The 47683-nt window shown below is 72.4% G+C and carries 48 protein-coding genes and 1 pseudogene; 26 read left to right on the plus strand and 23 right to left on the minus strand.

From position 1 onward, the window contains the following. Window positions 1-91: 91 nt before the first annotated feature. The 3 genes from ABT360_RS24225 to ABT360_RS24235 are packed head-to-tail and all read right to left on the minus strand — an operon-like array spanning window position 92 to window position 3110. Window positions 92-781: a DUF6882 domain-containing protein gene (locus ABT360_RS24225; protein ID WP_351820207.1), complete on the minus strand. Its 690-nt coding sequence runs from the start codon at window positions 779-781 to the stop codon at window positions 92-94. A gap of 33 nt (window positions 782-814) precedes the next feature. Then, on the minus strand, window positions 815-2212 hold the full coding sequence (locus ABT360_RS24230) for an FAD-dependent oxidoreductase (protein ID WP_351820209.1): 1398 nt from the start codon (window positions 2210-2212) through the stop codon (window positions 815-817). Window positions 2213-2222: 10 nt separating this feature from the next. Continuing rightward, window positions 2223-3110 (minus strand): DUF4349 domain-containing protein, encoded by an 888-nt coding sequence (locus ABT360_RS24235; protein WP_351820212.1) that lies wholly within the window; start codon window positions 3108-3110, stop codon window positions 2223-2225. A gap of 127 nt (window positions 3111-3237) precedes the next feature. On the opposite strand from ABT360_RS24235, the gene hemG reads away from it, so the two are divergent. Further along, the gene (gene hemG / locus ABT360_RS24240) at window positions 3238-4686 is read left to right on the plus strand and encodes a protoporphyrinogen oxidase (protein ID WP_351820215.1); all 1449 of its coding nucleotides are present in this window, start codon (window positions 3238-3240) and stop codon (window positions 4684-4686) included. 4 nt (window positions 4687-4690) lie between these two features. Then, entirely contained in the window at window positions 4691-5404 is a 714-nt protein-coding gene (gene hemQ, locus ABT360_RS24245) for a hydrogen peroxide-dependent heme synthase (RefSeq protein WP_126888868.1), read from the plus strand. A gap of 176 nt (window positions 5405-5580) precedes the next feature. Here the strand turns inward: hemQ and ABT360_RS24250 are convergent, their stop codons facing one another. From ABT360_RS24250 to ABT360_RS24275, 6 genes are all read right to left on the minus strand, one after another. Next, complete coding sequence (locus ABT360_RS24250) at window positions 5581-6345, minus strand: TIGR04222 domain-containing membrane protein (RefSeq protein ID WP_351820218.1); 765 nt, start codon at window positions 6343-6345, stop codon at window positions 5581-5583. Window positions 6346-6389: 44 nt separating this feature from the next. After that, window positions 6390-6971 (minus strand): DUF4142 domain-containing protein, encoded by a 582-nt coding sequence (locus tag ABT360_RS24255; protein WP_351820221.1) that lies wholly within the window; start codon window positions 6969-6971, stop codon window positions 6390-6392. Between the two features lie 104 nt (window positions 6972-7075). Then, window positions 7076-8065: a TIGR04222 domain-containing membrane protein gene (locus ABT360_RS24260; protein WP_351820224.1), complete on the minus strand. Its 990-nt coding sequence runs from the start codon at window positions 8063-8065 to the stop codon at window positions 7076-7078. Then, entirely contained in the window at window positions 8062-9426 is a 1365-nt protein-coding gene (locus ABT360_RS24265) for a DUF692 domain-containing protein (RefSeq protein WP_351820227.1), read from the minus strand. The genes ABT360_RS24260 and ABT360_RS24265 overlap by 4 nt, the downstream gene beginning before the upstream one ends. 103 nt (window positions 9427-9529) lie before the next feature. Next, window positions 9530-10294 carry a DUF4142 domain-containing protein gene (locus ABT360_RS24270; RefSeq protein WP_351820230.1) on the minus strand — a complete coding sequence of 255 codons (765 nt, stop codon included), beginning with the start codon at window positions 10292-10294 and terminating at the stop codon, window positions 9530-9532. A 66-nt stretch (window positions 10295-10360) separates the two neighbouring features. Then, a complete protein-coding gene (locus ABT360_RS24275) occupies window positions 10361-11029 on the minus strand; it encodes a peptidyl-tRNA hydrolase (protein WP_351820233.1) in 669 nt (222 codons plus the stop codon). A 70-nt stretch (window positions 11030-11099) separates the two neighbouring features. On the opposite strand from ABT360_RS24275, the gene ABT360_RS24280 reads away from it, so the two are divergent. From ABT360_RS24280 to ABT360_RS24295, 4 genes are read left to right on the plus strand one after another with little or no spacing between them, the layout of a single operon-like run. Beyond that, window positions 11100-11777 (plus strand): AIM24 family protein, encoded by a 678-nt coding sequence (locus ABT360_RS24280; RefSeq protein WP_351820236.1) that lies wholly within the window; start codon window positions 11100-11102, stop codon window positions 11775-11777. Between the two features lie 11 nt (window positions 11778-11788). After that, a complete protein-coding gene (locus ABT360_RS24285; RefSeq protein WP_351820239.1) occupies window positions 11789-12616 on the plus strand; it encodes an ATP-binding cassette domain-containing protein in 828 nt (275 codons plus the stop codon). Continuing rightward, complete coding sequence (locus tag ABT360_RS24290; RefSeq protein ID WP_351820242.1) at window positions 12613-13281, plus strand: ABC transporter; 669 nt, start codon at window positions 12613-12615, stop codon at window positions 13279-13281. Before ABT360_RS24285 ends, ABT360_RS24290 begins: the two co-directional genes overlap by 4 nt. 14 nt (window positions 13282-13295) lie before the next feature. Then, a complete protein-coding gene (locus ABT360_RS24295; protein ID WP_351820245.1) occupies window positions 13296-13484 on the plus strand; it encodes a hypothetical protein in 189 nt (62 codons plus the stop codon). On the opposite strand, the gene ABT360_RS24300 is transcribed toward ABT360_RS24295, so the two are convergent. Next, entirely contained in the window at window positions 13481-14521 is a 1041-nt protein-coding gene (locus tag ABT360_RS24300) for an aldo/keto reductase (protein ID WP_351820248.1), read from the minus strand. The genes ABT360_RS24295 and ABT360_RS24300 overlap by 4 nt on opposite strands. A 69-nt stretch (window positions 14522-14590) precedes the next feature. Beyond that, on the minus strand, window positions 14591-15436 hold the full coding sequence (locus ABT360_RS24305) for a polysaccharide deacetylase family protein (RefSeq protein WP_444852319.1): 846 nt from the start codon (window positions 15434-15436) through the stop codon (window positions 14591-14593). A 135-nt stretch (window positions 15437-15571) separates the two neighbouring features. On the opposite strand from ABT360_RS24305, the gene ABT360_RS24310 reads away from it, so the two are divergent. Continuing rightward, the gene (locus ABT360_RS24310; RefSeq protein WP_351820254.1) at window positions 15572-16792 is read left to right on the plus strand and encodes a cytochrome P450; all 1221 of its coding nucleotides are present in this window, start codon (window positions 15572-15574) and stop codon (window positions 16790-16792) included. Between the two features lie 63 nt (window positions 16793-16855). Here ABT360_RS24310 and ABT360_RS24315 read toward each other — a convergent pair whose 3' ends face one another. From ABT360_RS24315 to zapE, 3 genes are all read right to left on the minus strand, one after another. After that, window positions 16856-18226, minus strand: a complete 1371-nt coding sequence (locus tag ABT360_RS24315) for an alkaline phosphatase PhoX (protein ID WP_351820257.1) — start codon at window positions 18224-18226, stop codon at window positions 16856-16858. A gap of 139 nt (window positions 18227-18365) precedes the next feature. Next, window positions 18366-18791, minus strand: a complete 426-nt coding sequence (locus ABT360_RS24320) for an OsmC family protein (RefSeq protein WP_351820260.1) — start codon at window positions 18789-18791, stop codon at window positions 18366-18368. Between the two features lie 53 nt (window positions 18792-18844). Further along, a complete protein-coding gene (gene zapE, locus ABT360_RS24325) occupies window positions 18845-19954 on the minus strand; it encodes a cell division protein ZapE (protein WP_351820263.1) in 1110 nt (369 codons plus the stop codon). On the opposite strand from zapE, the gene ABT360_RS24330 reads away from it, so the two are divergent. The 4 genes from ABT360_RS24330 (at window position 19953) to msrB (ending at window position 23182) form a co-directional block, all read left to right on the plus strand. After that, complete coding sequence (locus tag ABT360_RS24330) at window positions 19953-20720, plus strand: pyrimidine reductase family protein (RefSeq protein WP_351820266.1); 768 nt, start codon at window positions 19953-19955, stop codon at window positions 20718-20720. The two genes, zapE and ABT360_RS24330, sit on opposite strands and share 2 nt — an antisense overlap. A gap of 106 nt (window positions 20721-20826) precedes the next feature. After that, a complete protein-coding gene (locus tag ABT360_RS24335) occupies window positions 20827-21309 on the plus strand; it encodes an indole-3-glycerol phosphate synthase (protein ID WP_351820269.1) in 483 nt (160 codons plus the stop codon). 42 nt (window positions 21310-21351) lie between these two features. Next, window positions 21352-22758, plus strand: a complete 1407-nt coding sequence (gene murC / locus ABT360_RS24340; RefSeq protein ID WP_351820272.1) for a UDP-N-acetylmuramate--L-alanine ligase — start codon at window positions 21352-21354, stop codon at window positions 22756-22758. 10 nt (window positions 22759-22768) lie between these two features. Beyond that, entirely contained in the window at window positions 22769-23182 is a 414-nt protein-coding gene (gene msrB / locus ABT360_RS24345; RefSeq protein ID WP_351820275.1) for a peptide-methionine (R)-S-oxide reductase MsrB, read from the plus strand. Window positions 23183-23411: 229 nt separating this feature from the next. On the opposite strand, the gene ABT360_RS24350 is transcribed toward msrB, so the two are convergent. The 3 genes from ABT360_RS24350 to ABT360_RS24360 all read right to left on the minus strand — a co-directional run bounded on the left by ABT360_RS24350 (window position 23412) and on the right by ABT360_RS24360 (window position 24716). Then, window positions 23412-23561: a hypothetical protein gene (locus ABT360_RS24350; RefSeq protein WP_351820278.1), complete on the minus strand. Its 150-nt coding sequence runs from the start codon at window positions 23559-23561 to the stop codon at window positions 23412-23414. A 132-nt stretch (window positions 23562-23693) separates the two neighbouring features. Further along, a complete protein-coding gene (locus tag ABT360_RS24355; RefSeq protein ID WP_351820281.1) occupies window positions 23694-24194 on the minus strand; it encodes a GNAT family N-acetyltransferase in 501 nt (166 codons plus the stop codon). A 132-nt stretch (window positions 24195-24326) separates the two neighbouring features. Further along, complete coding sequence (locus tag ABT360_RS24360) at window positions 24327-24716, minus strand: VOC family protein (protein ID WP_351820284.1); 390 nt, start codon at window positions 24714-24716, stop codon at window positions 24327-24329. A gap of 65 nt (window positions 24717-24781) precedes the next feature. On the opposite strand from ABT360_RS24360, the gene ABT360_RS24365 reads away from it, so the two are divergent. Then, entirely contained in the window at window positions 24782-25408 is a 627-nt protein-coding gene (locus tag ABT360_RS24365) for a nucleoside/nucleotide kinase family protein (RefSeq protein ID WP_351820287.1), read from the plus strand. Between the two features lie 91 nt (window positions 25409-25499). Then, on the plus strand, window positions 25500-26636 hold the full coding sequence (locus ABT360_RS24370) for an aminopeptidase P family protein (RefSeq protein ID WP_351820290.1): 1137 nt from the start codon (window positions 25500-25502) through the stop codon (window positions 26634-26636). A gap of 18 nt (window positions 26637-26654) precedes the next feature. Here ABT360_RS24370 and treZ read toward each other — a convergent pair whose 3' ends face one another. Next, window positions 26655-28400 (minus strand): malto-oligosyltrehalose trehalohydrolase, encoded by a 1746-nt coding sequence (gene treZ / locus ABT360_RS24375; protein WP_351820293.1) that lies wholly within the window; start codon window positions 28398-28400, stop codon window positions 26655-26657. Window positions 28401-28609: 209 nt separating this feature from the next. On the opposite strand from treZ, the gene ABT360_RS24380 reads away from it, so the two are divergent. After that, a complete protein-coding gene (locus ABT360_RS24380; protein WP_351820296.1) occupies window positions 28610-29158 on the plus strand; it encodes a DUF1707 and FHA domain-containing protein in 549 nt (182 codons plus the stop codon). 1 nt (window position 29159) lies between these two features. On the opposite strand, the gene treY is transcribed toward ABT360_RS24380, so the two are convergent. Both treY and glgX read right to left on the minus strand, forming a co-directional pair. Further along, a complete protein-coding gene (gene treY / locus ABT360_RS24385) occupies window positions 29160-31496 on the minus strand; it encodes a malto-oligosyltrehalose synthase (protein WP_351820299.1) in 2337 nt (778 codons plus the stop codon). A 146-nt stretch (window positions 31497-31642) separates the two neighbouring features. Beyond that, entirely contained in the window at window positions 31643-33766 is a 2124-nt protein-coding gene (gene glgX / locus ABT360_RS24390) for a glycogen debranching protein GlgX (RefSeq protein WP_351820302.1), read from the minus strand. Between the two features lie 480 nt (window positions 33767-34246). Between glgX and ABT360_RS24395 the strand changes: the two genes are divergently transcribed. After that, window positions 34247-35488, plus strand: coding sequence for an SAV2148 family HEPN domain-containing protein (locus tag ABT360_RS24395; RefSeq protein ID WP_351820305.1), 1242 nt, complete (start codon window positions 34247-34249; stop codon window positions 35486-35488). A 104-nt stretch (window positions 35489-35592) separates the two neighbouring features. Next, entirely contained in the window at window positions 35593-36324 is a 732-nt protein-coding gene (locus ABT360_RS24400; protein WP_351820308.1) for a 3'-5' exonuclease, read from the plus strand. Window positions 36325-36566: 242 nt separating this feature from the next. Here ABT360_RS24400 and ABT360_RS24405 read toward each other — a convergent pair whose 3' ends face one another. Then, on the minus strand, window positions 36567-37478 hold the full coding sequence (locus ABT360_RS24405; protein WP_351820345.1) for a phosphotransferase enzyme family protein: 912 nt from the start codon (window positions 37476-37478) through the stop codon (window positions 36567-36569). 128 nt (window positions 37479-37606) lie between these two features. On the opposite strand from ABT360_RS24405, the gene ABT360_RS24410 reads away from it, so the two are divergent. The 9 genes and pseudogenes from ABT360_RS24410 (at window position 37607) to ABT360_RS24450 (ending at window position 45539) form a co-directional block, all read left to right on the plus strand. Then, entirely contained in the window at window positions 37607-38554 is a 948-nt protein-coding gene (locus ABT360_RS24410) for a carbohydrate ABC transporter permease (RefSeq protein ID WP_351820311.1), read from the plus strand. Further along, entirely contained in the window at window positions 38551-39393 is an 843-nt protein-coding gene (locus ABT360_RS24415; protein ID WP_351820313.1) for a carbohydrate ABC transporter permease, read from the plus strand. Before ABT360_RS24410 ends, ABT360_RS24415 begins: the two co-directional genes overlap by 4 nt. Further along, window positions 39393-40688 carry an ABC transporter substrate-binding protein gene (locus tag ABT360_RS24420; protein ID WP_351820316.1) on the plus strand — a complete coding sequence of 432 codons (1296 nt, stop codon included), beginning with the start codon at window positions 39393-39395 and terminating at the stop codon, window positions 40686-40688. Before ABT360_RS24415 ends, ABT360_RS24420 begins: the two co-directional genes overlap by 1 nt. Before the next feature lie 44 nt (window positions 40689-40732). Continuing rightward, window positions 40733-40858: a hypothetical protein gene (locus ABT360_RS24425; RefSeq protein WP_351820319.1), complete on the plus strand. Its 126-nt coding sequence runs from the start codon at window positions 40733-40735 to the stop codon at window positions 40856-40858. 136 nt (window positions 40859-40994) lie between these two features. Continuing rightward, window positions 40995-41831, plus strand: coding sequence for an ErmE/ErmH/ErmO/ErmR family 23S rRNA (adenine(2058)-N(6))-methyltransferase (gene erm / locus ABT360_RS24430; RefSeq protein ID WP_351820322.1), 837 nt, complete (start codon window positions 40995-40997; stop codon window positions 41829-41831). Continuing rightward, a pseudogene (gene mgt / locus ABT360_RS24435) lies at window positions 41832-43077 on the plus strand (macrolide-inactivating glycosyltransferase). 255 nt (window positions 43078-43332) lie between these two features. Next, a complete protein-coding gene (locus tag ABT360_RS24440; RefSeq protein ID WP_351820327.1) occupies window positions 43333-44532 on the plus strand; it encodes a S8 family peptidase in 1200 nt (399 codons plus the stop codon). A gap of 73 nt (window positions 44533-44605) precedes the next feature. Further along, complete coding sequence (locus ABT360_RS24445) at window positions 44606-45154, plus strand: DUF1697 domain-containing protein (protein WP_351820330.1); 549 nt, start codon at window positions 44606-44608, stop codon at window positions 45152-45154. Beyond that, entirely contained in the window at window positions 45147-45539 is a 393-nt protein-coding gene (locus ABT360_RS24450; RefSeq protein ID WP_351820333.1) for a nuclear transport factor 2 family protein, read from the plus strand. The genes ABT360_RS24445 and ABT360_RS24450 overlap by 8 nt, the downstream gene beginning before the upstream one ends. Here the strand turns inward: ABT360_RS24450 and ABT360_RS24455 are convergent. Further along, complete coding sequence (locus ABT360_RS24455; protein ID WP_351820336.1) at window positions 45536-46213, minus strand: HAD-IA family hydrolase; 678 nt, start codon at window positions 46211-46213, stop codon at window positions 45536-45538. The two genes, ABT360_RS24450 and ABT360_RS24455, sit on opposite strands and share 4 nt — an antisense overlap. Window positions 46214-46262: 49 nt before the next feature. Further along, window positions 46263-47012 carry a MerR family transcriptional regulator gene (locus ABT360_RS24460; RefSeq protein WP_351820339.1) on the minus strand — a complete coding sequence of 250 codons (750 nt, stop codon included), beginning with the start codon at window positions 47010-47012 and terminating at the stop codon, window positions 46263-46265. Window positions 47013-47059: 47 nt separating this feature from the next. On the opposite strand from ABT360_RS24460, the gene ABT360_RS24465 reads away from it, so the two are divergent. Beyond that, entirely contained in the window at window positions 47060-47539 is a 480-nt protein-coding gene (locus tag ABT360_RS24465) for a DUF6194 family protein (RefSeq protein WP_351820342.1), read from the plus strand. The last annotated feature ends 144 nt before the right edge of the window (window positions 47540-47683 follow it).

A 47683-nucleotide genomic window follows, 5' to 3' on the forward strand; every position in this document is an offset into this window, starting at 1 on the left:
CACGGCTTCTCGCCGCCGGGCGCGGTCTGAAGGGGCATGGACATCCGGGTTGCGCGGCGCCGATCTAACGAAGAATCTCTGACTCAGGTCACTAGAGGGCGGTGACGTCCACCGACGCGATCCGGCCCGCCTCGTCGAACGACACCGTCACCGCGGAGCCGTTCGGGAGGCCGGCGCCGATCCCGGTCGGCGACGGGCGCTGCGGCAGACCGTGGTGGGCGAAGTAGCCGCCCACCACCCGGCGCGGCACCGCGCCGTCGATCAGCCCCGCGCCGGTCAGCAGCACCCGCGGCAGGGTGACCGCGTCCGGGACGGTGCGCGGCACGGTCGGGTCGTCCGGGACCAGGTACACCCGGGTGCCGGGCGCCGCCTCGACGCCCAGGTACCCGGCGGCACCGATCACGCCCATGGCGCCGAACGCCAGGTGCTCCACCGCCATGCGCGGATCCGGGAACGAGGACAGGTCCAGGCCCTCCTCGGTGAACTCCCGCACCCCGTCCCGCAGCCCGCACTCGCGCACCGCCGCCGACGCGCCCGCCACCGGCATGTCGCCGAACCCGGGGTTGGCCCAGCCCCACAGCCACGAGCCGTCGGACTCGTCGAACGTCCCGAGTATGGAGATCCGCAGGTCACGGCCGCCTTGCTGGTACAGGCACTGTCCGAGGTCGGCCGTCCAGGGGCCGGAGGGCATGAAGGCGGTGAACGCCTCGAGCTGTTCCCACCCCCAGGCGGCATGGGGCTCGGTGGCGCGGACGAAGGCGTCGCTGAAGGAAGTGATCACGACACCCGACCCTAGGCCATGCTGGTGACGGCGTTACGAGCCCGCCTTCCGGACCGCCGCCACCGCCTTGCGGGCCGCGACCTGCACCGGGTCCCACACCGGGGAGAACGGCGGGGCGTAGCCGAGGTCCAGGGCGGTGATCTGCTCGACGGTCATCCCCGCCGTCAGCGCCACCGCCGCGATGTCCACCCGCTTCGCCGCGCCCTCGCGGCCCACGATCTGGCACCCCAGCAGCCGGCCCGTACGGCGCTCGGCGAGCATCTTGACCGTCATCGGCGCCGCCCCCGGGTAGTACCCGGCCCGGCTCGTCGACTCGACCGTCACCGTCACGAACCGCAGGCCGACCGCCTCCGCGTCCTTCTCGCGCAGGCCGGTCCGCGCGATCTCCAGCGAGCACACCTTGCTGACCGCCGTACCGACGACACCGGGGAACGTGCCGTACCCGCCGGCCACGTTGGCGCCGATGACCTGGCCGTGCTTGTTGGCGTGCGTGCCCAGCGGTATGTGCCGCTCACGGCCCGAGACCAGGTCCAGCACCTCGACGCAGTCACCGCCCGCCCACACCTCCTCGCGGCCGCGCACCCGCATCGACAGGTCGGTCAGCAGCCCGCCGTACTCGCCGAGCGGCAGCCCCGCCTCCCGCGCCAGGGTGGTCTCCGGCGCCACGCCCATGCCCAGCACGACGACGTCCGCCGGGTACTCGGCGTCCTCCGTGGCCACCGCCCGCACCCGGCCCTCGTCACCCGTGAGGATCTTGGTGACCTCCGTGCCGGCGACCGTGGTGATGCCGAGGCCGTCCATCGCCTCGTGCACCAGCCGTCCCATGTCCGGGTCGAGCGTCGACATGGGCTGCTCGCCCCGGTTGAGGACGGTCACCTCGTAGCCGCGCTTCAGCAGCGCCTCCGCCATCTCCACGCCGATGTACCCGGCGCCCACGACCACCGCGCGCCGCCGGGCCGTCCCGTTCACCGCCGTCAGCGTGGACAGCAGCGCCTGACCGTCGTCCAGCGTCTGCACCCCGTGCACGCCAGCCGCGTCGATGCCCGGCAGCGGCGGCCGCACCGGGCGGGCGCCGGTCGCGACCACCAGCTTGTCGTAGCCCTCCCACGACTCGGCGCCCGACTCCACGTCCCGGACGCGCACCCGCCCGCCGTCCAGGTCGAGTCCGGTCACCTCCGTCCGCAGCCGCAGATCGATGGCCCGCTCGCGGTGCGCCTCCGGCGTGCGCGCGACGAGCCGGTCCGGCCCTTCGACGTCGCCGCCGACCCAGTACGGAATCCCGCACGCCGAGTACGAGGTGAAGTGCCCCCGCTCGAAGGCCACGATCTCCAGCTCGTCCGGGCCCTTCAGCCGACGGGCCTGGGACGCGGCGGACATGCCGGCCGCGTCCCCACCGATGATCACCAGTCGTTCTCGTCCCAGCTGTCCCATGCGGGACACGCTACGACGAGGCGCTCCCCGAGTCCCCGCGCTTCGCCGACCGCGTCCGCAGCAGCCACCGCCACCCGGCGTACGCCACCAGGAACACCGCCGCCCACGGTGCCACCGCCAGCAGCACGATCCCGGCCCACTTGGCGGTGGTCACCAGCGCGTTCCAGCCGCCGCTCAGCGCGTCCGCGAAGCCCGGGCCGTCGTCGTCCCGGGCTTCGGCCGGCTTCTCCGGTTCGCTGAGGTGCAGGGTGATGGTCGCCAGCGTCGTACGGTCCTTCAGCGCCGCCCGCTGTGCCAGCAACGACTCCAGGTCCGCCTGACGGCTGCTCAACTGCCCCTCCAGGGCCACCACATCGCTCAGCTTCGTCGCCTCGTCCATCAGCTCCCGCACCCGTGCGACGCTCGCCCGCTGCGTGGCGATCCGGCTCTCCACGTCGACGACCTGGTCGGTGACGTCCTTGGCCTCCGCCTTGCGCGAGAGCAGTTTCCCGGCGCCCGCGAGCTCCTTCAGCGTCGCGTCGTACGCGGACTGCGGCACGCGCAGCACGATCCGCGAGGTCACGTGGTCGTCGTCGACGCGCTCGGTCGCCTCGTTCGCGACATGGCCGCCCGCGGCGTCGGCGACCGTACGTGCCTTCGTCAGCGCCTGTGCGGCGTTCCCGACCTCGACGGAGAGCTCGGCGGTACGGATCACGTGCTGCTGCTGGTCCGGCGCCGGCTTGGGTGCGGGGGAGGCCTTGGCGCCCTCGGCCGGCCTGTCCGCCGTGTGACCCGAGTCCGCCGCGGTGCTGCTGACGGCCTTCTCGTCCCCGCTCTCGCCGGACGCGCCGCACCCGGCGAGCGCGAGCGAGGCGGCCAGCAGCAGTACGGCCCCGAACCTGTGACGACGTGTGCGCATGATCCCCCCGGTTACCCCTGGCGACTGATGTGCCGGTTGGACGAGCGGGGGAGGGGGCCGGTTGCCGCAAGCGGCTCACGAACCGGTCACGGTCGGGACTCGGAACGGCGTTTGAGAGAGTGGAGACATGAACGCGGACACAGGGGACACTTCCAGGAGCGGCCACGTCGTCGTCATCGGCGGCGGCATCGCGGGCCTCGCCGCCGCCCACCGGCTGATCACCGCCGGGCGGCGCGTGACCCTGCTGGAGGCCACCACCCGGCTCGGCGGCAAGCTCCACGCCGGCGAGATCGCGGGCGCCCCCGTCGACCTCGGCGCCGAGTCGATGCTCGCCCGCCGCCCCGAGGCGGTCGACCTCGCCCGCGCCGTCGGCCTCGGCGACCGGCTCCAGCCGCCCGCCACCACCACCGCCGCCGTCTGGACGCGTGACGCCCTCCGGCCGATGCCCAAGGGGCACGTCATGGGCGTCCCCGGCGACGCGGCCGCCCTCGCCGGACTGCTGACCGCCGAAGGCCTCGCCCGTGTCGAGCACGAGCGGGACCTGCCCCCGGCCGACCCCGCCGACCTCGGCGACGACATCGCCGTCGGCCGCTACGTCGCCGACCGGCTCGGCCGCGAGGTCGTCGACCGGCTCGTCGAACCACTCCTCGGCGGGGTGTACGCGGGCGACGCCTACGCCATCTCGATGCGCGCCGCCGTGCCCAAGCTCTTCGACGCCGCCCGCGCCCACGGCACGCTCACCGAGGCCGTCCGCTCCCTCCAGCAGGCCGGACAGCAGCAGGCCGGGCCCGCCTTCATGGGGATCGAGGGCGGCATCGGTACGCTGCCCGGCGCCGTCGCCGACGCCATCACCGCCCAGGGGGGCGAGGTCCTCACCGACACGCCGGTCCACGCCCTCACGCGAGCGGCCCGCGGGGGCTGGGACGTCCGTACCGGCGAACGCGTCCGCCACGCCGACGCCGTGATCGTCGCCACCCCCGCCTGGTCCGCCTCCGAGCTGCTCGCCGCCGAGTCCCCGTCCGCCGCCGCCGAGCTGGCCGCCGTCGAGTACGCCTCCATGGCCCTGGTCACCCTCGCCTTCCGGCGCACCGACGTGGCGGGCGTGCTGCCCGCCGGCTCCGGGTTCCTCGTCCCGCCCGTCGACGGCCGGACCATCAAGGCGTCCACGTTCTCCTCCCAGAAGTGGAAGTGGACCGACGAGGGCTCCGGCGACCTCGTCGTGCTGCGCACCTCCGTCGGCCGGTACGGCGAGGAGGAGCACCTGCACCGCGAGGACGCCGACCTCGTCTCCGTGTCCCTGAAAGACCTCGCCCACGCCACCGGCCTGGCCGCCCGGCCCGTCGCCACCGAGGTCACCCGCTGGATCGGCGGCCTGCCGCAGTACCCGGTCGGCCACCTCGCCCGTGTCGCCCGCATCCGCGACGCCGTCGCCAAGCTGCCCGCCCTGCGTGTCTGCGGAGCCGTGTACGACGGCGTCGGCATCCCCGCGACCATCGCGAGCGCGCGGCGCGCGGCGGACGAGATCCTCGCCACGCCGACCCCGGCGCGAGGCACCCTGAGCAACGAGCGAGAATAGCCCTATGAGTGCGCCCGAAAAGATCCCGAACGCCGGTAAGAAGGCGAAGGACCTCAACGAGGTCATCCGCTACACCCTGTGGTCCGTCTTCAAGCTGCGCGACGTCCTGCCCGAGGACCGGACCGGCTACGCCGACGAGGTCCAGGAGCTGTTCGACCAGCTCGCCGCCAAGGACATCACCGTGCGCGGCACGTACGACGTCTCCGGTCTGCGCGCCGACGCCGACCTGATGATCTGGTGGCACGCCGAGACCTCGGACGCGCTCCAGGAGGCCTACAACCTCTTCCGCCGCACCAGGCTGGGCCGCGCGCTGCAGCCGGTGTGGTCCAACATGGCGCTGCACCGACCCGCCGAGTTCAACCGGTCGCACATCCCGGCCTTCCTCGCCGACGAGACGCCGCGCGACTACGTCTCGGTCTACCCCTTCGTGCGCTCCTACGACTGGTACCTGCTGCCCGACGAGGACCGGCGCCGGATGCTCGCCGACCACGGCAAGATGGCCCGCGGCTTCCCGGACGTACGAGCCAACACGGTCGCCTCGTTCTCCCTGGGCGACTACGAGTGGATCCTCGCCTTCGAGGCGGACGAGCTGTACCGGATCGTGGACCTGATGCGTCACCTGCGCGCCTCCGAGGCGCGGATGCACGTACGCGAAGAGGTCCCGTTCTACACCGGCCGGCGCAAGTCGGTCGCGGATCTGGTCGCGGGTCTCGCCTGACGGCCCCGACCCGACCGACCTGGTGACGGGCGGGCGCGGCCATCTCCTGGCCGGCCGCCCTCCGGTCACCCCCCGACCCGGAAGATCAGACGGCGGGCCCCTCCGCCCGCCGCTCCAGCGACACCGGGTCCGGCTCCCGGTGCGGCGCGCGTCACGCGCGCCGCACCGGCGTCTTTTCAGCGGCTCCTGTGCTGTCCCGGTGCGAGCGCGGCACGCAGCGCAGGGTCCTCCAGGGCGTGGACCCCGACGATCGCGACGGCGGCGAGCGGGTCGCGCCGGTTCACCTTCGTCAGCAGGCGCTGCCCGGCGGGGGAGGCCCAGCCCGTGTACGGGTGGACCTCGACGCGCGCGATGACGAGGCACCCGAGCGTGAGGACCAGCGGGAGCGCGAACCAGGCCATGCCGTGGACGTCCGGCGCGTGTCCGGCCGGCAGCAGCACGGCGGCCACCGCGAGCGAGACCGTCAGGATTGTCGAGCGGCGCACGCCGCGCAGCGCGGCGGCAACGGCGGACCTGGCGGCGTCGGGCACGGCGAGCCCCGCGGCGACGAGCCGGTCGGCGAGCGCCCGCACCGCGTCGGCCGCCGACGCCGCGGCGCGTACCGCCGCCGTCCGCGACTGCCCCTCGGGCCCTATCGCCCCGATCACCGAACGCTCCAGGTCGTCCGCGCCCTCCGGGTCCGGGTCCACGACGGTCGCCCAGCCGGTGTGCGCCAGCCACAGCCGCCGTCGGCGGTGCATCGACACCAGCGCCAGATCGGTCACCCTCTGCGGGCCACCGGCCAGGAACGCGACCTCGTACAGGCTCAGTTCACGGTCCTCCGCCCGGTCGCGCTCCTTCGGAGGCACCGGCTGGGCGGCCTCGGCGGCGGCGAGGCACAGCCGCGCGCAGCTGATGGCCGCCGCGGCCCACGTCACCAGCAGCAAGGGCACCCAGAACATGCCGGAGTTCTACGCGAAACGGTGGGCGTGGCGCCACGGGGTTCTCACGATATGGACGTCTCCAGAGCGTTGAGGTCCTGGAGGAGGAGCCGTACGGCGTCGTCGGCGAGCGCCCTGACGAGGGTGTTGCGGGTGGTGGCACGGATCTCGGCGGCGACGGAGAAGAGGGTGCCGTGCTCCTGGCGCAGGAGGGCGGCGAACACCGACGCGTAGGCGGGGCCGTGGGCCTCCATCAACCGGTCGAGCCAGGTCCGCTGCTCGTCGGTGGGCCGGCTCGGCAGCGCCACGCGGAGCCGGGCGGCGACGTCACGGACGCGGACGCCGAGGTAGGTGTGATCGGTCGCGAGGTGCCGCCCGGCGGTCTCCACGGCGCGGCTGGGGGCGCGGCCGGTGGCCTGCTGGGCGGCCGGGAGCGCCCAGAGCCCGGTCAGCCGGACGCGGACGACGAAGTCGCGGTCGGCGGCGGACAGCGGCCCCCACCGGGTGGGCACGGAACCGGCCTCCAGGCGGGCGGGGGTGGTGCCGGCGCGGTCGGCGCAGGACCAGACGGGGAACACGAGGGCGGCGATGGTCGCGGTCAGGGCGACGACGACCAGGCCGGTGCCGGTGCCTGAGTGGGGTCGCATGGTGCGGTGCACGCTGGCGGGCGGCGCGGTGCTCGTGCGGACGGTTGCCGAAGCTGCGGTCAACTCCCGGGTGTCACTGGTACGTTGGGAGGTTCCCCGAACCGTCAGTCCCCGCCTCCTCCGCCTCCGCCGCAGCTGGACCCACCGCCGCTGCTGCCTCCGCAGCTCGACCCGCCTCCGCCGCTTCCACAGCTCGACCCGCCGCTGCACGCGGAGCCGCCACCGCCTCCGCCGCCTCCGCAGCCGCCCCCGCAGCTCGAACCGCCCGTGTCGGCGCTCGCGCACCACACGATGACCGTCGTGGTCACGAAAGGCTCGTCCTGCTGTGTGCCCCCTCCGCGGCCCCTTCTGCCGTACATCCGCGCCGCCGCCACCAGCTGATCCCGGAGCACCGGATCGGGCAGCGCGCGCAGCCCGTGCAGTGCCACCAGGTCCCCCGGCTCGATCAGGTGGGCATGGGCCCTGCGGTACGCGGCGAGGGCCCGGCGGCCGGCCCCGGTGATCCGGCGGCTGCTGACGCCGCCGCAGATCATGGCGGTGACCAGGCCGGCCAGCAGGGCGGGCAGCACCTTGATGACGAAGGGGAACGGCATGTCGCCGAAATCGGCGGTGGCGTACTCGGCGACGGTCGCGGCGATGGAGCCGAAGATGAGCAGGAAGCATGCGGCTGCCTGCACGGTGGCCCACCGGCGCCAGGTGCGCCCCGCGCCGCGCGGCACGATCAGCCCGCGGGCGGCCAGCCGGTCGCCCACCTCCTGCACGGCGGGGTTGCGCATGGCGGCGAGCCGGACCGTGTGCAGCGCGCCGCTGGGCGCAGCGGCGAGCTCGTGCAGCACCGCGCGTTCGACCGGGTCGTGGCCGACCGGGCGTACGACGTGCACGATGCCCGGCCCGCCGACGGCGACGCGGCCGTCCGCGTGGAGCGAGGCCAGGGCGGAGTCGACGACCCGGGCGGGCCCGCCGTTCAGGAACGCGGCCTCCACCCGGTGGTGGATGGAGCCGCCCGGGCCGCGCCGGGCGGCGGCCACCCCGTTGATCAGCAGGGCCGACGAGACGGCGACGGCGACGTACAGCAGGAGGGCGAGGGCGTTCACGCGGCTCGCCTCCCCACGAGCGCGGCGCGGGCGGCGCGCACGAGCCGGCCGGCCCGGCCGGGCGGCCGCGCCCCGGCGCGTTCCCGCCACCATGTGGTGAGCCGTTCACGGGCTGCGGGGTCCTCGGGCCTGCCGGCGATCAGCAGGTGTTCCGCGAAGTCGAGCGCGTCGCGCCGGTATCCGCCGCGCATGGGGCGCGAGGCGGCGTACGCGAGGAACGCGGCCCGGTATCCGCCGCCGAGGATCTCCGGCAGCTCGGGCGCCACCTTGGCGACGACCCCGGCCCGCTTGCCGGCCAGCGCACGGCTCTGCACCCGCAGCCGCGCGTGGTCGAACCCCTCGGGTGCGGGCGTCCCGGCCACCAGCGCCGACAGCAACGCGGCCTGAGCGATCCCCACCCGCTCCCGCACCCCCGTGCCGATGGCGCGGGCAGGCTTCCGCCCCGCCACGCGCTTGGACCCGGCAACCGTCTCGGGCCCGGCGTCCGCCCCGCGTTCGGTCCCCGTCCCGGCCCCGACGCCCGCGCCGCCGCGTTCGGCGGCACCCGCCACCGTCGCGCGGATGGAGGCGAGTTCGGCCGCCAGCTCCTCCGCCGGCGGGAAGTCGTCGTCCCGTTCCAGCAGGACGCCCGGCGGGGCGACCCGCGAGGCGAGGTCCGCGAGGATGCTCAGGACCGCGGGCGGGACCGGGTGGGCGTGGGTGTCGTGCCAGACGCCGTCCCGTTCGACACCGCCCGCCACGTGGACGTACGCGATCGCCTCGACCGGCAGCTCCGCCAGGGCCTTCGCCGGCTCCTCGCCCCGGTTGACGTGGTTGGTGTGCAGGTTCGCCACGTCGATCAGGAGGCAGACGCCCGTGCGCTCCACCAGCTCGGCCAGGAACTGCCCCTCCGTCAGTTCCTCGCCCGGCCAGGAGAACAGCGCCGCTATGTTCTCCAGCGCCAGCGGCACCGGGAGCGCGTCCTGGGCGATACGGACGTTCTCGCACAGCACGTCCAGCGCGTCCCGGGTACGCGGGACCGGCAGCAGGTGGCCCGCCTCCAGGGCGGGGGAGGCGGTGAGCGGCCCCCCGGCCCGTACGAAGGCGATGTGCTCGGTGACCAGCGGCGCCCCGAGGGCCGTGGCCTTCGACGCCAGCTCCGCGAGGCGCCCCTCGTCCGGCCGGTCCGCGCCGCCCAGGCCCAGCGACACGCCGTGCGGGACGATCGTGACGCCCCGGTCGCGCAGCCGCAGCAGGGAGTCGGGGAGGTGGCCGGCGCAGATGTTCTCCGCGACCACCTCCACCCAGTCCACGCCGGCCAGCCCCTCCACCGTGTCCGCGATCTCCGGACGCCAGCCGATTCCGGTACCCAGTTCCCTCATGTCCCCCTCCTCCTGCGTCGGTCGGAGGGGTAATGGCCCCGTGAGTGGAACCGCGAAACGAGAGAACCGCAGTTCAGAGCTTGATTTGAGGTTACGGGCCGGGTTACGGGCGGGTCGTGTTGATGGCCGTCGGCGGCCCCGGCTGCGTCGAGGGCCGGGAGGTGAAGGACTGGTCCGTCCCCGTCGGCACGGCCGGGGACGGCGCCGGCGGCAGGTTGCCGTTGGGCGCCGGCGGACCGGACGGGCTCGCGGTCGCGTTCCCCGCGGCCTCGTTGGCGATCGCGTCGAAGTCGACCTTGCCCGTCGCCTCCAGCATCGTGATGTGGTCCAGGACCGTCTGATTGGCGTCGCTCGCCAGCTGACGTATCAGCGTGTTGCGGGTGGTGTGCCGCACCTGGGCGACCAGGGCGAAGACCTTGCCGTGCGCGTTGCGCAGCAGGTTGGCGAACTTCCGCTCGTACTCCTCGCCGCTCGCCGCCGACAGTTCCTGCAGCCACCCCTGCTGCTGCTCGGTCGGCTGGTTCGGCAGCTCCACGCCCAGCTTCGCCGCCACGTCACGCGCCCGCTGGTCCAGGTCGGTGTGGCCGACGACCAGGTGGTCGCCCGCGTCCTTGATGGCCTGGCTCGGCGCCCGCTCGATCGCCTGTTGGCCGGCCGGCAGCTCCCAGAGCCCCGCCAGCCGCACCTTCACCAGGAAGTCGCGGTCCGTCGCCGACAGCGGTCCCCACTGGGTCGCCACGGTCGACGCGTTGAGGTTGGCCTGGCCGGTGCCGGAGCGGTCGGCGTACGACCAGACCGGGAACGCCAGCGCGCTGACCGTGGCGACGAGGGCCGCGATGATGAGTGCCGAGCCGTTGATACGTCGCAACAACAAGGTGGTGCCTCCCGAACCTAATGGCATTACTGGGAGGTACGTATACATGGAACGGAACGTTCAGTCGCCCCGCACCGGAAACTCGGAGACCACCGTGCACGACCCGGGGGCGATCTCCGTGAAGCCCGCGTCGCGCACCAACGGCAGCCCGCTCGTGGTCAGTTCGGCCCACCGGCCGGGGTGCGCGGTACGTACCGCGAGGGGGAATCCGGCCTCCCGCCAGGCTTTGCGGTCCGCGTCCGTCATCGCCCACCACAGCAGCTGGGCGCCGTGCCCGACCTGCGCCATCTCCTTGCCGGCCGACATGTGCAGGTCCGGGTTGAGCCACAGCAGCGCCTGCCCGGGCGCGGGCGACGGCAGCTCGCCGGTGTCGTCCAGCTCCGTGCCGGACACCTGGAGCTTGGCGAGCTCCTTGGGCCAGCCGTCGAGCGGGACCGGCGGGAAGACCCGTACCTCCGCCGTGCCGCCCGTCACCGTGATGCCCGGCAGCTGCGCGGCCTTGCGCCACTCCGCGCCCCGCGCCCGGCGCACCACCTTGCGGATCCGCGCGTCCTGCCAGGCGCGCACGGCCTCGGCCCACTCGCCGTCGCCGAGCGCCCGGTCGTCCGACAGCATCACGAGCACCGCGCGGGCGGCGGCCTCCAGGGCGTCGGTCCTGGCCGGAGGTTCGGCCTTCTCGATGCGTACGACCAGGGGGAGGACGAACTGGGGGGCGTCGTTGCTGCTCATCAGGACAGTTTGCCAGCCGATCATGGACCCGTTCTTGGCGGAACGGGTCGTTCCGGGACACGATGCCCGCATGAAAAGCGATCTTTTCGCCTCCGAGAACATGGCGCAGCAGGCGACAGTGCCCGGCATGACCCTCCAGAACGCGAAGTCGGTCAAGTACACCGTCAACGGTGAGATGCACGCCCGGCAGGGATCGATGATCGCCTACCGCGGAAACCTCCAGTTCGAGCGCAAGGGCCAGGGGCTGGGCGGCATGCTCAAGCGTGCCGTCACCGGCGAGGGCCTGCCGCTGATGGCCGTGCGCGGCCAGGGCGAGGCGTGGTTCGCGCACGAGGCCCAGAACTGCTTCATCGTCGACATCGACCAGGGTGACGCGCTCACCGTCAACGGCCGCAACGTCCTGTGCTTCGACGCGACGCTCTCGTACGACATCAAGACCGTGAAGGGCGCCGGAATGACCGGCGGCGGCCTCTTCAACAGCGTCTTCACCGGCTACGGCAAGCTCGCCGTCATCTGCGACGGAAACCCCGTCGTCATCCCGGTCACCACCAACCAGCCGGTGTACGTCGACACCGACGCGGTCGTCGGCTGGAGCGCCCAGCTGAACACCTCGCTGCACCGGTCCCAGTCCCTCGGCTCGATGATCCGCGGCGGGTCCGGCGAGGCCGTGCAGCTGATGCTCCAGGGCGAGGGCTTCGTGATCGTACGGCCCAGCGAGCTCACGCCCGAGAAGGCGAAGCAGTCCTGAACCTCACGGCAATGGGCCGCCGTTACGGTCTGACCGGGGCCTGGGTGCTGCGGGACGTCCATCTCGACGTCCCCGCGGGCACCCTGGTCCGGATCGAGGGCACCAACGGCAGCGGCAAGTCCACCCTGCTGCGGCTGATCGCCGGGATCGACGCCCCGACCGAGGGCCGGATCACCGGCCGGCCGCCGCGTACCGCGTACGTGCCCGAACGCTTCCCCGCCGCGCTCCCGTTCACCGCCACCGGCTACCTCGCCCACCTCGGGCGCATCCAGGGGCTCGGGCGGCGGGTGGCGGCGGCGCGGGCGGCCGAGTGGCTGGAGCGGTTCGGGGCCCTGTCCCACGCGCGCACCCCGCTGGCCGAGCTGTCCAAGGGCACCAGCCAGAAGGTCGCCGTGGCCCAGGCACTGCTCGCCGAACCGGACCTGCTCGTCCTGGACGAGGCGTGGACCGGCCTGGACTCGGCGGCCCGCGCGGAGCTGGACCGGGCGGTGGGGGAGCGGGTCACGGCGGGCGGGTCGGTGGTGTACGTCGACCACGACCCGCGGCGGCTCGCGGGAGCGGCGGACGCGGTGTACGCGATGACCGGCGGCCGTCCGGAGCCCCGCGCCCCTGCCGCCGTGTCCGCGGAACCGGAGCAGCTGGTCCAGGTGGTGGCGTCGGGCGGCCGGCTCGGGGACCTTCCCGGCTCACCCACGTACACCACCGCCCCGGACGGGGGCGTGGCCTTCACCGTGGCGGCCGCCCACTCGGACGCGCTGCTGTGGGAGCTGCTGACGGCCCGCACGCCCTGGCACATCCACCGGGTGGCCCCGGTGAGGATCGAGAGCACCGCCCCATGACCGCGCTCCTCCGCTACCAGACCGCCCTGCTGCTGCGCTCCCAGGGCTGGCTCCCGCCGGTCCTGCTGTACGTCGCGTTCGTCGCCATCGGCGTGCGCGCCGGCGAACCGGTGCTCGGCGCCCTCGGGTACGTCTCCGCCCCGCTGCTGCCGGTCACCGCCTGGCTCGTACGGATCTGCCTGAACCAGGAGCCCCCGGCCGCCCGGAGCGTCGCCGCCGCGGCGGCCGGCCGGACCCGGGTCCACCTCGCGGCGATCCTCGCCGGGACCCTCGGCGCGGCCCTGCCCGGGACGGTGGCCCTGCTGCTGGTGATGGCGGCGGGCGCGCGGGTCAGCGCCGACGGGCGGACGGGCGTCCCGCCGGGACCCGCCGCCCTCGCGGGACTGCTCACCGCGACGGTCTGCGTCCTGCTCGGCGCGGCCGTCGGCGCCCTGCTGACCCGCCCGTTGGTGCCGGCCCCCGGCTGGTCCTTCGCCGCCATCGCGACGGCCGCCCTGCTGGTGCTGGTGACCACCGGATCGCCCGCCAACACCGCGATCACCGGCCTGGTCGACGGCAACCTCACCGGCAGGGTCCCGCTGCCGCTGCTCCCCCTGGGGGCGGCGGTGGTGCTCGCGGCGGCAGCGGTCGCCCTCGCCTGCCGGCTCACCGCGGTACGGGAGTGAGTACGCTCGTATACATGGACGACAAGGACGATTCGTACTGCGAGACCCCGGCTCCCCAGGACGCCCGGTCCGAGGGCGGACCGCCGTACGCCGCGTGTGTCCAGTGCCAGGAGCCGACCGAGTACCCGGAGTCGACCAAGGGCATCACGCTGTGCCCGGTCTGCGAGTGGCGGGAGGCGGAGCGCACCGCCTGCTCCGGTTAGGCCTGACCGCGGTCGGCCCGGGACGCGCGCCAGGTGCGCCGGTCGTCGACGTCCGCGCGGCGGCCGCCGTGGACGTTGCGCAGGACGCTCGGGCTCCGCAGGAAGTCGTGCGGGAAACCGAGTGGCACGGCGCTGACGCGGTCGAGCCGCTCGACGGCGGCGGCGTCCAGCTCCACGTCGAGGCACGCGAGATTGTCGGCGAGCTGGTCGGGACGGTTCGCCCCGACGAGGGGCACGATGTTGCCGGGGCGGCCGCGCAGCCAGGCCAGCGCCACCTGGGCCGGGCTCCAGCCACCCTGTTCGGCGATCTCCAGGACGGCGGTGATGATCGCGGCCTCCCGCTCGTCCTCCCGCGCCCCGTCGGACAGCCTGCCCGTCCCGCCCCGGCGGTACTTCCCGGTGAGCTTGCCGGCCGCCAGCGGCGCCCAGGCGAACACGGCCTGGTCGAAGCCGCGCGCCTGCGGCAGCAGCTCGCGTTCGGGCGTGCGCTCCAGCAGGTTGTACCGCAGTTGCGAACCGGCGAAGGAGGTCCAGCCGCGCAGTTCGGCGAGGGTGTTCGCCTGGGCGATCTCCCAGGCGGGCCAGTCGGACACGCCGAGGTAGAGCACCTTCCCGGAGCGTACGAGATCGTCCAGGGCGCGCATGACCTCCTCGACCGGGGTCAGCTCGTCCCGCGCGTGCACCCACAGCACGTCGAGGCGGTCGGTGCGCAGCCGGGCGAGGCTGGCCTCCACCGACTGCACCAGGTTCTTGCGGTGGTTGCCGCCGGAGTTGACATCGCCCTCGTGTGTGGCGCAGGTGTACTTGGAGGCCAGGACGAACCGGTCCCGGCGGCCGTCGAGCAGCGTGCCCAGAACGGTCTCGGAGGCGCCGCCGGCGTAGACGTCGGCCGTGTCGACGAAGTTGCCGCCCGCGTCCGCGTACGCGTCCAGGATGCGGCGGTTCACCTCGACGTCGCCGTCGTGGCCCATGGTCATGGCGCCCAGAGCGAGCTCGCTCACGCGCAGTCCGGTCCGCCCGAACAGTGTGTAACGCACGGTGTATCCCCTCGTCAGGTCGTACGGGTGACGTTAGGGGTTGGAGCGCCCTGGAGGGCAAGTGCGTTGTCACGTGCCCCGTGCGGCAGCCATCAGCTCCGAGACCTTGACGAAGCGGTAGCCGCGCTCGCGCAGCTCCGGGACGATGCGGCGGACCGCCTGCTCGGTGACGGGCGCGGCGCTGCGGGTGCAGTGCATCACCACCAGCGAGCCCGGCCGCACGCCCGCCAGGACCTGCTCGGCGACCGCGTCGGCGTCGGTGGCGAACGCGTCGCCGCTGACCACGTCCCATTGGACGGCCGTCACCTTGGCCGAGGCCAGGGCGCGGAGCGCGCCGTCGTCGTAACAGCCGCCGGGGAAGCGGAAGTAGGGCACGACGTTGCGCGCCCCGGCCGTGCGGAACGCGTCGAAGGCACGGCGTACGTCGGCCGCCATGTCCTGCCGGCCGAGTGCGGGCAGCCCGTAGCAGGGGGCCTTGAAGGCGTGGTGGCTGTAGGAGTGGTTGGCGATCTCGAAGCGCGGGTCGTTGCCGATGGCCCTCGCCTGGTCGGGGTACTGCTCGGCCCAGCGTCCGGTCATGAAGACGGTCGCGTCGACCCGCAGGCGCCGGAGCGTGTCGATCAGCGCGGGATTGTCGAACCGTTCGCCGCTCGCCGCCCGGGGACCCTGATCGGCCGTCATGTCGGCGTCGAAGGTGAGCGCCACGGTCTTGTCGGCCGTCACCGGACCCCGTTCGAACACGGGTGTGAGGCCACCGGGTCCGGGCGCCATGCTCGGCGGCATCCGGGCGGGGGAGAGGCTCGCGACGGAGGGCGGCCGTGCGGGTGCGGTGGGGCGGGTGTCGGAGGCTCCACCGCAGCCGACGAGAACAGCGCACAAGGCACCCAGAAGTGACGTATTCCGTACGTAAGTGATCACATGCGCAAAATATATGATCAGCGGACCGGTGGTGTCCGTCCTGCTTCCGTCCGGAGTAGTCCAGCGCGATGTCCCGCCCCGCCCGGGTGATCGTGAGGAGAAGACTCAGTCGTCGAAGGGACGGACGGACGCATGATCGAGGACACCGCTGCACGGCCCATCCTGGGTCCGCCACCCGTGCGGCACTGGCCCGCGCTGGACATCGCCGGGACGGAGTTCGACCCGGTGCTGGCGGAGCTGATGCGCGAAGGACCGATCAGCCGCATCCAACTGCCCCACGGCGAGGGCTGGGCCTGGCTGGTGACCCGTTACGACGACGTCAGGATGGTCACCAACGACCCGCGCTTCACCCGCGCGCCCGTCGTCGACGGCCAGGTCACCCGGCTCGCGGCCCATTTCAAGCCCAAGCGCGGATCGCTGGCCTTCGCCGACCAGCCCGAGCACAACCGGCTCCGGGGCGCCGTGGCGCCGGCCTTCACCCACCGCGGGGTGGAACGACTGCGCGCACGCGCCCAGGACACCCTGCACGAAATGATGGACGAGCTGCTCGCCGACGGGCCCCCCGCGGACCTCGTCGAGCGGATCCTGGAACCCTTCCCCATCGCCGTGGTCTGCGAGGTCATGGGCGTACCCGTCGCCGACCGCGAACGGATGAGCGCCTGGACCCGGCAGATCGTCTCCCCGCAGGACGCCGCCGCCAGCGCACGGGCCAAGGACGGCATGTACGGCTGGTTCACCGAGACCATCCGCGCCCGCTACGGCAGCACGGAGGAGGACGTCATCTCCCTGCTGGGCGCGGCGGTGGGGCGGGGCGACATCACCGAGGAGGAGGCGATCGGACTCGTCGGCCCCCTCCAGATCGGCGGGGAGGCCGTCACCGCCAACACCGGGCAGATGTTCTTCCTGCTGCTGACCCGCCCGAACCTCCTCGAACGGCTCCGCACCGAGCCGGCCGTCCGGCCGACGGCCATCGACGAACTGCTGCGCTACATCCCGCACCGCAGCTCCGTGGGCCTGGCCCGGATCGCCCAGGAAGACGTGGAGATCCGGGGCGTCCGGATCAGCGCGGGAGAGCCGGTCTACGTCTCGTACCTCGCCGCCAACCGCGACCCGGACGTCTTCCCCGACCCGGAGCGGATCGACTTCGACCGCACCCCCAACCCGCACGTCGCCTTCGGGTACGGCCCGCACTACTGCATGGGCGGGCTGCTCGCGCGCATGCAGACCGAGCTGCTGATCGACACCCTCGTCGACCGCCTGCCGGAGCTGCGCCTGGCGGTCCCGCCCGAGGAGGTCCCCTGGCGGCGCAGCACGCTGATCCGCGGCCCGGAAGCGCTGCCCGTCACCTGGTGACCCGCCACCCGATGGGCGGGCCGGCGGCGTGCGCACGCGTCACGCCGCCGGCCGTCACCTGCCTCAGTGCCACGGCCCGGTCACCGCGAACGTCGTGCCCGGCGTGTAGCAGTTGACGTACATCGTCTCGCCGTCCGGCGAGAACGTGACGCCCGCGAACTCGCCCCACTCCGGCTCCTGGGGCGTACCGATGTTCTGCGCGCCGCGCGCCATCTCGTACACCTCGCCCCGCTTGGTGAGGCCGTACACGTGCTGCGCGCCGTTGCCGTCCTCACACACCATCAGGCCACCGCTGGGCGCCAGACAGATGTTGTCGGGGGACTCGCCCGGCAACTGGATGTCGCTGCTCGGACCGAACACGACGACCAGCGTGAGACGGCGCCGGTGCGGCTCGTACTTCCACACCTGGCCGTAGTGGTCGGCGGCCGAGCCCTCCGCGGCGCGCGCGAAGCTGGAGACGAAGTAGACCGAGCGCCCGCCCCAGTAGCAGCCCTCCAGCTTCTGGGCGTGCGTGATGCCCTTGGGCCCGAAGTCCTGGAGCCGGATGGGCGTCTGCCGCGCCTGGCTGTCGGGTACGGGGACCCACTCGATGCCCTCGAACGTCGCGCCCGGCTCCTGGATCGCCGACAGGTCCGGCACACCCGGCACGCGCATCGCCTCCAGGGCGCCGCCGGCGCGCAGCGATCCGGTGCCACCGAGCGGCCTGTTGGGCAGGAAGCGGTAGAAGAGCCCGAACGGTTTCTGGAAGGCGTCCTCGGTCTCGTAGACGATGCCGTTGCGCGGGTCGACCGCTATGGCCTCGTGCTGGAAACGCCCCATCGCCGTCAGCGGTACGGCTCCGGTGCGCAGCGGGTCGGCGGGGTGGACCTCGAAGACGAAGCCGTGGTCCTTGGTGTAGCCGTTGGTGCCCGCCTTGTCCTCGGTCTCCTCACAGGTGAGCCAGGTGCCCCACGGCGTGAGCCCGCCGGAGCAGTTGACCGCGGTGCCGGCGATGGCGACGCGTTCGCCGAGGACGTTGTTGCGGCCGTCCAGTTCGATCGCCGTACAGCCGCCCTTGGCGGCCGGGTCGTAGGTCAGGCCCCGGACGGTGGGGACGCCGAGCGCGGCGGAGGCGCGGTTCTCGTGGTTGCGGACGAGGTGGACGCGTCCGCGACGGCCGGCGAAGGCGCCCATGCCGTCGTGGTTGCCCGGCACCCGGCCCTCGCCGGAGCGGAGCGGGTCGCCCTCGCGGGAGAGCACCTTGTAGCGGAAGCCTCTGGGCAGGTCCAGCAGACCGGCCGGGTCGGGCACGAGGGCGCCGTAGCCGGCGTGGCCACGGGCGGCGGCGGTGCCGGCGAAGAGCTCCGAGAAGGCGCCGGTGAAGGCGATCCCGGCGACGGACGCGCCGGTACCGGCCAGGATCTGACGTCGTGTTGCGGACAGCCGTTCGGACATGAGGCAACAACTCCCTGCTCGGGGCACCCCCGGGCGCGGGCCGAGGGGTGGACAGGTGTGACGTGACCCGCACGTGTGTATCACGTGGTGTGGTTACACGTGAACAGTGCGGGCCACGTCGCCTCATGTGTCCCGTGGGTCAGACGAGCTTGGCGGTGAGAGTGATCTCGGTGCCCGTGAGTGCCTGGCTGACCGGGCAACCCGCCTTGGCGTCCTCGGCGGCCTTGGTGAAGCCCGCCTCGTCCAGGCCCGGGACCTCGCCCTCCACGGTGATGTGGATGCCGGTGATGCCCTTGCCGGGCTGGAAGGTCACGTCGGCCTTGGTGGTCAGCCGGGCCGGCGGGTTGCCGGCCTTCGTGAGGGAGCCGGACAGGAACATCGAGAAGCAGCTGGAGTGGGCGGCCGCGATCAGCTCCTCCGGGCTGGTCTTGCCGTTCGGCTCCTCGGCGCGGGCGGGCCAGGAGACCGGATACTGCCCGATGCCGGAGGAGTCGAGGGACACGGTGCCCGACCCCTCGGTGAGGTTGCCTTCCCAGACGGTGTGCGCGTGACGCGTGGTGGCCATGCCGAATTCCCTTCGGACGATGAACAACCCCAAATGGGTTATGCCACCCAAACCTACTGCGCCACCAGCCCCTTGGCGTCGCGCGCCAGCGCGGTGAGCCGCGAGATCGCCCGGAAGTACTTCTTGCGGTACCCGCCGTTCAGCATCTCGTCACTGAACAGCTCGTCGAACGGCCGCCCCGAGGCCAGGACCGGGATCTCCCGGTCGTACAGCCGGTCGGCCAGCACCACCAGGCGCAGCGCCGTCGACTGGTCCGGCACGGGCCGTACGTCGGTGAGGCAGACCGCCCGGACGTCGTCCGTCAGCGCGCCGTACCGGCTCGGGTGGACCCGGGCCAGGTGCTCCAGCAGGTGCGGGAAGTCGTCGAGCGACGCGCCCGGCGTGGCGTACGCCGCCCTCGTCACCTGCTCGTCCGCGTACGGCGCCGGGGCCTCGGGCAGCCCGCGGTGGCGGTAGTCCTCGCCGTCGATGCGCATCGGGCGGAAGTGGGCGGAGAGGCCCTGGATCTCCCGGAGGAAGTCGGCGGCGGCGAACCGGCCCTCGCCGAGCTTGCCCGGCAGCGTGTTGGACGTGGCGGCCAGGGCCACCCCCGCGTCGACCAGCTTGCCGAGCAGCGTCGACACCAGGACGGTGTCGCCCGGGTCGTCCAGCTCGAATTCGTCGATGCACAGCAGCCGGTGCCCGCTGAGGGTGGCCACCGTCTGCTGGAAGCCGAGCGCGCCGACCAGGTTGGTCAGCTCCACGAACGTGCCGAACGCCTTGAGGGACGGCTCGGCGGGCGTGGCGTGCCAGAGGGAGGCCAGCAGGTGGGTCTTGCCGACGCCGTACCCGCCGTCCAGGTAGACCCCGCGCGGCGCCGTGGGCGCGGCGGGCTTCTTCCGGAACCAGCGGCGGCGGCCGGCGCCGGTCGCGTGCGCGCCGCCGAGCCCGGCCGCGAACGAACGCAAGCCCTCGACCGCCTGGGTCTGGCTCGGCTGGTTCGGGTCCGGGATGTACGTGTCGAAGCGCACCGCGTCGAAGCGCGGCGGCGGCACCATCTCGGCGACCAGGCGGTCGGCCGGGACGTGCGGCTCGCGGGCGCACAGGGACAGCGGGGCCGCTTCGGTTATGGCACTGGTCGACACAGTCACCCACTCTAATCGCCGTGCCAGACTGCACGGCATGCGACGCCTGCTTCCTGTGACCGACCAGACAGCCCCCGCCGTGGATGCGGAGTGGTCCCTCGACGAGCTGGCCCAGGCCTACGCGTACCCCGGCCCTCCGGGCACGCCCTGGCTGCGCGCCAACATGGTGTCGTCCCTGGACGGGGCGGCCCAGCACGAGGGGCGGTCCCAGCCCATCTCGTCCGACACCGACATGCGGATCTTCGGCACGCTGCGTGCCCTGGCCGATGTGGTGATCGTCGGCGCGGAAACGGTACGGCTGGAGGGCTACCGTCCGGCACGCGCGCGGGAGACCTTCGCGGAGCGGCGGGCGGCGGCCGGACAGGGCCCGGCGCCCGCGATCGCGGTGGTCAGCGCCTCGCTGGACCTGGACTTCTCCGCTCCGCTGTTCACCTCGCCGCTCGTGCCGACCCTGCTGCTGACCGGCGCGGCGGCGCCGCCGGACCGGGTCCGGGAGGCCGAGGCGGCCGGGGCCCGGGTGATCGTCGCGGGTGACGGGACCGGGGTGGAGCCGGAGCGGGTCGTGGCGGCCCTGACCGGACTCGGGCTGACGCGGCTGCTCACGGAGGGCGGCCCGCGGCTCCTCGGGCAGCTGGTGGAGGCCCGGGTGCTGGACGAGCTGTGCCTGACCGTGTCGCCGCTGCTGACCGCCGGGAACGCGCAGCGGATCACGGGCGGGCCCTCCCTGGCCGTTCCGGAGCGGTTCTCGCTGGCCTCCGTACTGGAGGAGGACGGGTTCCTTTTCACTCGTTACACCCGGACCTGACCAATTAGCGGAATAATCCGTTCCGGTTAGCTCCCGAGGGGCAGACTTACTCTCGCAGTCCCCGTGCGGACACGGGGAAGGATGGTTTCCGCGGAAGGGCTCCCAAGTGTTCACAAGCGTTCTGATGATCGAGAAGCCGCTGTCGTCCGTGGACGTGGAGTTCGTCACCACCCTCCACGCGGACGAGAGGATGTCCTTCATTGTCCTGATGCAGCCGCGTGGCGACCAGGTCGTACTGCTGCGGGCCATCGACGACGTCGCCCTCGGCGAGCTGAGAGAGGCCGTGAAGGAGGGTGAGGAGCCCGAGGGCAAGGCCGCCAGACTCACCGCCCAGCAAGGGCTGGAGCACTCCCTGCGCTCCCTGCGCGAAGCCGGCTGCGAGGCCGTCGGCCAGGTCGTCGAGGACCACCCGCTGGACAAGCTCAAGGCCGTCGTGGACGAGTCCGGCGCGGACGAGGTGATCGTGCTGACCAAGCCCCACTACGTCGAGGAGTTCTTCCACCGGGACTGGGCCTCCCGCGCCCGCCACAAGGTCGGCGTGCCGGTGCTCAAGCTCTTCGCGCACAACGACGAGCCCGACACCGAATAGGCTGGGGCCGGTAACGACGTCGCACCCCCGGGAGAGACACGCATGGCCCCCGCCATTCCTGCCGCCATGATTCCTGCCGCCATGGAACGGCCGCACTTCATCGGCATCGGCGGCGCCGGAATGTCGGGCATCGCCAAGATCCTCGCCCAGCGCGGGGCCGAGGTCGCCGGCAGCGACGCGCGCGAGTCCGAGACCGCCGCGTCCCTGCGGGCCCTCGGCGCGACCGTCCACATCGGCCACGCCGCGGAACACGTCGCCGAGGGGACGAGCTGTGTCGTCGTCTCCAGCGCCATCCGCGCCGACAACCCCGAGCTGGCCCGGGCCACCGAGCTGGGCATCCCGGTCGTCCACCGCTCCGACGCGCTCGCCGCCCTGATGACCGGGCTGCGCGCCATCGCCGTGGCCGGTACGCACGGCAAGACCACCACCACCTCGATGCTCGCCGTCGCCCTCACCGAGCTGGGCGTCGCCCCGTCGTACGCCATCGGCGGCGACCTCGCCGGTCCCGGCACCAACGCCCTGCACGGCGACGGCGAGATCTTCGTCGCCGAGGCGGACGAGAGCGACCGCAGCTTCCAGAAGTACGACCCCGAGGTCGCGATCGTCCTCAACGTCGAGCTGGACCACCACGCCAACTACGCCTCCATGGACGAGATCTACGAGTCCTTCGAGGCCTTCGTCGCCAAGATCCGCCCCGGCGGCACCCTGGTCGTCGGCGAGCACTCCGGCGCCCGCGAGCTGGCCCGCCGGGTCGCCGGCCGCGACGACCTGACGATCATCCGCGTCGGCGAGTCGGCCGACTCCGACGCCCGGATCCTCGCCCTCACGCCCAAGGGCATGACCAGCGAGGTCACCGTCGCCCTCGACGGCACCGAGCACACCTTCACCGTCTCCGTACCCGGCCGCCACTACGCCCACAACGCCGCGGCCGCCCTCGCCGCCGGCGCCCGCGTCGGCATCGACCCCGCCGCCCTGGCCCAGGCCCTCACCGCGTACACCGGCGTCGGCCGCCGCCTCCAGCTCAAGGGCGAGGCCGCGGGCGTCCAGGTCATCGACTCGTACGCGCACCACCCCACCGAGATGACCGCCGATCTGGAGGCCATGCGCGGCGCCGCCGGGGACTCCCGCCTCCTCGTCGTCTTCCAGCCGCACCTCTTCTCCCGTACCCAGGAGCTGGGCAAGGAGATGGGCCAGGCCCTCGCCCTCGCCGACGCGTCGGCCGTCCTGGAGATCTACCCGGCCCGCGAGGACCCGATCCCCGGCGTCACCAGCGCCCTGATCATCGACGCGGCCCGTGCCGCCGGCGCCGACGTCACCGCCGTGTCCGACAAGGACACCGTCCCGGACGTGGTCGCGGGAATGGCCAAGCCCGGTGATCTCGTTCTCACGATGGGCGCCGGGGACGTCACGGACCTCGGTCCCAGGATCCTCGCCCGCCTGTCGAACTGAGGAGCAGCAGATGCCGTACGAGGTCGAGAAGCCGGACGAGCAGTGGCGCGCGGAACTGTCCCCCGAGGAGTACCACGTCCTGCGCGAGGCCGGCACGGAGCGGGCCTTCACCGGTGAGTACACCGACACCAGGACGAAGGGCGTGTACTCCTGCCGCGCCTGCGGCGCCGAGCTGTTCACCTCCACCACCAAGTTCGAGTCCCACTGCGGCTGGCCGTCCTTCTACGACCCGAAGGACACCGACGCGGTCGAACTGATCGAGGACAGCTCCTACGGCATGGTCCGCACCGAGGTCCGCTGCGCCCGTTGCGGCTCGCATCTGGGCCATGTCTTCGAGGGCGAGGGCTACCCGACCCCGACGGACCAGCGGTACTGCATCAACTCGGTGTCGCTGAGGCTGACCGCGGACACCGACGAGGCCTGATCGCCCTCCCCGCGGCCCGGCACGGTCCGGTCTCGTCGTCGACGCCGGCCCACAGCCGGACGCGAACCTGGCCGCTCGGCGCGACATGGGTTTCACCGCCTCGGGGTCCCTGCTCCGCGTCCCGGCGACCAGGCCATGACGCGCCCCGCCGCGGCGGCCGGCTCGTCGGTCGCCGCGACGGCGGCCTCGCTGCGAGCGGCCGGCATGGGCGTGGTCGGCCCGCCGATGGTCACCCGGGGCGGCCGGTGGTCACCGGGGCGGCCGCCCATGCGCCCAGCGCCACGCGCAGCGCTTCCGCCCTCCGCTCGGCACGGGCGGTCGGCTCCTCCCGGAACTGGGGCAGCCCCGTGAGCGCTCCGTCGAGCAGTGTGCCGGCCACGGCGATGACGCTGGACCACGTCGGAAGGCCCTCCTCGGCAAGCGTGCGCGCTTGCCCGGCCGGCGGCTCCAGGTGGTCGGACGAGGTGCGGCGGACGCACCGCCCGCTCGTCGTGGCGAGTCGCCCGACGCGCTACGCCAGGCCTTCGCCTCCGTCCAGGTGCCGCACGAAGCGAAGACCCGGGCGGCCGTCCAGGTGGATGTCACCGGTGGGCGTGAAGCCCGTGCGCTCCAGCACGGCTCGCGAGCCGGCGTTGTCGAGAGTGGTGACGGCACGCAGGGTGGTCAGGCCGTACTCCGCGGCGGCCAAGGCGCAGACGTCCCGGACGGCGGCCGTGGCCAGCCCGCGCCCCGCGGCCCGTTCGGCGATCCGGTACCCCAACTCGGCCGAACCGTCCGCCACATCGATCAGGTTGACCCGCCCCAGCACCTCACCGCCGTCGTCCACCACGAGGTGGAAGAAGTGCAGCCCCGCCGCCTGCTCGCCCAACAGCTCCCGGTGGCGCGCGTCGAAGTGGGCGAAGTACTCGTCGCCACGGTCGGGGACGGACGCGGCGAAGTAGGCCCGGTTCTCCCGCTCGAAGGCGAGGAGGGCCTGCGCGTGGTCCGGACGGAGGCGCTGCAAGAGGGGCATCCCGCCATGCTACGCACCCGCGCCACGGCGCCGGAGGGCAAGGCCCGGCGGCCGAACCGCCGAGCGGGGCCGGTCAGTTGGAAGAGCACGGCCGTACGGCAGCGGTCGAGCGATCCTGTCGGCGACGGGCCGTCAGGCCGGCTGGAGCAGGTCCCAGCGGTTTCCGTACAGGTCCTCGAAGACCGCCACCGTCCCGTACGGCTCGTACCGCGGCTCCTCCAGGAACCGCACCCCCGCCGCGAGCATCCGCGCCCGGTCGGCGGCGAAATCCTCGGTGTGCAGGAAGAACCCGACGCGCCCGCCGGTCTGGGCCCCCACGCTCGCCTCCTGCGGACCGCCCGCCGCCCGGGCCAGCAGCAGCGCTGTGCCGGAGCCCGCGCCCCGGGGGCGGACCACGACCCAGCGCGAACCGTCCCCGCGGTCGGTGTCCTCGACCAGTTCGAAGCCGAGAGCACCGGTGTAGAAGGCGATGGCCTCGTCGTAGTCACGGACGACGAGGGTGATCAGGGCGATGTGCGGCATACGACAGACGTTATACGTATGACAGCATCCTGACCAGCACGCCGGCAGACTGACACACTGCTCCCATGGACTCGCACGCGCTCGCCGAGCTCACCGCCCGCGCCCGCCGCCTCGCCGTCCCCGGCACCCGCCGCATCCTCGGCCTGGCCGGAGCGCCCGGCGCGGGGAAGTCGACCCTCGCGGCCCGGCTGGTCGACCGCCTCGGCGGGCTCGCGGTCCTCGTCCCCATGGACGGCTTCCACCTCGCCCAGGCCGAACTGCGCCGGCTCGGCCGCGCCGAGCGCAAGGGCGCCCCCGACACGTTCGACGCCGCCGGGTACGCCGCGCTGCTCGCCCGCCTCCGTGCCGCCGAGCCCGGCACCGTCGTCTACGCCCCCGCCTTCGACCGGGCCCTGGAGGAGCCGGTCGCGGGCAGCATCCCGGTCGGCCCCGACGTGCCGCTCGTCGTCACCGAGGGGAACTACCTGCTCCACGACGGCGGCCCGTGGGCACCCGTGCGCCCGCTCCTCGACGAGGTCTGGTTCCTGGAACTGGACGACCGCCGCCGCGTCCACCGGCTGATCGAACGTCATGTCCGGTTCGGCAAGGACCGCCCGTACGCGGAGCGCTGGGTCCGGGAGTCCGACGAGGCCAACGCCCGGCTCGTCACCGCCGGACGGGACCGCGCCGACCTGGTCGTACGCATGAGCTGAGTGCCATGACGCCGCCGACGCCCCGCCAGGGGCCCGCCGACGGTCCGGATATCGCTCGCGTCCCGCCCGCCGCCCGGCGAGGATGGCCGGCATGGACAGCCGCAGTGACAGTGCCCCCACCCCCTTCACCGCCGCCGACTACCGCGCCCGCATGGCCCGTGCCACCGAAGCCGCGGCCGACGCCGGGCTCGCCGGCCTCCTTGTCGCGCCCGGCCCCGACCTGGTGCACCTCACCGGTTACCGGCCCGTCGACACCGAACGCCTCACGCTCCTCGTCCTCACCCCCGGCCACGACCCGGTGCTCGTCGTACCGACCCTCGAAGCACCCGACGCCGACCGGGCCCCCGGTGCCGGGGCCCTCACCCTCCGGGACTGGACCGACGGCACCGACCCGTACGCGGTCACGGCCCCGCTCCTCGACCCCAAGGGCCGCTTCGGGGTCAGCGACAACGCCTGGGCCATGCACCTGCTCGGGATCCAGAGCCGGTTGCCGGACACCTCGTACGCCGCGCTCACCGAGGCCCTGCCCATGCTCCGGGCCGTGAAGGACGCCCCGGAACTGGCCCGTCTCCAGGCGGCGGGTGCCGCCGCCGACGAGGCGTACCGCGAGATCCTCAAAGTCCGCTTCGCGGGGCGGAGGGAGACGGACGTGGCCGCCGATCTGGCCGCGCTGCTCACGCACTTCGGGCACTCGCAGGTGGACTTCACCGTGGTCGGATCGGGGCCCAACGGTGCCAACCCGCACCACGAGGCGGGCGACCGCACCATCGAGCAGGGCGACATGGTCGTCCTCGACTTCGGCGGCCTCAAGCACGGGTACGGCTCCGACACCAGCCGTACCGTCCACGTCGGCGAGCCGACGGCCGAGGAGCAGCGCGTCCACGACCTCGTACGCGAGGCCCAGCAGGCCGGTTTCGAGGCGGTGGGGCCGGGGGCCGCGTGCCAGGACGTCGACCGGGCGGCCCGCGCGCTGATCGCCGAGGCGGGGTACGGGGAGTACTTCATCCACCGCACCGGCCACGGCATCGGCGTCACCACGCACGAGCCGCCGTACATGATCGAGGGCGAGGAGCAGCCCCTCGTGCCCGGCATGTGCTTCTCCATCGAGCCGGGCGTCTACCTGCCGGGCCGCTTCGGCGTCCGCATCGAGGACATCGTCACCGTCACCGAGGAGGGTCGCGGCCGGCGCTTCAACACGACCTCGCGCGAGCTCGCGATCGTCGAGTAGCGCTCACATCTCCCGGGCTCAGACGTCCGTCAGCACCACGCACGACTCCGGCGGCAGGGTCAGCAGTCCGTCCCCGTTGGGCATCTCCACCGGCTCCCAGGCCGCCAGGACCCGTCCCCGGGTGCCGAGCGGAATCCGGGCGGGCTCCTTGGCGAAGTTGACCGCGATGCGCAGGTCCCCCCGCCGGTAGGCGAGCCAGCGGGCCTCCTCGTCGTACGCCACCCGGACCGCGGCCAGGTCCGGGTCGGTCAGGTCCGGCTGGGAGGCCCGCAGCGCGATCAGCTCCCGGTGCCAGGTGAGCAGCCGGGCGTGCGGCTGTCGTTCGCGCTCCGCCCAGTCCAGGCAGGAACGGTCCCGGGTGGCCGGGTCCTGCGGATCCGGAACGTCCTCCTCCGCCCAGCCGTGCGCGGCGAACTCGCGCCTCCGGCCGTTGCGGACCGCTTCCGCCAGCTGCGGATCCGTGTGGTCGGTGAAGAACTGCCACGGCGTACTCGCCCCCCACTCCTCGCCCATGAAGAGCATCGGCGTGAACGGCCCGGTCAGCACCAGGGCCGCCGCGCACGCCAGCAGCCCGGGGGAGCAGGCCGCGGACAGCCGGTCACCCGTCGCCCGGTTGCCGACCTGGTCATGGGTCTGGGCATAGCCCAGGAAGCGGTGCGCCGGGGTGTTCGACCGGTCGACCGGCCGGCCGTGCGTACGGCCGCGGAACGTCGAGTAGGTGCCGTCGTGGAAGAAGACATGTCCCAGGGTCTTGGCCAGGGCGGCCAGCGGGGCCCGGGCGAAGTCCCCGTAGTAGCCCTGGGACTCACCGGTCAGGGCGGTGTGCAGGGCGTGGTGGAAGTCGTCGTTCCACTGGGCGTGCAGGCCGAGCCCCCAGGAGCCGCGGGGCGTCGTGGTGCGCGGGTCGGCCAGGTCCGACTCGGCGATCAGGAACAGCTCCCGGCCCTGCTCGGCACCCAGCCCGTCCACGGCGGCCGAGAGCTCCTCCAGGAACGTCAGCGCCCGGGTGTCGGCCAGCGCGTGCACGGCGTCCAGCCGCAGCCCGTCGATCCGGTAGTCGCGCAGCCAGGCCAGCGCGCTGCCCAGCAGGAACGCCCGGACCTCGTCCGAACCGGGCGCGTCCAGGTTCACGGCGGCGCCCCACGGTGTGTGGTGGGTGTCCGTGAAGTACGGGCCGAAGGCCGGGAGGTAGTTGCCGGAGGGGCCCAAGTGGTTGTGGACCACGTCCAGCACCACGCCCAGGCCCAGTCCGTGCGCGGTGTCGACGAACCGCTTCAGCGCCTCGGGCCCGCCGTACGGCTCGTGGACCGCCCAGAGCGACACGCCCTCGTACCCCCACCCGTGCCTGCCGGGGAAGGGGCACAACGGCATCAGCTCGACATGCGTGATGCCCAGCTCCACCAGGTGGTCCAGCCGGGCGGCCGCCGCGTCCAGGGTGCCCTCGGGGGTGTACGTACCGACGTGCAGCTCGTACAGCACGGCCCCGCGCAGCCCGCGTGCCGGGGGCTCGTGGCGCCAGGAGTACGTGGCGTGGTCGACGACCGCGCTCGGGCCGTCGGGCCCGTCCGGCTGTCGCCGCGACCGCGGATCGGGCAGCACGGGGCCGCCGTCCAGCGCGTACCCGTACCGCGCGCCGTCACCGGCCTCCACCTCGGCCAGCCACCAGCCGTCCCGGTCCGGATCGCGCTCCAACGGGTGCACCGCGCCCTCAAGTCGGAGCTCGACCCGGTCCTCTGCCTGCGGTGCCCACACCTCGAACAGCACTGGTGATCCCCTCGTCGTCGTAACGCCCCAATCCTGGCAAGACCGAGATCGGGAAGCACGACACTTGGCCGAACGGACCGCATGCGTCGCGCCGCATCCGTGCATACCGTGCGAGCCCCCCGCTGATCACGTACCAAGACCGTACCAACGGGGTCCGACAACGCGGTCCGTCTGGACACTCCGGCCCGCCCGGACCGACAATCACGTTCGTGACGTCCGCTTTCGAGTCCTCCACGTACCCCGCTCGGCTCTCCGACGCCGAACGGGACCGTGCGCTGGGGCTGCTGAGGGAAGGCGCCGCTCAGGGGAAGCTGTCGCACGACACGTTCCTGCGGCGCATGGAACTGGCCCTGGTCGCCCGCCGCCCCGACGAGCTCGCGGCGCTCACCGCCGATCTGCGTACCGAAGGGCGCTGGTCGAAGCGGCTGTTCGGCGCGGTCGAACGGATGTCTGCCTTCAACGTACGGCTGCGCCGGGCATGGCAGGCCGAGCGGCTGCCGAAACTGCTGCTGCCGGAGCCCGGACCGTACCCCCTGCGCATAGGGCGGGACCCGGCCAACGGGCTGCGGCTCAGCCATGAGACCGTCTCCCGTCTGCACGCCGAACTGAGCCTCCAGGACGGGCTGTGGGTGCTGCGCGACCTCGGCTCCACCAACGGCACCGCCGTGAACGGACAGCGGGTCACCGGCGCGGTCGTCGTCCAGGCCGGCGACATGGTGGCGTTCGGCCGGATGAGCTTCCGGCTCTCCGCCCGCTGACTCACCGGGCGCGGTTCTCCTCCGGTACCGGACGGCGGCTGAGCAGGGCCACCGGCCGCGCCGCGAACAGGTCCGCCACGGGCACCGGCTCACCGCCCCGGAACGCGCGCCCCGTGTCCACGGCGTCGAACCACCGCCCCTCCGGCAGCGTCAGGGAGGTGTCGCCCCAGCCGCCGCTCTCGGCGAGCCGCAGCGACAGCCGGGTGACCGCCGTGACCGTCTCGCCCGAGCGGCAGAAGGCCACGCAGTGCCCCGCGGCCGGGCCGCTCGCCGTCAGCGGCCGGTACGTCCCCGACGCGCCGAACACGTCCGGGTACCGCCGCCGAAGCCGCAGCGCCGCGCGCGTGACGGCCGTTTTCTCGTCCGGCGGGCCCTCCTGGAACGGCCGCCGGTTGTCAGGGTCGACCAGCGCCAGGTACACCCGCTCGGTCTCCTGGTAGAGGTCCGGGACGCCCGGCATGGTGAGGTGCAGCAGCGCCGCGCCCAGCGTGTTCGCCCGTACGTACGGCTCCAGCTCGCCGGCCAGCAGCGAGGCCGTGTACAGCGCCGGCCCGGCGGGGCCCGCCTCCACGAAGTCCAGCACCGCCTGTTCGTACGCCGCATCCGGTTCCGTCCAGCTGGTGTGCAGCCCCGCCTCCCGTACCGCCTTCAGCACCGCGGGGGCCAGCCGGTCCCCGTGCGGGTGGCCCATGCCCACCGCCGTCTGCCACGCCGTCCACGCCACCTGTCCGTCCGGCGCGGGCGTCCCGGCCACGTCATCCAGCAGCTTCGCCCATCGCTGCGGGCACTCCGACAGGACCGCGATCCGAGCCCGCACGTCGGCGCTGCGCTTGGTGTCGTGCGTGGACAGCACCGTCCCCGTGGCCGGCCAGTCCCGGGCCAGCCGTTCGCAGAAGGCGTGGAACTCCGCCGGGCTCACCGCGGGCCTGCCCGGGTCCCCCCCGACCTCGTTCGCCGAGATGAGCGGCGTGTACCGGTAGAACGCCGTGTCCTCGACGGACTTGGCGCGCAACGCCGACGAGGTCTGCGCGAACCGCGTCCGGAAGGCCCTCTGGTCCGGCCCGTCCCCGAGCCGGCCCAGCGCCAGGCCCCGGACCACATCGACGGCCGCGGCCTCCTCCGCGACCGTGAAGGTGGCCTTCGCCTCCTCGGCCGCCTCCGCCGTCAGGACGTCCTCCGCGCCGGTTCCGTACGGGCGGTAGACCGGGACCCGGATCAGCAGCTCCCGGACCGCGGCACGCAGCGCCCACGGGGCGTGGTCGCGCAGGTCCGGGTCGGCGGCGCACACGGCGGCCGCCGTCCGGGTCAGGTACGCGACCTCCGAGGCCAGCGCGTGCGTCACCACCTTGTACGCGGCCCGGCGCGCCGTCGCCTCCCAGTGGCCGCCCCGGTCCCCGGCCGGGTTCGCGAACCGCCGGTAGTGCTCGGCCAGTTCCGCCGTGCCCGCCTCGTCCACGAACAGTCCGTCGACCCGCCGCAGCGCGTCGTAGCCGGTGGTGCCCGCGACCGGCCACCCGGCCGGCAGCCGCTCCTCGCCGGTGAGGATCTTCTCGACGACGATCCAGCAGTCCCCGCCCGTCGCCCGCTCCAGCTCCCTGAGGTACGCCTCGGGGTCCGCGAGCCCGTCCGGGTGGTCGATCCGCAGGCCCTCCACGACCCCGTCCCGCACCAGCTCCACGATCTTGGCGTGGGTCGCCTCGAACACCCCGGGATCCTCGACCCGCACCCCGATGAGGTCCGAGATGGTGAAGAACCTTCGGTAGTTCAGCTCCGTACGGGCGAGGCGCCACCACCCCAGCCGGTACCACTGGGCGTCCAGCAGCTCCGGCAGCGCCAGGTCCTCCGTACCGGGCCGCAGCGGGAACTCCTGCTCCCCGTGGCGCAGCGTCCCGCCCTCGACCCGCATGCCGGCCAGCTCGTCGCCGACCCGGCCCCCCAGCACCGGCAGCAGCACCTTTCCGCCGCCCGCCGCCCAGTCGATGTCGAACCAGCGGGCGTACGGGGACGAGGGCCCGTCCCGCAGCACCTCCCACAGCGCCCGGTTGTGGCGCGGAGCCGCGGCCATGTGGTTGGGCACGAGGTCCACCACCAGGCCGAGCCCGTGCGCCCGGGCGGTGCGCGCGAGGGCCCGGAGGCCCGCCTCGCCGCCCAGCTCCTCCCGCACCCGGCTGTGGTCGGTGACGTCGTACCCGTGCGTGGAGCCGGGGACCGCCTCCAGGACCGGCGACAGATGCAGGTGCGAGACCCCGAGCGAGGCGAGGTACGGCACCGCTTCCCCGGCGGCGGAGAAGGGGAAGTCCGGCTGGATCTGGAGCCGATAGGTCGAGTTGGGCGTCATGCGAACGTAGGTACCCGCTTGGGCGACTTCTGTGTCATCGGGTGATGCGATTTACGCCCGACGCCACGTTCCCGCCGGGGCCGCGGCCCGTCCCCCACGGGCCGCGGATCCCGTCCCGCTCCTGGCACCCGCCGTGAAACCGCCTCCTAGGCGGGGCGCCGGAGCACCGTCAGACTGCGCCCGATCAGGGTGAGACGGTCGCCTGCCGCGACCTTCGCGCCCTGCCCCGGCTCGACGCCCTCGGCCAGGGCCGTGTCCACCACCACCTGCCACTGGCGGCCGTGATTGACCGGCACCACGAATTCGAGGTCCTCCGCGCTCGCGTTGAACATCAGCAGGAACGAGTCGTCCGCGATCCGCTCCCCGCGCGGGCCCGGCTCGGAGATCGCGCTGCCGTTCAGGAACACCGACAGGGCCTTGGCATGGGCGGCCTGCCAGTCCCGCGCGGTCATCTCCTCACCCTCAGGGGTGAACCAGTTGATGTCCGAGAGCTCGTCGTGCGTGCCCTCGACCGGCCGCCCGTGGAAGAAGCGCCGCCGCCGGAACACCGGGTGGTCGCGCCGCAGCCAGACCATCGAACGGGTGAACTCCAGCAGCGACCGGGCCTCCTCGGAGTCCTCGTCCGGCCAGTGCACCCACGCGACCTCGTTGTCCTGGCAGTACGCGTTGTTGTTGCCGCCCTGCGTACGCCCGAACTCGTCGCCGTGGCTCAGCATCGGCACGCCCTGCGACAGCATCAGCGTGGCGATGAAGTTGCGCATCTGGCGCAGCCGCAGCTCCATGACCTGTTCGTCGTCGGTGTCGCCCTCGGCGCCGCAGTTCCAGGAGCGGTTGTGGCTCTCGCCGTCCCGGTTGCCCTCGCCGTTCTCGTCGTTGTGCTTGTCGTTGTACGAGACCAGATCGCGCAGCGTGAAGCCGTCGTGGCAGGTCACGAAGTTGACCGAGGCGAGCGGACGCCGCCCGTCGTCCTGGTACAGGTCCGACGAACCGGTCAGCCGCGACGCGAACTCGGCGAGCGTGCGCGGCTCGCCCCGCCACAGGTCCCGGACCGTGTCGCGGTACTTGCCGTTCCACTCGGTCCACAGCGGCGGGAAGTTGCCCACCTGGTACCCGCCCTCGCCGACGTCCCAGGGTTCGGCGATCAGTTTGACCTGGCTGACCACCGGGTCCTGCTGCACCAGGTCGAAGAACGACGACAGCCGGTCCACCTCGTGGAACTGGCGCGCCAGCGTCGCCGCGAGGTCGAAACGGAACCCGTCGACATGCATCTCCGTCACCCAGTACCGCAGGGAGTCCATGATCAGCTGGAGCACGTGCGGCGACCGCATCAGCAGCGAGTTGCCGGTGCCGGTGGTGTCCATGTAGTACCGGGGGTTGTTCTCGACGAGCCGGTAGTACGAGGTGTTGTCCAGGCCCCGGAAGGAGAGGGTCGGACCCAGGTGGTTGCCCTCGGCCGTGTGGTTGTAGACCACGTCCAGGATGACCTCGATGCCCGCCTGGTGCAGCGCGCGGACCGCGGACTTGAACTCCAGGACCTGCTGGCCCCGGTCGCCCCAGGAGGCGTACGCGTTGTGCGGGGCGAAGAACCCGATGGTGTTGTAGCCCCAGTAGTTCGCGAGACCCGAGTCCACCAGCCGGTGATCGTTGACGAACTGGTGCACCGGCATCAATTCGAGCGCTGTGACCCCCAGTTCGGTCAGGTGCTCGATCACGGCGGGGTGGGCCAGCCCCGCGTACGTCCCGCGCAGTTCCTCCGGCAGGGCCGGATGGAGCATCGTCAGGCCCTTCACATGGGCTTCGTAGATCACCGTCCGGTGGTAGTCGGTACGCGGCGGGCGGTCGTCGCCCCAGTCGAAGTACGGGTTGACCACGACGGAGGTCATCGTGTGCGGCGCCGAGTCGAGGTCGTTGCGGGAGTCCGGCCTGCCGAAGTGGTAGCCGTACACCGCCTCGCCCCAGTCGATGGCGCCGGCGACCGCCCGCGCGTAGGGATCGAGCAGCAGTTTCGCGGAGTTGCAGCGCTGTCCGCGCTCCGGCGCGTACGGTCCGTGGACCCGGAACCCGTACCGCTGGCCCGGCATCACGCCGGGCAGGTACGCGTGCCGTACGAACGCGTCGGTCTCGCGCAGCTCCACCGCGGTCTCCGAGCCGTCGTCATGGAGCAGACACAGCTCGATTCGGTCGGCGGCCTCCGAGAAGACCGCGAAGTTGGTTCCGGCGCCGTCGTACGTGGCACCGAGGGGATACGCCTGTCCCGGCCAGACCTGCATAGATAAGACTCTTCCACTTCTGATCCGGCTGATGGGGGTCACTTGAGCCAGAATCCTCCCCGAAAGTGGTGCGACCTCCTAGGACTTCGACCGGTCCTACCGGGTGACCGGGGGGCGTGTGGGGCACAGTGGCCGGAAATCATCCCCTGATCCTGATTAGTCCGATCAGCGCACCGGTGGATGAGGACGGGGTCCGTCCGGTTGCCCGGGTCAACTTCGCGTTCCCGGGCGTCGCCCGTGCCGGGGCGGCCCGCCGGATCGCCGAACCGGAGGCCCCCCGCCGGGCCGCCGACCCCGGCCCCGGCGGTCCAACCATTATGAATCCGCTCACTCCGAACCCCCGGCGCGTCGGGAACGGGCGGAAGAATCATGGCCGTTGGGAAAAGGAGCCCGGGCATCGGGCTGCACCGCCTCCCGCTCCCGGAGTACCCTTCCTTGATCGTTGGAGACGGGCGTCCAGGAGCAGAAGGCGGTGCGCGGGTGAGCTCGGGAGGGCTGGAGCTGCCCCCAGGTGACTCAGGTCACGAGGGGGACTCCACTGACCCCGCTGATGTCCCGCCCGGCGCGGTCTCACTCGCCCGGCCGATGGAGATCGGTGCGGAACTGGACTGGGGCGCGGAGGCCTGGAGCGAGGTGCGGACCCGTGCCCAGCGCGCGGGCCGGGCCTATATCTGGCTGAATCTGGTCGAACAGCGGCTGCGTGCCGTGGTGGCCGCGGTCCTGCGGCCCGTCTACGAGCCGGTCCACGGCGACGACTGGGTGGTGGCGGCGGCCGGGCCCGCCGGCCAGGAGTGGGTGCAGCGTGCTGTTGCCGTACGCGAGGTCTCGCGCCGCAAGGGCTACCTCCTGGACCCCGCCGACGACAATGTCCTCAGCTTCCTCACGCTGCCCCAGCTGCGTGAGCTGATGGTCCAGCACTGGCCCTGCTTCGAGCCGTACTTCGACGACCGGCGCGAGGTGGAGCTCGCCCTCGACGAGCTGGAGGTCACCCGGAACGTGGTCTCCCGCAACCGGGCGCTGTCGCGCACCGTGCTGGACCAGTCCGAGCGGGCCTCCGCACGGCTGCTGGAGATCCTGGGCGGCGGCGCGGGCGTGCCCTCGGCACACCGGCTGCCGGTCGACGCGGTGGAGGACCTCGTCGGCGACCGGTACGCGGACGTCGTCTCCGTCCACTCCGACCGGGTGCGGCTGCAGCGGCAGCTGCCCGCCGAGGACCTGTTCGGCGGGGCGCGGCGCCTCGACGCGATCGGCATAGGCCTGAACCTGCTCGTGCAGAACTTCTCCGGGCGGCGGCTGGTGCGGCTCGCCGAGTCCGGCTGCCGGATACGCCTGCTGTTCCTGAACCCGGCGAGTAGTGCCGTCAAACGGCGCGAAAGGGAACTCGGGATCAAAAAGGGCGAATTGAGCCGCTCGGTGGAGATGAACATCCTCCACATGCGGCGCGTGCGCTCCAAGCTGCGCGACCCGGGCGCCTTCCAGATCCAGGTCTTCGACGAGACGCCGCGCTTCACCGCGTACCTCGTCGACGGCGACGGGCCCGACGGGGTGGGCGTCGTCCAGTCCTACCTGCGCCGGGCCCGCGGCATGGAAGCTCCGGTCCTGGTGCTGCGCGGCGGGAGGCGACCGGTCGTCACGTCGGGGACGGAGAGCGACCACGGCCTGTTCGAGACCTACCGGGAGGAGTTCGAGTCGGTCTGGGCCGATTCCCGTCCGGTCTCGTGAGAGCAGGAGCCGAGCGGCGTTGTCAGTGGTGCGTGGAAAGGTGAAGACCCGCAGGGGGAGTGCACCGCACGGGGGCGCACCACAGCATCGCGAGGAGGAGCAGCATGGGCTGGCACGGGGAGACGCTCGTCGGCTTCGATCTGGAGACGACGGGCACGGAGCCGCTCGAAGCGCGCATCGTGACGGCCGCGGTCGTGGAGGTGCGGGGCGGGGAGACGGTGGGACGCCGCGACTGGCTGGCCGATCCGGGTATCAGGATCCCCGCCCAGGCCTCGGCGATCCACGGCATCAGCAATGAGCGGGCCATGGCGGAGGGCCGCCCGGTCCGCGAGGTCGCCGACGAGCTCGCCGACACCCTCGTCGGGTACTGGACCCGCGGGGTGCCCGTCGTGGCGTACAACGCGGCCTTCGACCTGACGCTGCTCGCCGCCGAGTTGCGGCGTCACGGACTGCCGGACCTGAGCGAGCGGCTGGGCGGCGCGCCGATCGGCCCGGTCGTCGACCCCTACACCATCGACCGTGCCGTCGATCGGTACCGCCGGGGGAAGCGGAACCTGGAGGCGGTCTGCGGCGAGTACGGCGTGGTGCTCGACGGCGCCCACCAGGCGGCCGCCGACGCATTGGCGGCGGTCCTGGTGGCCCGCGCGATAGCGGAGCGGCACGCGTCGGTGGCGGCGCTGACCCCGGTGGAGCTGCACCGGCGCCAAGTGGAGTGGTACGCGCAGTGGGCGGCGGACTTCCAGAGCTTCCTGCGCCGCAAGGGCACCCCGGACGCCGTCATAGACCCGGCCTGGCCCCTGCGGGAGCTCGCTCCGACCGCCACCCCGGCGGGCTGAGGTCCCCGGCCTGACCGCGTGGCCCGTCAGAGCGTGGGCGGCCGCCGGAGGCACGTACCGGGACGCCTGATGCTGCTCCCGGCCCGCCGCCCTCAGTGAGTCGGGGTAGCGCACGGGCAGCAGGGCAGGGTCGCCACGCGGTCCGGAGCCGCGAGGGCGAGGCCCGGGGGATGCCGGGGCCCCGGGTCACCTCTCAGGGGCCCGCCCGCAGGTGATCCTCCGGCCGGCGGACGGAGTTCGTGTCAGAACGGGTACCACCGGACCTCCGCGTCACCGTCCCTCAGCGATGCCACCCGGCGGCGGAACTCGGCCAGGGCCTTCGGGTTCGACGGCGCGTGCTGGGCCACCCAGGCGCAGCTGGCGGTCTCCCGGGCGCCGCGCAGCACCCCGCAGCCCTCCCACTCGCGCACGTCCCACCCGTACGCCTCGGTGAACGCGTCATAGGCTGCCGGGTCCAGGCCGTAGCGGTCCCGGGACAGCGCGAGGACCACCAGGTCGTGCTCGCGCAGGTCCACGGAGAAGGTCTCCAGGTCGACGAGCACCGGGCCGTCCGGGCCGACGTGCACATTGCGCGGCAGCGCGTCGCCGTGGACCGGGCCGGGCGCCAGGCGCGGGGTGAGCGCGGCCGCCGCCTCGGCGAACCCGTCGCGCCGCTCCCGCAGGAACGCGGCGTCCGCCGGGTCGATCGCGTCGCCCGCGAGCCGCAGCCAGCGCTCCACACCGCCCAGCAGGTCACGGGGCGGCAGAGGGAAGGGCGGCTCCGGGAGCGTGTGGACGCGGCGCAGCAGTGGGGCGAGGTCCCGCGGTTCCGGCGGGCGTACGGCGGCGGGCAGCCGGTGCCACACCGTCACCGGGTGGCCGTCCACCAGCCGGGGCTTGGGCTCGGCGGCCCGTACGGCGGGGACGCCGGTCTCCTCCAGCCAGGAGGCCACGGCCACCTCCCGGGCGGCCCGCTCCAGCAGTTCCGCGTCCCGGCCGACCTTCACCACCAGGTCGCCGACGGCGAAAACGGCGTTCTCACCCAGCGCCAGCAGCACCGCTCCATGCGCCGCACCACGGGCCGTCCCATGCGTGGCGCCGCGCGTCGCCCCGTGCCCGGCGCCGCCCTCCAGGCCGGCGGCGGCCAGGACCTCCCGCGCCCGCACCTCGTCCATCGCGTCCGTCCTTCCCGTACCTGTGCCGATCCGCCAAAGTCTCGCACCCATGCAGGTTGCCTTGACGAACCGACAGCCCGTCAGGACGATGACGCCAGGCCGGCCCAACTTCACAAAGGGGACTGTCCGTGACATTGGTGACCGCGACGAAGCGGACGGGCGGAAGAGCCGGAAGACCAACAGGCAGGTCGGCACACCGGTCGGCACACCGGCCGACGGACCACGGGGCCTGGTTCCTGGTCCTGCCCGCGCTGATCCCCATCCTTCTGCTCAGCGTCGGCCCGCTGCTCTACGGCATCGCCCTGGCCTTCACCGACGCCCAGTCCGGACGCACCCGGGCCACCCAGTGGGTCGGCACGCTCAACTTCCAGGACCTGCTCCACGACACGCTGTTCTGGGAGTCGTTCCGGATCGGCCTGCTCTGGGCGGTCGGCGTCACCGTCCCCCAGTTCCTCCTGGCCCTCGGCCTCGCCCTGCTGCTCAACCAGAACCTCCGCTTCCGCTGGCTCGCACGAGCACTGGCGATCATCCCGTGGGCGATGCCCGAGGTGGTCGTCGGCATCATGTGGCGGCTCGTCTACAACCCCGACGCCGGCATCCTCAACGAGACCGTCCGGGACCTGGGCCTCGGCGACGGACGCGACTGGCTGACCGGACTGGCCACCGCGCTCCCCGCCGTGATCCTGGTCGGCATCTGGGCCGGTATGCCGCAAACCACCGTCGCCCTCCTCGCCGGGCTCCAGAACACCCCGCAGGAGCTCCACGAGGCCGCCGCCCTCGACGGCGCCGGCGCCTGGCGCCGGTTCCGCACCGTCACATGGCCCGCCCTCAAGCCCGTGGCCCTCGCCATCACGGCGCTGAATTTCATCTGGAACTTCAACTCCTTCGCCCTGGTGTACGTGCTCACCAGCGGCGGGCCCGGCGGCCGCACCCGTCTGCCGATGCTCTTCGCATACGAAGAGGCCTTCCGGTACGGGCAGTTCGGTTACGCCGCGGCCATGGGCTGTGTGATGGTCGCCGTCATCTCCGTACTCCTCGCCGTCCATCTGGTCAGCCGGCTGAAGGGGGAGAAGTGAGCAGCCTGCGCACCCGGGGCCCCGGGCGGGCCGGTCAGTACCTCGCGCTCCTGGCGTACCTGGCCTTCCTCGCCCTGCCCTTCCTGTGGCTGATCTCCACCGCCTTCAAACCGGCCCGTGAGCTCGGCTCCCTGCACCCCACCTGGATCCCCGAGGAGCCCACCCTCGCCAACTTCCGGCAGGTCTTCGACGAGCAGCCACTGCTCCAGGCCGCCGCCAACAGCCTGATCGCGGCCCTGGGCGCGGCCCTGACCGCCGTCGCCATCGCCACTCCCATGGCCTACGTGATGGCCCGCCACCGCAGCCGGCTCTCGGCCGCCGCCACCGGCTGGGTGGTGGTCAGCCAGGCGTTCCCCTTCGTCCTGGTGATCATCCCCCTCTTCCTCGTCCTGAAGAACCTGCACCTGATCAACACCCTCTCCGGCCTGATCCTGGTGTACGTCGTGTGGTCGCTGCCGTTCGCGCTATGGATGCTGACCGGATACGTACGGGCCGTGCCGGCCGAGCTGGAGGAGGCCGCCGCCGTCGACGGGGCGGGCAGACTCCGTACGCTCGTCTCGGTCACCGCGCCGCTGCTCGCCCCGGGCATCGTCGCCACCGCGCTCTTCGCGTTCATCACCGCGTGGAACGAGTTCTTCTTCGCCCTCGTCCTGCTCAAGACCCCGGAGAAGCAGACCTTGCCGGTCGTCCTCACCCACTTCCTGGGCGCGGAGGGCGTCGCCGACCTCGGCCCGCTCGCCGCCGCCGCGTTCCTCGCCACCCTCCCCTCACTCGTCGTCTTCGCGATCATCCAGAAGCGGATCACGGGCGGCATGCTGGCCGGGGCGGTGAAGTCCTGATGCGCGCACGCACGGCCGGAGTCCTCGCCCTCGTCCTCACCCTGTTGCTGGCCGCCTGCACCGTCGGCGGAGGTGAGCGCCCACCGGGCAGGACCGTGCTCCGCTTCCAGTCCCTGGCCTGGCAGAAGGAGTCCGTCGACGCCAACAAGGAACTGGTCGCGGAGTGGAACGCCGCGCACCCCGACCTCCAGGTCGAATACGTCCAGGGCAGCTGGGACAGCGTCCACGACCAGCTCCTCACCTCCTTCGAGGGTGGTGAGGCGCCCGACATCATCCACGACGCCTCCGACGACCTGGCCGACTTCGCGTACGGCGGTTACCTCGCCGATCTGCGGCCGCTGCTGCCCGCCCGGCTCAAGGCGGACATCCCCGGGACGAGCTGGAAGGCGACCACCTTCGGCGACGGGGTGTACGGGGTGCCGTTCCTCCAGGAACCGCGCGTCATCATGGCGAACAGGAAGATCCTCCAGGCGTCCGGCGTCCGTGTCCCCACGCCGGAAAGGCCGTGGACGTGGCTCGAGTTCCGAGAGGTCACCAAGGAGCTGACGGCGACCATGGGAGAGGGGAAGTACGCCGTCGCGTGGCCGTTGAAGGAGCCCGTCTCGGTCTCGCTGAACCTGGGCCTGTCCGCGGGCGGGCGGCTGTTCCACCGCGACGACGACGGCAGGGCCCGCATCCGGTTCACGGACGGCGACGCGGTGATGCCCGGGACCGTCCACGCCCAGGTCAACACCGACCGCAGCGCGCCGCGCAGCACGCTCGGCATGGGCGGCTCCGACACGCTCCCCGGCTTCTTCGGCGGCAAGTACGCGATGGTCCCCCTCGGGTTCTCCTACCGCCAGCAGATCGCGCAGCAGGCACCGGAGGGGTTCGAGTGGATGGTGCTGCCCGCGCCCGCGGGTGACGGCGGCCTGGCGCAGGGGGTGAGCCCGCAGACGCTGTCCATCGCCGAGGACAGCCCGCACAAGCAGGAAGCCGCCCGGTTCATCGACTTCCTCCTCCAGCCGCCCAACATGGTGCGGCTCGCCCGCGGCGACTGGATGCTGCCGACCGGAACGGAAGCGCTGAAGGACCCGTCGCTGCGCACGGAGAAGGACGGCTGGGCGACCGGCGCCGCGCTGGCCGACGATCTCCGGCCGGCCCCGGCACAGTCGGTACGCGGCTACCCGGAGTGGAAGGACAAGGTCGCCACCCCCGCCTTCCAGGAGTACTACAGCGGCGCCATCGACGCCGCCGAGCTGGAGAAACGCCTGGTCGAGGACGGCAACCTGGTCCTGGCGCGCTACCAGCGCTGAAATCCCGTTGCACGGAAGGAGACGGGGCGTCCAGCATGGGGCCCATGTGCAGCGCCTTCATGGGTATCGGCTCGATCACCGGTCACGGCCGGGGCTGCGCGTACGCCATGCGGCTGCGCCGCGGCCCCGGTGCCCTGACCGGCCCGGGGACCCACGCCGCCCGACGGTGATGACACCGTCCTTCTGAGCGTCCCCCGCTTCCCGGCGTGCCCGGGTGCGCCCCGGCGTGCCCCGGTACGCCCAGCTGTCTCCGGTCAGGGCCTTCGTCCGCCCGTATGCCCGTCACGGAGACAAGGACCGCAGGCCATGGCCCGCACACCCACACGCGCATCCGCACGCACATCCACCCCTGCGCAGCCCCGCACGCACCATCGCCGGCGCGAGCTGTCGCAGAACTTCCTCACCACCACCACCGCCGCCCCCGCTCGCCTCGTGCGGGCCGCACGCCCCCACCCGAACCGGCTCCTGCTCGAAGTGGGCGCGGGCAAGGGGGCGTTGACGGAAGTCCTCGCGCCCCTCGTGCGCGAGTTGTGGGCGTACGAGATCGACGCCCGGCTGTTGCCGGGGCTGCGCACCCGTTTCGCGGGCGCCGCCGGGGTGCGGGTGGTGGGCGGGGACTTCCTGGCCGCGCGGCCGCCCCGGGAACCGTTCGCCGTCGTCGGCAACGTCCCCTTCTCCCGTACCGCGGCCATCGTCGACTGGTGCCTTCACGCGCCCGCGCTCACCGACGCGACCCTGATCACCCAGCTCGAATACGCCCGTAAGCGCACCGGCGACTACGGCCGCTGGTCGAAGCTGACGGTTCTTCACTGGCCCTGGCTGTCATGGGCCCTGCACGGCAGGGTCGGGCGCCGGGAGTTCCGGCCGGTGCCGCGGGTGGACGCGGGCATCCTGCGTATCGAGCGGCGGGCCCGGCCGCTGCTGCCGCCCGGTGAGGCCGCCGCGTACCGGCGGCTCGTCGAGGTCGGCTTCCGTGGTGTCGGCGGCTCGGTGCACGCCTCGCTGTGCCGGGAGGGGTACGCGGCGAGCCGGCTGGACCGGGGGTTCCGGGCGGCGGGGCTGGACCGGTCGGTCGTGGTCGCCCATGTGCCGCCCGAGGCGTGGCTCGCTCTGCACCGGTCGCTGAAGGGATCGGCGTACTAGTTGCACGAGACGTATCGTCTCGTCTAATCTGCGGAGCATGACCGCCACCGAGCGTGCCCACATCGCCATGTTCTCCATAGCCGCCCACGGGCACGTCAACCCGAGCATCGAAGTGATCCGGGAGCTCGTCGCCCGTGGGCACCGCGTCAGTTACGCGATCCCCGCCTCCTTCGCCGGCAAGGTCGCCGCGACCGGCGCGGAGCCCGTGATCTACACCTCGACACTGCCGACCGACGAGGACCCGGAGGCGTGGGGCACCGAGCTGATCGACAACATCGAGCCGTTCCTGAACGATGCCATCCAGGTGCTGCCCCAGCTCGCGGCGGCCTTCGAGGGTGACGAGCCGGACCTCGTCATCCATGACATCACCGCCTACCCGGCACCCGTCCTCGCCCACCGCTGGGGCGTCCCCGCCGTCTCCCTGTGGCCCAACCTCGTCCCCTGGGAGGGGTACGAGGAGGAGGTCGCCGAGCCGATGTTCGCCGACCTCAAGGCGTCCGAGCGCGGCAAGGCCTACTACGCGCGCTTCGAGGCGTGGCTCGCCGAGAACGGCGTCCACGCCCACCCCGACCGGCTGATCTCCCGCCCCCGCAAGGCCGTCGTCCTCATCCCCAAGGTCCTCCAGCCGAACGCCGACCGGGTCGACGAGTCCGTCTTCACGTTCGTCGGCGCCTGTCAGGGTGAGCGCGGCGACCAGGGGGAGTGGCAGCGGCCGGCCGGTGCGGAGAAGGTCCTGCTCGTCTCGCTCGGATCGGCGTTCACCAAGCAGCCGGACTTCTACCGCCGTTGCGTCGAGGCCTTCGGCGGCCTGCCCGGCTGGCACGTCGTCCTCCAGATCGGCAGGTACGTCGACCCCGCCGAGCTCGGCGACCTCCCCGCCAACGTCGAAGTGCACCGCTGGGTACCGCAGTTGGCGATCCTCCGCCAGGCGGACGCGTTCATCACGCACGCGGGTGCGGGCGGCAGCCAGGAGGGGCTGGCCACCGGTACGCCGATGGTCGCCGTCCCGCAGGCCGTCGACCAGTTCGGCAACGCCGACATGCTGGCCTCGCTCGGCGTCGCCCGCCACCTCCCGATGGCCGACGCCACGGCCGACGCCCTGCGGGCAGCCGTCCTGGAGCTGGCCGGCGACCCCGAAGTGGCGCGGCGGGCCGAGGAGATCCGGCTCGGCATGGCCGGTGAGGGTGGTGCGAAGCGGGCGGCGGATATCATTGAGGCGGAGCTTCCGCTTGTGGATCGCGCGTAATCCTCCCCGTCAATCTCTCCTTCAGTCGTTGTAAAACGTTACGTGGTATGGCCATTTGGGCCATGCCACGCCGTGTTGCCGTGAAGCTTCCGGCCTGAGTGATTTGTTATTAAGAAAGTTTGTTGAGTAAGTCACAGGTATGTGAAGGCCTTGATCTGCGCGCATCAATCGACCAGGGTTTCGAACGACCCCCGGAAGATTTCCCGTCCGAGGGTCGACCCCCCCACACAATTGTTGACGAGGAGACCCCTCTTCATGGCAACTCCCAAGCGCGCACGTGCAGTTAGGCTCGCCACCGCCACGGCCGTCGTCGTCGGCCTCACCGCTTTCGGTACGGCTCACGCGGGCACCACGCCCGCCCCCGCCCCCGCCGAAGGCACGGTCTACGGCCTCGGCGCCGAAGGCGCCGTCTCCGGCAGCTACATCGTCCTGCTGGACGAGAAGGCGGACAAGACGAAGCTCGCCGAGGAATACGGCGGCACGCTCCGGCGCAACTACACCTCGGCCGTCAACGGCTTCTCCGCCAGCGGCCTTTCGCAGACCGAGGCCAAGCGCCTCGCGGCCGACCCGGCCGTCGCCAAGGTCGTCCAGAACAAGAAGTTCACCATCAACGCCACCCAGGACAACCCGCCGTCGTGGGGCCTCGACCGCCTCGACCAGGCCGACACCGCCGGTGACAACAAGTACACCTACCCCGACGGCGCGGGCGAGGGCGTGACCGCGTACGTCATCGACACCGGCGTACGCGTCGGGCACAAGGACTTCGAGGGCCGGGCCGTCTCCGGGTTCGACGCCGTCGACAACGACAACGACGCGAACGACGGCAACGGCCACGGCACCCATGTCGCCGGCACCATCGCCGGTGCCGCGCACGGCGTCGCCAAGAAGGCGAAGATCGTCGCCGTCCGCGTGCTCGACGACAACGGCTCCGGCACCACCGAGCAGGTCGTCGCCGGCATCGACTGGGTCACCAAGAACCACCAGGGCCCCTCCGTCGCCAACATGAGCCTGGGCGGCGGCGCAGACCCGGCCCTCGACGAGGCCGTCCGCAAGGCCATCGCCTCCGGCGTCACCTTCGGTGTCGCCGCCGGCAACGAGTCCACTGACGCCGGTCAGGGCTCCCCGTCCCGTGTCCAGGAGGCCATCACCGTGGCCTCGTCGACCAAGGACGACCAGCAGTCGTCCTTCTCCAACTACGGTTCGGTCGTGGACATCTACGCTCCCGGCTCGGACATCACCTCGGCGTGGAACGACAGCGACGAGGGCACCAAGACCATATCCGGAACGTCCATGGCGACGCCCCACGTCGTCGGCGCCGCCGCCGTCTACCTGGCGGGCCACAAGGACGCCACGCCGGAGCAGGTCGCCAAGGCCCTCACCGACGGCGCCACGGCGGACAAGATCTCCAACCCCACCCAGGGCACGGTGAACAAGCTACTGAAGATCGTCGAGTAACCGGCCCCACCCCTTGACCGGCGGCCGCCGTGCCCTCCCCCACGGGGCACGGCGGCCGTCCTATGGTGTGACCATGACGACGAGGTACGCCGCCCTGCTGCGCGGAATCAATGTCGGCGGTCACAAGAAGGTCCCGATGGCACAGCTGCGCGCGCTGCTGACCGAACTGGGGCACAGCGACGTGCAGACGTATCTGCAGAGCGGCAACGCGGCCTTCACCAGTGCCTCCGGCGCCGAGGACGCCCTGGCCGAAGAGCTCGGAGCGGCGATCGAGAAGCGCTTCGGTTTCGGCGTCGACTGCCTGGTCCGCGGCGGACCGTACCTGCGCGCCGTCGCCGACGCGTGCCCCTTCCCCGCGGCGGAGCTGGAGGCCAAGCAGCTCCACGTCACCTACCTGTCCGCACCCGTCACCGCGGACCGGTTCGCCGGCCTCGACCAGGCCGCGTTCCTCCCGGAGGAGTTCCGGCTCGGCGACCGCGCCCTGTACCTCTACGCCCCGGAGGGCCTCGGCCGCTCCAAGCTGGCCGAGGCACTCTCACGCCCTGCCCTCCTCAGCGGCACCACCGCCACCACCCGCAACTGGAACACCGTCGTCAAACTGGTGGAGCTCACCCGTGACTGACCGCAGGCCCGCGCCCACCCCCGCGGTCGCCGCCGCCATCGAGGGCGAACTGCGGCTGCTGGACCCGGCCGTCCGCACCACGCCCGCGCTCTTCGAGGCGCTGCTGCACCCCGACTTCCACGAGGTCGGCCCGTCCGGCCGCCGCTGGGACCGCGCCACCGTGCTCGCCGCCGTCACGGCGAAGTCGGACGAGGCCATGCCACCCCGGCCCCAGACCACCTCGGACATGCGTGGCACGCAACTCGCCGACGACGCCGTCCACCTCACGTTCGACACCGACTCGGGCGGACGTCGCGTGCACCGCAGCTCGCTCTGGCGACGCACCGAGCAGGGCTGGCTGCTCTACTTCCACCAGGGCACGCCGTTCGGCCCGGAGCGGGACTAGGCGCAGGCCTCCGTCCGGTCGGGGAGGAGTCCGGAGGCGAAGGCGAGGATGTCGCGGACCGCTTCGTGCAGGGTGCCGAAGTGGCGATGCACGCCGTCCACCGCTGCGGGGGTGTTGACGCCCCACACCGTCATCCCCGCACGCAGCCCGGACTGCACCCCGGAGACGGCGTCCTCGATGACCAGGCAGTCCTCCGGCCGGGCACCGAGTGCCGCGGCCGCCCGCAGGTACGGCACCGGCGACGGCTTGCCTTCCTCCACAGCGGCCGCGTCCACGAGGACCTGCGGGACCGGCAAGCCCGTCCGCGCGAAACGTCCACGCACCCGGTGCTCATAGTTGGACGTCACCAGCGCCCAGGCCCCGGGCTTCAGGGCGTTCAGCAGCTCCGAGGCACCGTCGAAAGCCGTATAGGCACCGGTACGGACGTCCTCGTCCTCCAGCTCGTGCAGTGCCGCCAGGCACTGGTGAGGGTCCTGGTCCGGAGCGACCTGCGCGAAGGTCTCCATCGGCCTCGTCCGCAGCGCCACTTGGTAGACCTCTTCCGGGTCCAGCCCGTACCGCTCCGCCCACGTTCGCCAGACCAGGCGCTGGTTGTCCAGGGCATCGATCAACGTGCCATCGACATCGAACAGGACATACCTCATCGCACCGGACCGGCCGGGTTCACTGATCATGCTTCGATCCTGCCATCAGGCTCCGAGCAGGCAGTTTGCGGGACAAGTCTCAGGTGGGGGTCGGTTCCTGGGCGGCCGTAATGACGGCCGCCAGGTCTGCGCCCGCTCGGAGCAGCGCCACGGTCCGCGTGGCGATCCGGTCAAGACGCTGTTGCAGGATGCGTTGGGTCCCTTCCCGGCCGTCGAGTTGGTGCAGGGAGCCCATGATCCCGCGCACTGCGGGAATGCCGTAACCGGCGCCGCGGAGAGCCGCAACGATATTGGCCGCCCTGACGGCGGAAAGACCGTAGCGACGTGCTCGCAGTGACGTCACTCGCTCGGGGGTGACGAGCCCTTCCTGCTCCCAGAACCGCAGGGCGGAGGGACGCACATTGAGCGCCCCGGCGAGCTCGGTGATCGTCATCGCGTCACTGTCCTGCTCGAATTCGGGTGTGTTCGCCTCGGCCTGGATCGCACGCAACGCTTGTTGAGCATGCAGGACCTCCTCTCGTTCCCGCGCGAGCCGAACATGGACCGTGTTGATCGCTGAGGCCGCCTCCGCGATCGTCCCCGTTCGCAATTCCGCGAGCATCTGCCGAGCTGTGACAGGCCCAACAGCACCTGCGAGCCCCCTGTAGGCACGAAGGGCGTGCACGTGCAGCGGTGTGTAAGAGCGGTAACCGTTGCTCGACCGAGCGGCTGGGGGAATGACTCCCAGCCGCTCCAGGTCGCGAACCTGTTGCACCGAATACCCCGACTCCACGGCGACATCGGTGGTTCGGAGCGCTGCCCGTTGCGGACCGCTCACCGGCTCGGCCATCAGTCAACCCCACGTAAGCACTTGAAGGTGATGCTGGAACCATGAGTATGGAACAGATCATCGAGACCGTGCGAGGCTTCGCCGGCGCACTCGTCGTTGTCCCGGAGCCGGGCGGCGATTTCCCCGAGCTCGCGTGGGGGGATGCATTCTTCTACTACGCCCCCGACGGTCAGAAGCCTCAGAACGTCCAGCCGTACGGAACGATCGTCAGCAAGAACTACCCCGGCGACGACGCTTCCGACCTTGACCCCCCGGGTCGCTGGCGCGTGAACATCCACGCCGACCGTGCGACGTTCCGAGAGCTCACGGGGGAGGAGCCGCGCCGTCTCACCCGACCTCGCGATCACACGGCCGCCGACAGTGTGATGCCGCACCCGGTATACGGGGCACTCGGCTGGGTCTCTGTCGTCAATCCTGGTGAGAGGACGACGGACACGGTCGTGCAGCTCCTGCGCAGCGCCCATGACGCCGCTCGTGCCAGGTTCGCGCGGCGACACGAACCGGGAAGGTCTCCGGAGAATGACTGACATCGTTCCGGATCAAGCGGACCTGAGGGTGAACCAGGTCAGGACACCCAGGGTCTTTCGTTTGGATCAGGCTGGATCAGGGAGTGGCGTCTGGTGCATGGGGTCTCCCCAGGCCCGTCAGGGCCGAGGGGACGCATCGCAAGG

The organism is Streptomyces sp. NPDC000229 (assembly GCF_040300825.1).
Taxonomy (GTDB): domain Bacteria; phylum Actinomycetota; class Actinomycetes; order Streptomycetales; family Streptomycetaceae; genus Streptomyces.

Coding starts and splice junctions, on each gene's coding strand:
- ABT360_RS24230 (WP_351820209.1), bottom strand. CDS start 2,212: ATGGGACAGCTGGGACGAGAACGACTGGTGATCATCGGTGGGGACGCG.
- ABT360_RS24235 (WP_351820212.1), bottom strand. CDS start 3,110: ATGCGCACACGTCGTCACAGGTTCGGGGCCGTACTGCTGCTGGCCGCC.
- hemG (WP_351820215.1), top strand. CDS start 3,238: ATGAACGCGGACACAGGGGACACTTCCAGGAGCGGCCACGTCGTCGTC.
- hemQ (WP_126888868.1), top strand. CDS start 4,691: ATGAGTGCGCCCGAAAAGATCCCGAACGCCGGTAAGAAGGCGAAGGAC.
- ABT360_RS24250 (WP_351820218.1), bottom strand. CDS start 6,345: ATGTTCTGGGTGCCCTTGCTGCTGGTGACGTGGGCCGCGGCGGCCATC.
- ABT360_RS24255 (WP_351820221.1), bottom strand. CDS start 6,971: ATGCGACCCCACTCAGGCACCGGCACCGGCCTGGTCGTCGTCGCCCTG.
- ABT360_RS24265 (WP_351820227.1), bottom strand. CDS start 9,426: ATGAGGGAACTGGGTACCGGAATCGGCTGGCGTCCGGAGATCGCGGAC.
- ABT360_RS24275 (WP_351820233.1), bottom strand. CDS start 11,029: ATGAGCAGCAACGACGCCCCCCAGTTCGTCCTCCCCCTGGTCGTACGC.
- ABT360_RS24280 (WP_351820236.1), top strand. CDS start 11,100: ATGAAAAGCGATCTTTTCGCCTCCGAGAACATGGCGCAGCAGGCGACA.
- ABT360_RS24285 (WP_351820239.1), top strand. CDS start 11,789: ATGGGCCGCCGTTACGGTCTGACCGGGGCCTGGGTGCTGCGGGACGTC.
- ABT360_RS24290 (WP_351820242.1), top strand. CDS start 12,613: ATGACCGCGCTCCTCCGCTACCAGACCGCCCTGCTGCTGCGCTCCCAG.
- ABT360_RS24295 (WP_351820245.1), top strand. CDS start 13,296: ATGGACGACAAGGACGATTCGTACTGCGAGACCCCGGCTCCCCAGGAC.
- ABT360_RS24310 (WP_351820254.1), top strand. CDS start 15,572: ATGATCGAGGACACCGCTGCACGGCCCATCCTGGGTCCGCCACCCGTG.
- ABT360_RS24315 (WP_351820257.1), bottom strand. CDS start 18,226: ATGTCCGAACGGCTGTCCGCAACACGACGTCAGATCCTGGCCGGTACC.
- ABT360_RS24320 (WP_351820260.1), bottom strand. CDS start 18,791: ATGGCCACCACGCGTCACGCGCACACCGTCTGGGAAGGCAACCTCACC.
- ABT360_RS24330 (WP_351820266.1), top strand. CDS start 19,953: ATGCGACGCCTGCTTCCTGTGACCGACCAGACAGCCCCCGCCGTGGAT.
- zapE (WP_351820263.1), bottom strand. CDS start 19,954: ATGCCGTGCAGTCTGGCACGGCGATTAGAGTGGGTGACTGTGTCGACC.
- murC (WP_351820272.1), top strand. CDS start 21,352: ATGGCCCCCGCCATTCCTGCCGCCATGATTCCTGCCGCCATGGAACGG.
- msrB (WP_351820275.1), top strand. CDS start 22,769: ATGCCGTACGAGGTCGAGAAGCCGGACGAGCAGTGGCGCGCGGAACTG.
- ABT360_RS24355 (WP_351820281.1), bottom strand. CDS start 24,194: ATGCCCCTCTTGCAGCGCCTCCGTCCGGACCACGCGCAGGCCCTCCTC.
- ABT360_RS24360 (WP_351820284.1), bottom strand. CDS start 24,716: ATGCCGCACATCGCCCTGATCACCCTCGTCGTCCGTGACTACGACGAG.
- ABT360_RS24365 (WP_351820287.1), top strand. CDS start 24,782: ATGGACTCGCACGCGCTCGCCGAGCTCACCGCCCGCGCCCGCCGCCTC.
- ABT360_RS24370 (WP_351820290.1), top strand. CDS start 25,500: ATGGACAGCCGCAGTGACAGTGCCCCCACCCCCTTCACCGCCGCCGAC.
- treY (WP_351820299.1), bottom strand. CDS start 31,496: ATGACGCCCAACTCGACCTATCGGCTCCAGATCCAGCCGGACTTCCCC.
- glgX (WP_351820302.1), bottom strand. CDS start 33,766: ATGCAGGTCTGGCCGGGACAGGCGTATCCCCTCGGTGCCACGTACGAC.
- ABT360_RS24400 (WP_351820308.1), top strand. CDS start 35,593: ATGGGCTGGCACGGGGAGACGCTCGTCGGCTTCGATCTGGAGACGACG.
- ABT360_RS24405 (WP_351820345.1), bottom strand. CDS start 37,478: ATGGACGAGGTGCGGGCGCGGGAGGTCCTGGCCGCCGCCGGCCTGGAG.
- ABT360_RS24420 (WP_351820316.1), top strand. CDS start 39,393: ATGCGCGCACGCACGGCCGGAGTCCTCGCCCTCGTCCTCACCCTGTTG.
- ABT360_RS24425 (WP_351820319.1), top strand. CDS start 40,733: ATGTGCAGCGCCTTCATGGGTATCGGCTCGATCACCGGTCACGGCCGG.
- erm (WP_351820322.1), top strand. CDS start 40,995: ATGGCCCGCACACCCACACGCGCATCCGCACGCACATCCACCCCTGCG.
- ABT360_RS24440 (WP_351820327.1), top strand. CDS start 43,333: ATGGCAACTCCCAAGCGCGCACGTGCAGTTAGGCTCGCCACCGCCACG.
- ABT360_RS24445 (WP_351820330.1), top strand. CDS start 44,606: ATGACGACGAGGTACGCCGCCCTGCTGCGCGGAATCAATGTCGGCGGT.
- ABT360_RS24455 (WP_351820336.1), bottom strand. CDS start 46,213: ATGATCAGTGAACCCGGCCGGTCCGGTGCGATGAGGTATGTCCTGTTC.
- ABT360_RS24460 (WP_351820339.1), bottom strand. CDS start 47,012: ATGGCCGAGCCGGTGAGCGGTCCGCAACGGGCAGCGCTCCGAACCACC.
- ABT360_RS24465 (WP_351820342.1), top strand. CDS start 47,060: ATGGAACAGATCATCGAGACCGTGCGAGGCTTCGCCGGCGCACTCGTC.